This is a genomic window from Streptomyces sp. NPDC092370 (assembly GCF_044755265.1).
Classification (GTDB): domain Bacteria; phylum Actinomycetota; class Actinomycetes; order Streptomycetales; family Streptomycetaceae; genus Streptomyces.
Map to the genome: position 1 here is coordinate 782795 of NZ_JBIVQO010000001.1, position 54951 is coordinate 837745.

55 protein-coding genes, 1 pseudogene and 1 riboswitch (2 of these 57 only partly in view) are annotated in these 54951 nt (G+C 71.8%); of the genes and pseudogenes, 24 read left to right on the top strand and 32 right to left on the bottom strand.

Translation table 11 applies throughout. The annotated features are described in order from the left end of the window. Nucleotides 1-722: the 3' portion of a DHA2 family efflux MFS transporter permease subunit gene (locus tag ACIQHQ_RS03460; RefSeq protein ID WP_402609621.1), read on the top strand. Its footprint begins 1330 nt before the window's first position; only the last 722 of its 2052 coding nucleotides appear in the window; its start codon lies beyond the left edge, outside the window; the stop codon is at nucleotides 720-722. Between the two features lie 2 nt (nucleotides 723-724). Here the strand turns inward: ACIQHQ_RS03460 and ACIQHQ_RS03465 are convergent, their stop codons facing one another. Then, nucleotides 725-1216: a GNAT family N-acetyltransferase gene (locus ACIQHQ_RS03465; RefSeq protein ID WP_402609624.1), complete on the bottom strand. Its 492-nt coding sequence runs from the start codon at nucleotides 1214-1216 to the stop codon at nucleotides 725-727. A 170-nt stretch (nucleotides 1217-1386) separates the two neighbouring features. On the opposite strand from ACIQHQ_RS03465, the gene ACIQHQ_RS03470 reads away from it, so the two are divergent. Then, on the top strand, nucleotides 1387-2094 hold the full coding sequence (locus ACIQHQ_RS03470) for a hypothetical protein (protein ID WP_402609626.1): 708 nt from the start codon (nucleotides 1387-1389) through the stop codon (nucleotides 2092-2094). A gap of 4 nt (nucleotides 2095-2098) precedes the next feature. Further along, on the top strand, nucleotides 2099-2713 hold the full coding sequence (locus ACIQHQ_RS03475; RefSeq protein ID WP_402609628.1) for a hypothetical protein: 615 nt from the start codon (nucleotides 2099-2101) through the stop codon (nucleotides 2711-2713). Between the two features lie 19 nt (nucleotides 2714-2732). Here the strand turns inward: ACIQHQ_RS03475 and ACIQHQ_RS03480 are convergent, their stop codons facing one another. Further along, complete coding sequence (locus tag ACIQHQ_RS03480) at nucleotides 2733-3140, bottom strand: DUF1992 domain-containing protein (protein ID WP_402609630.1); 408 nt, start codon at nucleotides 3138-3140, stop codon at nucleotides 2733-2735. A gap of 98 nt (nucleotides 3141-3238) precedes the next feature. Here ACIQHQ_RS03480 and ACIQHQ_RS03485 point away from each other — a divergent pair, with 98 nt between their 5' ends. Then, entirely contained in the window at nucleotides 3239-3631 is a 393-nt protein-coding gene (locus ACIQHQ_RS03485) for a hypothetical protein (protein WP_402609632.1), read from the top strand. Nucleotides 3632-3640: 9 nt separating this feature from the next. Here ACIQHQ_RS03485 and ACIQHQ_RS03490 read toward each other — a convergent pair whose 3' ends face one another. Then, nucleotides 3641-4312 (bottom strand): O-methyltransferase, encoded by a 672-nt coding sequence (locus ACIQHQ_RS03490; RefSeq protein ID WP_402609634.1) that lies wholly within the window; start codon nucleotides 4310-4312, stop codon nucleotides 3641-3643. 99 nt (nucleotides 4313-4411) lie between these two features. Between ACIQHQ_RS03490 and ACIQHQ_RS03495 the strand changes: the two are divergent. Further along, nucleotides 4412-4606, top strand: a pseudogene (locus tag ACIQHQ_RS03495) (hypothetical protein); the annotation flags it as partial. 34 nt (nucleotides 4607-4640) lie between these two features. Here ACIQHQ_RS03495 and ACIQHQ_RS03500 read toward each other — a convergent pair. Continuing rightward, nucleotides 4641-5057, bottom strand: a complete 417-nt coding sequence (locus ACIQHQ_RS03500) for an ATP-binding protein (protein WP_402609636.1) — start codon at nucleotides 5055-5057, stop codon at nucleotides 4641-4643. Between the two features lie 91 nt (nucleotides 5058-5148). Between ACIQHQ_RS03500 and ACIQHQ_RS03505 the strand changes: the two genes are divergently transcribed. Then, nucleotides 5149-5997, top strand: a complete 849-nt coding sequence (locus ACIQHQ_RS03505) for a helix-turn-helix domain-containing protein (protein WP_402609638.1) — start codon at nucleotides 5149-5151, stop codon at nucleotides 5995-5997. Further along, a complete protein-coding gene (locus ACIQHQ_RS03510) occupies nucleotides 5957-6235 on the top strand; it encodes a DUF397 domain-containing protein (RefSeq protein WP_402609640.1) in 279 nt (92 codons plus the stop codon). Before ACIQHQ_RS03505 ends, ACIQHQ_RS03510 begins: the two co-directional genes overlap by 41 nt. On the opposite strand, the gene ACIQHQ_RS03515 is transcribed toward ACIQHQ_RS03510, so the two are convergent. Then, nucleotides 6219-7388: a steroid 3-ketoacyl-CoA thiolase gene (locus tag ACIQHQ_RS03515; protein ID WP_402609642.1), complete on the bottom strand. Its 1170-nt coding sequence runs from the start codon at nucleotides 7386-7388 to the stop codon at nucleotides 6219-6221. The two genes, ACIQHQ_RS03510 and ACIQHQ_RS03515, sit on opposite strands and share 17 nt — an antisense overlap. Before the next feature lie 218 nt (nucleotides 7389-7606). On the opposite strand from ACIQHQ_RS03515, the gene ACIQHQ_RS03520 reads away from it, so the two are divergent. Next, the gene (locus tag ACIQHQ_RS03520; RefSeq protein ID WP_402609644.1) at nucleotides 7607-8842 is read left to right on the top strand and encodes a cytochrome P450; all 1236 of its coding nucleotides are present in this window, start codon (nucleotides 7607-7609) and stop codon (nucleotides 8840-8842) included. 270 nt (nucleotides 8843-9112) lie between these two features. On the opposite strand, the gene ACIQHQ_RS03525 is transcribed toward ACIQHQ_RS03520, so the two are convergent. The 5 genes from ACIQHQ_RS03525 to ACIQHQ_RS03545 are packed head-to-tail and all read right to left on the bottom strand — an operon-like array spanning nucleotide 9113 to nucleotide 14522. Continuing rightward, nucleotides 9113-9937, bottom strand: a complete 825-nt coding sequence (locus ACIQHQ_RS03525) for an ECF transporter S component (protein WP_402609646.1) — start codon at nucleotides 9935-9937, stop codon at nucleotides 9113-9115. Further along, entirely contained in the window at nucleotides 9934-11595 is a 1662-nt protein-coding gene (locus ACIQHQ_RS03530; protein ID WP_402609648.1) for an ABC transporter ATP-binding protein, read from the bottom strand. Before ACIQHQ_RS03530 ends, ACIQHQ_RS03525 begins: the two co-directional genes overlap by 4 nt. Continuing rightward, entirely contained in the window at nucleotides 11592-12689 is a 1098-nt protein-coding gene (locus ACIQHQ_RS03535) for an energy-coupling factor transporter transmembrane component T (RefSeq protein ID WP_402609650.1), read from the bottom strand. The genes ACIQHQ_RS03530 and ACIQHQ_RS03535 overlap by 4 nt, the downstream gene beginning before the upstream one ends. Next, nucleotides 12682-13317 (bottom strand): SCO2322 family protein, encoded by a 636-nt coding sequence (locus tag ACIQHQ_RS03540; RefSeq protein ID WP_402609652.1) that lies wholly within the window; start codon nucleotides 13315-13317, stop codon nucleotides 12682-12684. The genes ACIQHQ_RS03535 and ACIQHQ_RS03540 overlap by 8 nt, the downstream gene beginning before the upstream one ends. Further along, complete coding sequence (locus tag ACIQHQ_RS03545; RefSeq protein WP_402609654.1) at nucleotides 13314-14522, bottom strand: prenyltransferase/squalene oxidase repeat-containing protein; 1209 nt, start codon at nucleotides 14520-14522, stop codon at nucleotides 13314-13316. The genes ACIQHQ_RS03540 and ACIQHQ_RS03545 overlap by 4 nt, the downstream gene beginning before the upstream one ends. Before the next feature lie 113 nt (nucleotides 14523-14635). Next, nucleotides 14636-14771: riboswitch (cobalamin riboswitch) on the bottom strand. 435 nt (nucleotides 14772-15206) lie between these two features. Here ACIQHQ_RS03545 and ACIQHQ_RS03550 point away from each other — a divergent pair. Then, on the top strand, nucleotides 15207-16022 hold the full coding sequence (locus ACIQHQ_RS03550; protein WP_402609656.1) for an SAM-dependent methyltransferase: 816 nt from the start codon (nucleotides 15207-15209) through the stop codon (nucleotides 16020-16022). 3 nt (nucleotides 16023-16025) lie between these two features. On the opposite strand, the gene ACIQHQ_RS03555 is transcribed toward ACIQHQ_RS03550, so the two are convergent. The 3 genes from ACIQHQ_RS03555 to ACIQHQ_RS03565 all read right to left on the bottom strand — a co-directional run bounded on the left by ACIQHQ_RS03555 (nucleotide 16026) and on the right by ACIQHQ_RS03565 (nucleotide 18555). Next, nucleotides 16026-16931, bottom strand: a complete 906-nt coding sequence (locus ACIQHQ_RS03555) for a helix-turn-helix domain-containing protein (protein WP_402609658.1) — start codon at nucleotides 16929-16931, stop codon at nucleotides 16026-16028. Between the two features lie 66 nt (nucleotides 16932-16997). Further along, on the bottom strand, nucleotides 16998-17453 hold the full coding sequence (locus ACIQHQ_RS03560) for a nuclear transport factor 2 family protein (RefSeq protein WP_402609660.1): 456 nt from the start codon (nucleotides 17451-17453) through the stop codon (nucleotides 16998-17000). Nucleotides 17454-17529: 76 nt separating this feature from the next. Beyond that, a complete protein-coding gene (locus ACIQHQ_RS03565) occupies nucleotides 17530-18555 on the bottom strand; it encodes an MBL fold metallo-hydrolase (protein ID WP_402609663.1) in 1026 nt (341 codons plus the stop codon). 158 nt (nucleotides 18556-18713) lie between these two features. Between ACIQHQ_RS03565 and ACIQHQ_RS03570 the strand changes: the two genes are divergently transcribed. Continuing rightward, entirely contained in the window at nucleotides 18714-20165 is a 1452-nt protein-coding gene (locus ACIQHQ_RS03570) for an aldehyde dehydrogenase (RefSeq protein WP_402609665.1), read from the top strand. A 2-nt stretch (nucleotides 20166-20167) separates the two neighbouring features. Further along, complete coding sequence (locus tag ACIQHQ_RS03575; protein WP_402609667.1) at nucleotides 20168-20401, top strand: ferredoxin; 234 nt, start codon at nucleotides 20168-20170, stop codon at nucleotides 20399-20401. Nucleotides 20402-20690: 289 nt separating this feature from the next. Here the strand turns inward: ACIQHQ_RS03575 and ACIQHQ_RS03580 are convergent, their stop codons facing one another. The 3 genes from ACIQHQ_RS03580 to ACIQHQ_RS03590 all read right to left on the bottom strand — a co-directional run bounded on the left by ACIQHQ_RS03580 (nucleotide 20691) and on the right by ACIQHQ_RS03590 (nucleotide 24915). Next, nucleotides 20691-22607: an ATP-binding protein gene (locus tag ACIQHQ_RS03580; RefSeq protein ID WP_402609669.1), complete on the bottom strand. Its 1917-nt coding sequence runs from the start codon at nucleotides 22605-22607 to the stop codon at nucleotides 20691-20693. 238 nt (nucleotides 22608-22845) lie between these two features. Next, entirely contained in the window at nucleotides 22846-24210 is a 1365-nt protein-coding gene (locus ACIQHQ_RS03585) for a pentapeptide repeat-containing protein (protein WP_402609671.1), read from the bottom strand. A gap of 42 nt (nucleotides 24211-24252) precedes the next feature. After that, nucleotides 24253-24915: a TetR family transcriptional regulator gene (locus tag ACIQHQ_RS03590; protein ID WP_402609673.1), complete on the bottom strand. Its 663-nt coding sequence runs from the start codon at nucleotides 24913-24915 to the stop codon at nucleotides 24253-24255. Nucleotides 24916-25127: 212 nt separating this feature from the next. Here ACIQHQ_RS03590 and ACIQHQ_RS03595 point away from each other — a divergent pair, with 212 nt between their 5' ends. From ACIQHQ_RS03595 to ACIQHQ_RS03605, 3 genes are read left to right on the top strand one after another with little or no spacing between them, the layout of a single operon-like run. Then, the gene (locus ACIQHQ_RS03595) at nucleotides 25128-26669 is read left to right on the top strand and encodes a glycosyltransferase family 4 protein (RefSeq protein ID WP_402609675.1); all 1542 of its coding nucleotides are present in this window, start codon (nucleotides 25128-25130) and stop codon (nucleotides 26667-26669) included. After that, nucleotides 26663-27412, top strand: coding sequence for a class I SAM-dependent methyltransferase (locus ACIQHQ_RS03600; RefSeq protein ID WP_053672097.1), 750 nt, complete (start codon nucleotides 26663-26665; stop codon nucleotides 27410-27412). Before ACIQHQ_RS03595 ends, ACIQHQ_RS03600 begins: the two co-directional genes overlap by 7 nt. Continuing rightward, the gene (locus tag ACIQHQ_RS03605; protein WP_402609678.1) at nucleotides 27409-28479 is read left to right on the top strand and encodes a prenyltransferase; all 1071 of its coding nucleotides are present in this window, start codon (nucleotides 27409-27411) and stop codon (nucleotides 28477-28479) included. Before ACIQHQ_RS03600 ends, ACIQHQ_RS03605 begins: the two co-directional genes overlap by 4 nt. Nucleotides 28480-28573: 94 nt before the next feature. Here the strand turns inward: ACIQHQ_RS03605 and ACIQHQ_RS03610 are convergent, their stop codons facing one another. Continuing rightward, nucleotides 28574-28867, bottom strand: coding sequence for a hypothetical protein (locus ACIQHQ_RS03610; protein WP_283969927.1), 294 nt, complete (start codon nucleotides 28865-28867; stop codon nucleotides 28574-28576). 172 nt (nucleotides 28868-29039) lie between these two features. On the opposite strand from ACIQHQ_RS03610, the gene ACIQHQ_RS03615 reads away from it, so the two are divergent. From ACIQHQ_RS03615 to ACIQHQ_RS03625, 3 genes are read left to right on the top strand one after another with little or no spacing between them, the layout of a single operon-like run. Next, nucleotides 29040-30287 carry a hypothetical protein gene (locus ACIQHQ_RS03615; RefSeq protein ID WP_402609680.1) on the top strand — a complete coding sequence of 416 codons (1248 nt, stop codon included), beginning with the start codon at nucleotides 29040-29042 and terminating at the stop codon, nucleotides 30285-30287. Further along, complete coding sequence (locus ACIQHQ_RS03620) at nucleotides 30284-31849, top strand: substrate-binding domain-containing protein (protein WP_402609682.1); 1566 nt, start codon at nucleotides 30284-30286, stop codon at nucleotides 31847-31849. The genes ACIQHQ_RS03615 and ACIQHQ_RS03620 overlap by 4 nt, the downstream gene beginning before the upstream one ends. Continuing rightward, the gene (locus tag ACIQHQ_RS03625) at nucleotides 31836-32585 is read left to right on the top strand and encodes a hypothetical protein (protein WP_402609684.1); all 750 of its coding nucleotides are present in this window, start codon (nucleotides 31836-31838) and stop codon (nucleotides 32583-32585) included. Before ACIQHQ_RS03620 ends, ACIQHQ_RS03625 begins: the two co-directional genes overlap by 14 nt. 10 nt (nucleotides 32586-32595) lie before the next feature. Here ACIQHQ_RS03625 and ACIQHQ_RS03630 read toward each other — a convergent pair whose 3' ends face one another. The 6 genes from ACIQHQ_RS03630 to ACIQHQ_RS03655 form a co-directional block, all read right to left on the bottom strand. Beyond that, the gene (locus ACIQHQ_RS03630; protein ID WP_402609686.1) at nucleotides 32596-33606 is read right to left on the bottom strand and encodes an LLM class F420-dependent oxidoreductase; all 1011 of its coding nucleotides are present in this window, start codon (nucleotides 33604-33606) and stop codon (nucleotides 32596-32598) included. Between the two features lie 96 nt (nucleotides 33607-33702). Further along, complete coding sequence (locus ACIQHQ_RS03635; protein ID WP_402609688.1) at nucleotides 33703-34533, bottom strand: hypothetical protein; 831 nt, start codon at nucleotides 34531-34533, stop codon at nucleotides 33703-33705. 158 nt (nucleotides 34534-34691) lie between these two features. Further along, the gene (locus tag ACIQHQ_RS03640) at nucleotides 34692-35642 is read right to left on the bottom strand and encodes an N-acetylmuramoyl-L-alanine amidase (RefSeq protein WP_402609690.1); all 951 of its coding nucleotides are present in this window, start codon (nucleotides 35640-35642) and stop codon (nucleotides 34692-34694) included. A gap of 63 nt (nucleotides 35643-35705) precedes the next feature. Then, nucleotides 35706-35993: a hypothetical protein gene (locus ACIQHQ_RS03645; protein WP_402609693.1), complete on the bottom strand. Its 288-nt coding sequence runs from the start codon at nucleotides 35991-35993 to the stop codon at nucleotides 35706-35708. A 108-nt stretch (nucleotides 35994-36101) separates the two neighbouring features. Next, nucleotides 36102-36752: a class I SAM-dependent methyltransferase gene (locus tag ACIQHQ_RS03650; RefSeq protein ID WP_402609695.1), complete on the bottom strand. Its 651-nt coding sequence runs from the start codon at nucleotides 36750-36752 to the stop codon at nucleotides 36102-36104. A gap of 102 nt (nucleotides 36753-36854) precedes the next feature. Further along, nucleotides 36855-38594, bottom strand: a complete 1740-nt coding sequence (locus ACIQHQ_RS03655) for an MFS transporter (RefSeq protein ID WP_402609697.1) — start codon at nucleotides 38592-38594, stop codon at nucleotides 36855-36857. A 370-nt stretch (nucleotides 38595-38964) separates the two neighbouring features. On the opposite strand from ACIQHQ_RS03655, the gene ACIQHQ_RS03660 reads away from it, so the two are divergent. Continuing rightward, nucleotides 38965-39801: an alpha/beta hydrolase gene (locus ACIQHQ_RS03660; protein WP_402610617.1), complete on the top strand. Its 837-nt coding sequence runs from the start codon at nucleotides 38965-38967 to the stop codon at nucleotides 39799-39801. 507 nt (nucleotides 39802-40308) lie between these two features. Here the strand turns inward: ACIQHQ_RS03660 and ACIQHQ_RS03665 are convergent. The 3 genes from ACIQHQ_RS03665 to ACIQHQ_RS03675 form a co-directional block, all read right to left on the bottom strand. Next, nucleotides 40309-41643: a glycoside hydrolase family 68 protein gene (locus ACIQHQ_RS03665; RefSeq protein ID WP_402609699.1), complete on the bottom strand. Its 1335-nt coding sequence runs from the start codon at nucleotides 41641-41643 to the stop codon at nucleotides 40309-40311. 183 nt (nucleotides 41644-41826) lie between these two features. Continuing rightward, the gene (locus ACIQHQ_RS03670) at nucleotides 41827-42840 is read right to left on the bottom strand and encodes a LacI family DNA-binding transcriptional regulator (protein WP_402609701.1); all 1014 of its coding nucleotides are present in this window, start codon (nucleotides 42838-42840) and stop codon (nucleotides 41827-41829) included. 569 nt (nucleotides 42841-43409) lie between these two features. Continuing rightward, a complete protein-coding gene (locus tag ACIQHQ_RS03675; protein ID WP_402609703.1) occupies nucleotides 43410-44624 on the bottom strand; it encodes a hypothetical protein in 1215 nt (404 codons plus the stop codon). Between the two features lie 314 nt (nucleotides 44625-44938). On the opposite strand from ACIQHQ_RS03675, the gene ACIQHQ_RS03680 reads away from it, so the two are divergent. Genes ACIQHQ_RS03680 through ACIQHQ_RS03690 form a run of 3 tightly spaced genes read left to right on the top strand, consistent with a single transcriptional unit; the run spans nucleotide 44939 to nucleotide 47858 of the window. Continuing rightward, the gene (locus ACIQHQ_RS03680) at nucleotides 44939-45796 is read left to right on the top strand and encodes a MaoC/PaaZ C-terminal domain-containing protein (protein WP_402609705.1); all 858 of its coding nucleotides are present in this window, start codon (nucleotides 44939-44941) and stop codon (nucleotides 45794-45796) included. 32 nt (nucleotides 45797-45828) lie between these two features. Next, on the top strand, nucleotides 45829-46905 hold the full coding sequence (locus ACIQHQ_RS03685; RefSeq protein WP_402609707.1) for a Zn-dependent alcohol dehydrogenase: 1077 nt from the start codon (nucleotides 45829-45831) through the stop codon (nucleotides 46903-46905). 11 nt (nucleotides 46906-46916) lie between these two features. Then, nucleotides 46917-47858, top strand: a complete 942-nt coding sequence (locus ACIQHQ_RS03690) for a 3-oxoacyl-ACP reductase (protein ID WP_402609709.1) — start codon at nucleotides 46917-46919, stop codon at nucleotides 47856-47858. A 126-nt stretch (nucleotides 47859-47984) separates the two neighbouring features. Here ACIQHQ_RS03690 and ACIQHQ_RS03695 read toward each other — a convergent pair whose 3' ends face one another. Both ACIQHQ_RS03695 and ACIQHQ_RS03700 read right to left on the bottom strand, forming a co-directional pair. Further along, the gene (locus tag ACIQHQ_RS03695; protein ID WP_402609711.1) at nucleotides 47985-48191 is read right to left on the bottom strand and encodes a hypothetical protein; all 207 of its coding nucleotides are present in this window, start codon (nucleotides 48189-48191) and stop codon (nucleotides 47985-47987) included. 95 nt (nucleotides 48192-48286) lie between these two features. Continuing rightward, complete coding sequence (locus ACIQHQ_RS03700) at nucleotides 48287-49483, bottom strand: hypothetical protein (RefSeq protein ID WP_402609713.1); 1197 nt, start codon at nucleotides 49481-49483, stop codon at nucleotides 48287-48289. 197 nt (nucleotides 49484-49680) lie between these two features. Between ACIQHQ_RS03700 and ACIQHQ_RS03705 the strand changes: the two genes are divergently transcribed. Genes ACIQHQ_RS03705 through ACIQHQ_RS03715 form a run of 3 tightly spaced genes read left to right on the top strand, consistent with a single transcriptional unit; the run spans nucleotide 49681 to nucleotide 52489 of the window. Next, nucleotides 49681-50535, top strand: a complete 855-nt coding sequence (locus ACIQHQ_RS03705) for a Nif3-like dinuclear metal center hexameric protein (protein WP_402609715.1) — start codon at nucleotides 49681-49683, stop codon at nucleotides 50533-50535. Continuing rightward, nucleotides 50532-51275, top strand: a complete 744-nt coding sequence (locus ACIQHQ_RS03710) for a zinc ribbon domain-containing protein (protein WP_402610618.1) — start codon at nucleotides 50532-50534, stop codon at nucleotides 51273-51275. The genes ACIQHQ_RS03705 and ACIQHQ_RS03710 overlap by 4 nt, the downstream gene beginning before the upstream one ends. 20 nt (nucleotides 51276-51295) lie before the next feature. Then, on the top strand, nucleotides 51296-52489 hold the full coding sequence (locus ACIQHQ_RS03715; protein WP_402609717.1) for a bifunctional RNase H/acid phosphatase: 1194 nt from the start codon (nucleotides 51296-51298) through the stop codon (nucleotides 52487-52489). Here ACIQHQ_RS03715 and eda read toward each other — a convergent pair. The 4 genes from eda to ACIQHQ_RS03735 form a co-directional block, all read right to left on the bottom strand. Beyond that, entirely contained in the window at nucleotides 52464-53114 is a 651-nt protein-coding gene (eda, locus tag ACIQHQ_RS03720) for a bifunctional 4-hydroxy-2-oxoglutarate aldolase/2-dehydro-3-deoxy-phosphogluconate aldolase (protein WP_402609719.1), read from the bottom strand. The two genes, ACIQHQ_RS03715 and eda, sit on opposite strands and share 26 nt — an antisense overlap. A gap of 62 nt (nucleotides 53115-53176) precedes the next feature. Next, nucleotides 53177-53959: a peroxide stress protein YaaA gene (gene yaaA, locus ACIQHQ_RS03725; RefSeq protein WP_402609721.1), complete on the bottom strand. Its 783-nt coding sequence runs from the start codon at nucleotides 53957-53959 to the stop codon at nucleotides 53177-53179. A gap of 53 nt (nucleotides 53960-54012) precedes the next feature. Then, nucleotides 54013-54591, bottom strand: coding sequence for a hypothetical protein (locus ACIQHQ_RS03730; protein ID WP_402609723.1), 579 nt, complete (start codon nucleotides 54589-54591; stop codon nucleotides 54013-54015). After that, nucleotides 54588-54951, bottom strand: partial view of a MerR family transcriptional regulator gene (locus ACIQHQ_RS03735; RefSeq protein ID WP_402609725.1) — the 3' end only. 392 nt of this gene lie beyond the right edge of the window; the window shows 364 of its 756 coding nt (coding positions 393-756); the start codon falls outside the window, past its right edge — the gene reads right to left on this strand; its stop codon occupies nucleotides 54588-54590. Before ACIQHQ_RS03735 ends, ACIQHQ_RS03730 begins: the two co-directional genes overlap by 4 nt.

Consider the following 54951-nt stretch of genomic DNA (forward strand, 5'->3'; position numbering starts at 1 on the left):
TCCGGGGCGCCCGGCTCCCGGCCGGTGTCTCGGTCGACGCGCTGGAGGCCGACCCACGCGGCATCGCCGCCCTGCCGCCCGGTCTGCGCCCGCCGGCCCTGCACGCCTACGCCGTCTCCATCACGGACGTCTTCCTGTACGCCGCCCCGGTCGCGCTCCTCGGCTTCGTGCTGGCCTGGTTCCTGAAGGAGGACCGGCTGCGCGGCTCGGTCACCGCCCCCGACGTCACCGAGACCCTGGCCAGCAACCCCGTCGAACGCTCCTCGTACGACGAGGTGTGCCGCGCGCTGTCGGTGCTCGGCACCCGCGCGGGGCGGCGCGAGATCTACCGGAAGATCACCGCGCGGGCGGGTTACGACCTGCTGCCCGCGACGAGCTGGCTGCTGCTGCGGATGCGGCGCTACGGCTCGGTGGAGCCGGGCATGCTCGCCGACACGATGCCCGTGCCCCTGACGGTCGTCATGGAGGCCGCGCGGCAGGCCGAGGAGCGCCGCCTCGCGGTGCGCCGGGGCCTCGACATGGTCCTGACCCACCAGGGCCGCCTGGTCGCCGACCGGCTGGCCGAGGCCCGCGAGGAGTCCCTCGCCGAGCTGCTCGGCGACTGGTGGGGGCCGGACCGGCCGACCGATCTGGCGGACCTCGTGCGGGAGATGAACGGCGAACTGTGCGGATCGCGGCGCGAGCGGCCCTACGGCACGCGCCCCACGGGGGAGACGGCCTGAGATCAGGCCAGGTCCTTGCTGAACCAGTGCTCGGCGTACGGGTCGTCGTTGTGCGGTGCCGTCTCCCGGTAGCCGAGGCGGGCGTACAGGCCGCGGGCCTCGACGAGATCGCCGCGGGTGTCGAGGATCATCCGGGTGGCGCCGAGCGCGCGTGCGGCGTCCTCGGCGGCCCCGACCAGGAGCGGGGCGCCACCCCTGCCGCGCATCGACGCGTGCAGGAACACCCGGGTGAGCTCGGCGGTCGTGCCGTCCAGGAGCCGTACGCCCGCGCTGCCGGCCGGCTCACCGCCGTACCGGGCGATCAGCAACCGTCCCCGGGGCGGCGCGAGATCGGCACCCGGTTGGGCGGCGATCTCCCGCTCCAGCTCGGCCGGGTCGGTGCGGCGCCCCTCGTGCAGCAGGTACCAGCGGTCGCTGACCTCGGTGTAGTACGCCCGCCAGAGAGCGGCGGCGACGGGGGAGTCGTACGGTTCGGGCGTCACGGTCCAGGTCATGAACCGCATTCTTCACAGGCGCCCCACCGGACACGCAATCGAATAGTTCCGGCCGTGTGTTCGCGCCCCGGTTGCGCCCGGGCGCCGTTTGGATACGGACTTCGGGGCTACCCGACGGGCGAACCGGCTCGCGAGGAGAGCCGGTTGGGCCGAGAACCCGGAAGGCATTCATGTCCACTGGCCTGATCATTGCTCTGATCGTGATCGCGGCGGTCGTCGTCATCATCGCGGCCGTCATGACCCTGCGCGCCCGCGGGGCTCGGCGTGGCCCGAGCCTGAAGCGGCGCTTCGGACCCGAGTACGACCGGGCCGTGGCCCGGCACGACGGTGACGCCAAAGCAGCCGAGCGCGAGCTGACCGAGCGCGTGCAGCGCCACGGCGACCTGCGGGAGCGGTCGCTGGAACCGGCACAGCGCGAGCAGTACGAGGCGCGCTGGACGGCCGCCCAGGAGCGGTTCGTCGACTCGCCGCGCGAGGCCGTCGCCGAGGCGGACCGGCTGCTCGCCGAGGTCGCCGGTGCCCGGGGCTTCCCGGACGGCGGGCAGTACGAGGAACAGCTGGCCGCACTGTCGGTGCACCACGCCCACCACGTGGACGGCTACCGGCGCGTGCACCGCGCGGCGCATCTGCGCGCGGAGGACGCCCGCGACGGCGGCCAGGGTACGGAAGACATGCGTGAGGCCATGGTGGCGGCCCGCGCCCTGTTCGAGGAGCTGGTGAAGCCGGCCCGCCACGGCGGCGGCCCGTCCGGCGGACGCCACGAGGAGGCTCGGCACGACGGGCACCACCGTGCCGGACTGAACGGCGGCCGCAAGGCTCCGGCCCACGGCGGCCATGTGCCGTGGGCGATGAACCGACGTCAGGCGAAGGAGAGTTGAGGCAATGACCGACATGACCCGCCCGCCCGGCGACCATACGCCGGCTGCCCCGGACGCCCGCGGCGAGAGCGCTCTGGGCACCGGCCGCCACCCGACCGCACCGGGCACGGGCCACGACACGGCCCGTGACCTGGACGCGGACCGCGGCACCGGCCGTGACCTGGACGCGGACCGTGGCGTCACGCACGGCACCGACGCCGACCGCGCCGCGGCGCACGGTACGGATGTGCCGGGCGCCGGCCGGCCCGGCGGCACCGAAGGCCGCCGCGGCGACCACGGCACCGGCATCGGTACCGGCATGGACAAGGCCGGCGCCGCGAAGAACCGGTCCCACCTCCTCGCCCACGAGGAGTGCGACAAGCTCGGCTCGCAGTTGCAGCACGCCGTCGCCGGATTCGTCGACGGGCCGCGGGCCGCCGTCGAGGAGGCGGACCACGTACTGGAGGAGATAGCGGCCCGGTTCACCGAGGCCGTCACGCAGCGCCGGCGCACCCTGCGCCACTCCTGGCAGTCCGTCGAGGGCGGCGAGAGCAGGTCGGTGTCGTCCGCCGACACCGAACAGCTCCGGCTGGCCCTGAAGGACTACCGCGAGCTGGCCGAACGGCTGCTGCACGTGTGAGCCGGGGTGGATCCCCCGGTCACCGGTCCGCCCGGCGCTCCCGCCACTGCCGTACGACGTCCTCGACGTCGTACGGCTTCTTTCCCAGCGGGGGGCCGGGCGGCGGCTTGAACATCATGGCGCGGACCTTGTCGTTGATCTCGCCGATGATCTTCCGCACGATCCGCTCCGAGGGGGCCGCGAGCGCGGCCTCCAGCGCGTCCTCCGCCTCCTTGCGCAGCGCCAGCGTCGGCGGGAGCACGGAGAAGCCCTCGCGGGCCATCTTCCGCTTGACCCACCACAGTTCGTCGTAGGCGCTCTCCATGTCACGCGGGAGCGGTTCGCCTGCTCCGGGCAGCTGGTCGAACTCCCCGCGCGCCTCCGCGTCACGGATCTGCTTGTCGACCCAGGACTCGAAGTCGACGCCAGGTGGCTTTCGCTCGGTCATGAGGCCATTGTGCCGGACACCGTGCGGCCTGGCGTTCTATCATGCGGCGGGCGAAAGACCCGGCAGGCCCACCGGGGACGTTCTCAGGAGGGGCGCACGTGCTCGAACTCACCATGGCCACCGTCGCGGAGGCGGAGGCGGGTGCCACGGCCGGCATGCTCATGGCCGAAGCGCCCAGCGAGCCGGGCTCGGTGCTGCGGGTGGGCCGCGACAAGTCCGTGTGCCGGCTGAGCACGCCGGACGACTGGCTGTTCGTCTCCCGCGTCCACCTGGAGTTCCTGTGCGGCCCGGAGGGGACCTGGCAGGTCACCTGGCTGCGCGGCTCCCAGCCCGACCCGTCCTCCGAGGTGCGGCTGGTCATGGGGGAGTACGTCCAGCCCCTCGCCTACGGCGGCACCGTCCCGCTGCCCGGGGGCGGCAGCGGCGAGATCATCGTCCAGGACCGCACCGCCCCGCGCAGCGTCAACGTGGGCTTCTACCACGAGGCGTGACGGCGCGGCTCACGCCAGCACGCGCGCCAGCGCGAACCCGTCGTAGCCCTTCATGCCCACCGTCTGGATCGCCGTGCCGCTCAGCCGCGGATGGCCGGCGATCAGCTCGATGGCGGCGCGGGTGCCCATCACGTCAGGGGCGGTGCTGTCCGCGTCGACGACCCGGCCGCCGCGCACGACGTTGTCGAGGACGATCAGGCTGCCCGTGCGGGTGAGCTTGATCGCCCACTCCACGTAGTGCGGGTTGTTGGCCTTGTCGGCGTCGATGAAGACCAGGTCGAACGGGGGCGGGTTCTCGTCGGCCAGCTTGGGCAGCGACTCCAGGGCCGGGCCCGTCCGCACCTCGACCAGCTTGTCCAGGCCGGCGCGGGCGATGTTGCGGACGGCGACCTCGACGTGCCGGGGGTCGTACTCCAGGGAGATCAGCCGCCCGTCGGAGGGCAGGGCGCGGCCCAGCCAGATGGTGCTGTAGCCGCCGAGGGTGCCGATCTCCAGGATGTGGCGCGCGCCCTGGATCTGGGCGAGGAGCTGGAGGAGTTTGCCCTGGTTCCCGGCGACATTGATGTGCGGAAGCCCGGCGGCGTCGCTGTCCCGCAGGGCGGCCGCCAGGGCTTCGTCGTCCGGGGCGAGGTGGGCGGTGAAGTAGGCGTCGACCTCGTCCCAGACGTGCGACTCGCTCATGCACCTCTACCTTTCGTCAGCCTAGTTAGCATCCCTAACTACTGGCGCTGACGAAGATAGTTGGTCGCGCGGGTCGCTGTCAGCGGGGTTTCACCCGGCGTGTCGGCCCTGGCCCTGCGCCGGGCGGTGCGCTGTCTCCGCGACGGCGAGTCGCTGCTCGCGGTCGCGATCACCGGCTGCGCCACGATCGCCGTCTCGCCCACGGCCTGGCAGCACCAGCTGCTGTGGGTGCTGCTCGCGGTCGTCGGCCGGGTCGGCCGACGCGCCGGTGACAGGTACGTGTGGCCGGTCGCACCCTGTACGAAGACGTTGAAACGGGTGGGGGCGTTCATTCCCTGCGGCAGACTGTCGAGTCGGCCCCGCATTCGAACCACACGGTCTTCCCGCCTCCGGACCACAGCGACACGCCCCACTTGTCGGCCATCGCGTCGAGCAGGAGCAGCCCTCGGCCGTTCTCGGCGTCCGTGTCCAACGAGTCCGGTGTGCACGGCAGTTCGTCACTGCCGTCCGTGACCTCCACCCGTACGCCGGTGCGCTGTCGCAGCAACAGCAGCGTGCAGCGGCGGTCCGGGACGTGCCGTACGACGTTGGCGAGCAGCTCGGTCACGCCCAGCTCCACGGCGTCCGATAGCTCGGGCATGTGCCACTCGTCGAGGAAGGAGCGGACGATACGGCGGATGTGCCGGGGGGCGTGCGAGCCGACGGTGAGGCGCATCGCGTACTGGGCGGGAATGTAGTCGTTCACAGGACGAGCCTGACGTGCGGTGACTACCCTCGGCTACGGAACGGATACAACCCGTCCCGTGGTGGACGGAGTTGCGTGAGAGGGGCTCTGCGTGACCAACATCAACGCCCTTGACCCAGGTGCGTCCCCGCTCGACTACTACGGCTATGAGCTACGGCGCCACAGGGAGGCGGCCGGGCTGACGCTCAAGCAACTCGGGGGAATCCTCAGCTACACCGGCTCACTCGTGGGGCAGATCGAGACAGCCCGCAAGGTTCCGACGCCGGAGTTCAGCGAACGGGCGGACGCGGCGCTGGGCACGGACGGCTTGTTCTCCCGGCTGGTCGAACTGGTGCTGCGCAGTCGGCTTCCGGCCTGGTTCCAGCATGTGGCGGAACTTCAGGCGCGGGCCACCGAGATCTACTCCTTCGAACCGCAGGTGATCCATGGCCTCCTTCAGGCCCATGCCTACGCCCGCGCCGTGCTCGGCCTGATCGATCAGACGGACCTTGATGACCGCGTTGCCGTTCGCCTGGCCCGCCAGCGCATCTTCGAGAAGAATGAACCGCCTGTCTTCTGGGCGATCCTCAGTGAAGCCGCTCTGTACCAGGAGATCGGTGGGCCCAAGAACATGCGGGAGCAACTGGCCCATCTGTTGTCGTTCGAGGGCAGCCCCCGGATCAACGTCCAGATCCTGCCGTTCTCGGCTGGAGCGCACGCGGGGCTGACAGGCTCATTCGACCTCTACCGCTTCGCGAGTGACCCGGCCATCGTTTATACGGAGGGTTACGGCAGCGCGCATCCCACCGCCAATCCGGACACCGTCAAGGACTGCTCGCTCCGTTACGATCACCTCCAAGCCGCCGCGCTCTCCCTCAGGGACTCGGCGGAGCTGATCCGGCGTGTAATGGAGGAACGCTATGGAGAGCAACGCGCTTCCGACGGGGGTCCAGTGGCGTAAGTCCAGCTACAGCAGCGACCAGGGCGGCAACTGCGTCGAATGCGCGCCGTTCGGGGCCCTGGCCTGGCGTAAGTCGACGTACAGCAGTGACCAAGGCGGCCAGTGCCTCGAAGTCGCCGAAACCCCGGAGGCCGCTGTCGCCATACGGGACAGCAAGAACCCGGCGGGACCGATGCTCACCCTCGAACCCGCCGCCTTCACCGCCTTCGTCGCCTGGACGTCTACAGCCGCTGAATGATCGTGCCGGTGGCCAAACCGCCCCCCGCACACATGGTGATCAGCGCGAACTCCTTGTCCGCGCGCTCCAGTTCATGAAGGGCCGTCGTGATGAGCCGGGCCCCGGTCGCTCCCACCGGGTGCCCGAGCGCGATGGCGCCGCCGTTGACGTTCACCTTCGACAGGTCCTGGTCGAAGACCCGCGCCCAGCTCAGCACCACGGACGCGAACGCCTCGTTGATCTCCACCACGTCGATGTCCGTGAGGGACATCCCCGCCTTGCCCAGGACCGCCCTGGTCGCGTCGATCGGGCCGTCGAGGTGGAAGTGGGGGTCGGAACCCACCAGCGCCTGGGCCACGATCCGGGCCCGGGGCCGCAGCTTCAGCGCCCGGGTCGTCCGCTTCGACGCCCACATGATCGCCGCCGCCCCGTCGGAGATCTGCGAGGAGTTGCCGGCCGTGTGCACCGCCGTGGGCATGATCGGCTTCAGGGAGGCCAGGGCCTCCGCCGTGGTGTCGCGCAGCCCCTCGTCCTTGTCGACCAGGCGCCACATGCCCTGCCCGGCGTGCTGCTCCTCCTCGGTCGTGGGGACCTGGACCGCGAACGTCTCCCGTTTGAAGCGCTCCTCCGCCCAGGCGTGCGCGGCCCGTTCCTGGGAGGCGAGGCCCAGCGCGTCGACGTCCTCGCGGGTCAGGCCGCGGTGGCGGGCGATGCGCTCGGCCGCCTCGAACTGATTCGGCAGGTCCACGTTCCACTCGTCGGGGAACGGCTTGCCCGGCCCGTGCTTCGAACCCGACCCCAGCGGCACCCGCGACATGGACTCCACCCCGCACGAGATGCCGACGTCGATCACGCCCGCCGCGACCATGTTGGCCACCATGTGCGAGGCCTGCTGCGAAGAGCCGCACTGTGCGTCGACCGTCGTCGCGGCCGTCTCGTACGGCAGCCCCATGGTCAGCCAGGCCGTGCGCGCGGGGTTCATGGACTGCTCGCCGGCGTGGGTGACCGTACCGCCGACGATCTGCTCGACGCAGTCGGCGGGGATGCCGGTGCGGCCCAGGAGTTCGCGGTAGGTCTCGCCCAGGAGGTAGGCGGGGTGCAGATGGGCGAGCGCGCCGCCGCGCTTGCCGATCGGGGTGCGTACGGCTTCGACGATCACGGGTTCGGCAGCCATGGGTGCGGGTCCTCTCCGGGAGGCTCAGCGGAACTAGTACGCGTTCTAGTTCTGCAAGCAGTGTGCTGAGGCCCGCTCGGTGACCGCAAGGGTCGTGCGGACAATTGGCGGGCCCGCGCCTCTTGCTACTTGTAGAACCCGTTACTACCGTCACCGCGACTCCGCACAGCTGATGGGACGTCAGACCTCAGAGTCGGTACGAGTGGTGGGAGCCGCCCATGCCCTGTCCCGCGCTACCCGACGGGTTCGACTTCACCGACCCCGATCTGCTGCACCACCGTGTGCCCCTGCCGGAGTTCGCCGAGCTGCGCCGGGCCGAACCGGTCTGCTGGGTGCCGCAGCCGGCCGGTCTCGCAGGCTTCCATGACGAGGGGTACTGGGCGGTCACCCGGCACGCCGACGTCAAGTACGTCTCCACGCACCCGGAGTTGTTCTCGTCGTCCCTCAACACGGCGATCATCCGCTTCAACGAGCACATCGAACGCGACGCCATCGACGCGCAGCGGCTCATCCTGCTGAACATGGACCCGCCGGAACACACCCGGGTCCGGCAGATCGTGCAGCGCGGGTTCACGCCCCGGGCCATCCGGGCGCTGGAGGAGCGGCTGCGCAACCGGGCCCGCTCCATCGTCGAGGCGGCCCGCGCGCACACCGGGCCGTTCGACTTCGTCACCCAGGTCGCCTGCGAATTGCCCCTCCAGGCGATCGCAGAGCTGATGGGCGTCCCCCAGGAGGACCGGGACAAGATCTTCGACTGGTCCAACAAGATGATCGCGTACGACGATCCCGAGTACGCCATCACCGAGGAGGTCGGCGCCGAATCGGCCACGGAGATCATCGCCTATGCGATGAACATGGCCGTCGACCGCAAACAGTGCCCGGCCCACGACATCGTCACGCAACTCGTCGCGGCCGAGGACGAGGGCAACCTCAGTTCCGACGAGTTCGGCTTCTTCGTGCTGATGCTGGCCGTCGCGGGCAACGAGACCACCCGCAACGCCATCACCCACGGCATGCACGCCTTCCTCACCCACCCCGGGCAGTGGGAGCTGTACAAGAACGACCGCCCGGAGACGGCGGCGGAGGAGATCGTGCGCTGGGCGACCCCCGTCGCCGCCTTCCAGCGCACGGCCACGCAGGACACCGAACTCGGCGGCAAGCGCATCCGCGAGGGCGACCGGCTCGGACTGTTCTACGCCTCGGCCAACCACGACCCCGAGGTCTTCGACGACCCGGACACCTTCGACGTCACCCGCGACCCCAACCCGCACCTCGGCTTCGGCGGCGGCGGCCCCCATTACTGCCTGGGCAAGTCCCTCGCCGTGCTGGAGATCAACCTCATCTTCAACGCGATCGCCGACGCGATGCCCGGGCTGAAGCTGGTCGGCGATCCGCGGCGGCTGCGGTCGGCGTGGATCAACGGGGTGAAGGAACTGCCGGTCAGCACGGGCTGAGGAACCCCCTGGGCATGGCGAAGGCGACGGCCCCGGGGATCAGGGGGCCGCCGCCTTCGGTCGGTGGGGTGGGCCTGGTTCGGCACCGGCAACCGGTCCGCGGGCCGTGCGGGGCGGCGGGCAGCGGTCGTCCACGGAAGCAGCCGCGCCGGGCGCGCGCAAAGGCCCCTCTTACTAGGGAGGGCAGCACCGCAGCGCAGGTCGGACCCTGTGACCGGGGCTTGTCGCTACGGCCCCGCCTCGTACATGACCCGTGTCACGTGGGCAGCCTCACTTCCCGGCGGTCTCGAACGTGACCGGCGTCTCGAAGGCCGCCCGGCGCGTGGCCCTGCGCAGCGCCCGGAGGACCGCGGGGCCGAGGGTGAGCGTCAGGACGACCGTGACGACGGCCCGGCCCAGGTCCCAGCCGAGTGACGTGGCGACGCAGTACGCGACGAAACGGGCCAGGTTCACGGCGACGGGCGCGTGCGGGTCGAAGGCCACGTTCGAGGCGAGGGCGCTCATGAAGGGCCAGCCCGCCATGTTCATCACCGTGCCGTAGGCGAACGCGGCGAGCAAGCCGTAGCAGGCGAGCATCGCGAGCTCTGCCCGGCCGCGCAGCCGGTCCGGGCCGGGCAGCAGGCCCGCGCCCATCGCGAACCAGCCCATCGCCAGCATCTGGAACGGCAGCCACGGCCCGACCCCGCCGGTGAGCAGCGCGGACGCGAACATCGTCACCGAGCCGAGGACGAACCCGAAGCCCGGCCCGAGCACCCGGCCGCTCAGCACCATCAGGAAGAACATCGGCTCGATACCGGCCGTACCGGCGCCGATCGGCCGCAGGGCCGCCCCGGCGGCGGCGAGCACCCCGAGCATCGCGACCGCCTTCGGGCCGAGGCCCGACTCCGATATCGCCGCTGCCACGACCGCCACCAGCAGCACCAGCAGGCCCGCGAAGAGCCAGGGCGCGTCCTGCGCGTGCGCGCTGAGCCGTGAGGTGGGCGGGGTGAGGAAGGGCCAGCCGAAACCGGCGATCCCCACGGCACTGACCAGGACCAGGGCGGCGAGGGAGCGGGGGCCGAGGCGGACGGCTCTGGCCTGCCGTTGCGTGCTCATGTGGTGGTCTCGAGAGCGAGGGCCGCGCGGACCTGGGCGACCGTGAGCCACTGCTGAGGTGCCAGGATCTTGGTGACCTGCGGGGCGAAGGACGGGGAGGAGACCACGATGTCCGCCGTCGGACCGTCGGCGATCACCTCGCCCTCGGCGAGCAGGACGACCCGGTGGGCGAGCTCCGCCGCCAGTTCCACGTCGTGCGTGGCCAGCACGATGGCGTGCCCCTCGGCGGCAAGGGACCGCAGCACCGCCACCAGCCGGGCCTTCGCCGCGTAGTCCAGACCCCGGGTCGGCTCGTCCAGAAGGATCATCGGAGGCCGGGCGGTCAGCACGACGGCCAGGGCGAGCGCGAGTCGCTGCCCCTCCGAGAGGTCCAGGGGGTGGGTGTCGTCGGTGACGCCCGGGAGAAGCTCGGTGACCAGGGCCCGGCAGGTGCCTGGGCCCGCGCCCGCGTCCTGGTCGGCCGCGGCACACTCGGCGGCGACGGTGTCGGCGTAGAGCAGGTCGCGCGGCTCCTGGGGGACCAGGCCGACCTTGCGGACGAGGTCCTTGGGCGCCGTGCGGTGGGGGGTGCTGCCGCTGACCCGGACGGATCCCGAGCTCGGCGGGACCAGGCCGACCAGGGAGTTGAGCAGGGCGGACTTCCCCGCGCCGTTGCGGCCCATGAGGGCGATGGTTTCGCCGGGGGTGATGGTGAGGTCGATGTGGCGCAGGGCGCGGACGCGGGAGCGGGTGACGGAGAGGGCCCGGACTTCGGCCGCGCCTACCGGGGTGGGTCGTTCGGAGGGTTTGCGGGTGCCGGTCGAATGTGTTTGATCGCGCGGTTCCCCGCGCCCCTTGGGGGCGCTCTCCAGCCGTTGCCTCAGATCGGCCGCCCTGCGACGGGCGTCGCGGACCGTCAGCGGGAGAGGATCCCAGCCCGCCAGGCGGCCCAGGTCCACCACCGGCGGGTACACCGGGGACACGGCCATCACCTCGGCCGGGGGGCCCACCACGGGGGCAGCCCCCGGGCTCGGCAACAGGACGACCTGGTCGGCGTACTGGATGACGCGTTCCAGGCGGTGCTCGGCCAAGAGGACCGTGGTGCCGAGGTCGTGCACGAGCCGCTGGAGGACGGCCAGTACCTCCTCGGCGGCCGCCGGGTCCAGCGCGGAGGTCGGCTCGTCCAGGACGAGGACGCTCGGGTGCGGGGTGAGGACCGAGCCGATCGCGACGCGCTGCTGCTGCCCGCCGGAGAGCGTGGCGATCGGGCGGTCGCGCAGACCGGCGAGGCCCAGCAGGTCGAGCGTCTCCTCGACGCGGCGGCGCATCACGTCCGGGGCGAGGCCCAGCGACTCCATGCCGTAGGCGAGTTCGTCCTCGACGGTGTCGGTGACGAAGTGGGAGAGCGGGTCCTGGCCGACCGTGCCCACGACGTCGGCCAGTTCGCGCGGCTTGTGCGTGCGGGTGTCGCAGCCGGCGACCGTGACCCGGCCGCGCAGGGTGCCGCCGGTGAAGTGCGGGACGAGTCCGCTGACCGCGCCCAGGACGGTGGACTTGCCCACGCCGGACGGACCGGCCAGCAGGACCAGTTCGCCCTCCGGGACCTCGAAGTCGACACCCCGCACGGTGGGCCCGGCGGCCCCGTCGTACGTCACGGAGACATCCTCGAAGCGGATCACGACGGCTCCTCGGGATCGGGGGCGACGAAAGCGGGCAGCAGGCCGAGCAGGACGGCCGCGGCCGGCCACAGGGGCAGGGTGGGGGTGACCAGGGGCACCACACCGGGGTGCAGCGCTGCGGGGTCGCGGGACGCGGCGAGGGCGAGCAGGACCGCGACCGCCACGCCGGAGGCCACGACCAGCCCGGCGCGCACGTCCCAGCGGTCCGGGCGGTAGCGGGTGCGGAGCGAGCGGCGTCCGCCGAGCTTGAGACCCGCGAGGGCGGCGGCGAGACCCGCGAGGAGCACGGGGAAGCCGTAGCCGGGGCCGTCGGCCGTGAGGAGGCCGTACGTTCCCGCGCAGACGCCGAGCAGGCCGCCGAGGGTCAGGGCGGTGGTGGTACGCCGGACCACGGGGGGGACCTGGGCGGTACGGCCGTAGCCGCGGGCGTCCATCGCGGCGGCGAGGGCGACGGAACGCTCCAGCGCGCCCTCCAGGACCGGGAGGCCCACCTGCACCAGGCCCCTGATGCCCTGGTCCGGGCGGCCGCGCAGACGGCGGGCCGCCCGCAGGCGCCGGACGTCGGCGATGAGGTTCGGGGCGAAGGTGAGGGCGACGACGACCGCGACACCCAACTCGTACAGGGCGCCCGGGAGGGACTTGAGGAGGCGGGAGGGGCTGGCGAGGGCGTTCGCGGCGCCGACGCAGACGAGGAGGGTGGCCAGCCTCAGACCGTCGTACAGGGCGAAGGTGAGAGCCTCCGCGGTCACCTCGCCGCCGAGGCGGATGCCCTGGGCCCAGGCGGGGAGGGGGAGTTCGGGGAGCGTGAGGAGGGTGTGCGTGCCGGGGATCGGCGAGCCGAGGACGGTGGCGAAGAGCAGTCGGACGAGGATCACGGCGAGGGCGAGTTTGACGAAGGCGCCGTAGGAGCGGGACCAGGGGGTGTCGGGGCGGCGGGTGGCCACGACGTAGGCGGAGACCGTGATGAGGAGGGCGAGGAGCAGGGGGTTGGTGGTGCGGGTGGCCGCGGTGCCGAGGGACAGGGACCAGAGCCACCAGGCACCGGGGTGCAGTTGAGCCCGGTGCCGGTGCAGGCACCGGGTGCTGCTACCCACGCCGTCGTACCTGCCGGACCGCCGCACCACCCAGGACCACCACCAGGGCGATGCCCCCGACCAGGCCCAGGGACGGCCCGTCGTCCGACGGGGAGTTCTTCCCCGCTGCGGGCCTCTGCTTCTGCTGCTTGCGGGAGACCTGTTCGCCGCAGCCCTTCTCCGGATAGCCCGAGATCGCACACAACAGGGCGTTGGTGTCGTAGCGCAGCGGCTCGGCCACCGAGGCCAGGGCCTGGGCCGTCGTCGCGTCGGGGGAGACCCGGGCGCAGGCCGTGCGGGCGGAGGGCGGGATCTCGTCCCCGGGGGCGTCCGACGGTGTGCCGAAGTCGATGACCAGGGCCACCCGCTTCCGGCCCTCCTGCGCGGGCGTCTTCGCGCAGATCCTCGCGAAGTCGGCCGTGCCGCGCGGCCGGAGTGCACTCGCGGAGTCCTCGCTCACCGCGAAGCGGAAGCCCTGGACGTCGCCGTCGGAGGGGCGGGCCAGGGACGGACCCTGGGTGGCGTAGACCCAGCGGCCCGCGTCGCGCTCCCAGAACGACCAGTACCGGTACCCGGCGGCCTGGGCCTGGCCCGCGCCCGCACACAGCAGGAGCGAGGCCAGGAGGAGCAGAACGGCCCGGCGGATCACAGCTGCCGCTGCTTCTTGCGGCCGGTGAACAGGAACCCGATGCCGATCCCGGCGACCAGGCAGACGCCGACGTACCACCAGACCCCGAAGAAGTCCGAGCCGGAGTCCTCCTTGTCGTCCGCGGCCTTGGTCTTCCCCGCGGCCTGCGGGGCCGGGCCCGTCGCGCCCAGCTGCTTGACGAGGTCCGCGCCGCCGAAGTCGCGCGGGTTCGTGCCGGTCGCGTGGGCGGCGAGGATCAGCTGGGCGTAGGCGGCCGGACCGCTCTGCGCGGCCCAGGAGGCGGACTTCTTCTCCAGCCACCGCACGGACTTCTCCGCCTGCCCGGTGTCGCCCCGAGCGGCGAGCGCGACGACCGCGTCGGCGGTGTTGCCGAAGTCGGGCTGGGGCTCGGCACCCGCCAGGGCGGACAAAAGGTGGTCGCCGTCCTTGGCGAGGGCGGCGGTGAGATAACCCGCACCGTTCGCCGCCGCCTGCTCGGGCGTGGTGGCCTTCTCGCAGGTCGCCTCGGACTTCTCGCCCGGCTTGACGACCATGCCCTGGCCCAGCGCGCCGAGCACACCGGCCGCCGTGGCGTCGGCGTTGGCGGTGAGCTTGCCCTTCTTGTCCGGCTGGAACGCGAACGCGCCGCCGCCGTCCCCGCCGCAGGGCAGCGCGAGCTTCAGCAGGGCGTCGTAGGGCGACTTGCCGCCCTTCTCGACCTGGTCCGGCTTCTCGCCCGCCGCGACGAGGGCACCGATGACGATCGACGTCGAGTTGGTGTCGCTGGCGCCGCCGGGCGCGTAGCCCCAGCCGCCGTCCTGGTTCTGGACGGACTTCAGCCAGCCGACGGCCTTGCGGCTGACCTCCTCGTGCCCGCCGAGCGCGGCGAGGGCCTGCACCGCCGCCGACGTGGCATTGGTGTCCAGCATCGTCTTGGCGTCGCACGCGGTGGCGGGATCGGGCCGGTACGAGGCGAAGGAGCCGTTCTCGCACTGCTGGCGCACCAGCCACTGCACGGACTTCGCGGCCGGCTTCACCCCCACCGTGTCCTGTGCGAGCAGCGCGAGCGACTGGCGCCAGACGCCGTCGAACTTCGGGTCCGAGTCGCCGTACAGGGCGGAGGGGAACGCCTGGGAGGGCGACGGGGACGGGGCGGCGGCGGCCGGGGTTGCGGCGCCGATCACGGCGACGGCGGCCAGGACCGCGGCGCTGCGGCGGACGTTCATGATCGGCGGGGGCCTCTCCCTGTGGGGGAGCCGGGCAGCACGGGACACCCCGGCGGCTCGGCTCCGTATACCTCGACGGTGCCGTGCACCGGCGATCTGCCGGGCACGTGAGCCGGTCACGAAACCGTACGAAGCGATCCGGCTCACCGCCTCGGAGCGGCGGTATACGGTTGCGGGTCAGCGCCGGAATTGCACCGGCTTCCCCCCGTACGGTGTGATGACGACCCGCTTACTGTACCCGCACGTAGAAATCGGGCCGAGGGGGCCGGGGGGCCGGGGGGCCGGGGCCGCACGGTGGGCTGCGCCTGGGGACGCCCGGGGACGCCGGCCTGCGCGGTGGCACGGTCTCGTGCCGGCCGGTGCGCCGGTGGGGGGCGCGGCTTCGTCCCGGGCGGCGGTTGCGTCCGGTGGGTGGGGCCGATCTCCCCGTATCCGTGGGGTACCGGGTGGGCGGGGTGGCTTCAGGGCCCTCTCCGCACCCGCCTGTGCCATGCTCGCCGCCCTCCTCGCCGGCCCGTCGCCACTGACGCGACCGGCCCCGGGCGAGGTCCTGCGCAGGCGGGGTGCGGTCCGACGGTGAGCCGGATGGAGGTCGAACTCCTGGGCGCTGCCGAGGAGTTGATCCTCTTCGGGGCGCAGACCGGCTAACGTGGGGTTCCCCGACCTCACACGCCAGGAGCGTCCATGACCGACCAGGTGGAGAACTCCCAGCAGGAGCCGTTCCCCAAGATCGACACCTCGGTTCCGCACTCGGCCCGGATCTGGAACTACTGGCTGGGCGGCAGGGACAACTACGAGGTCGACCGGGTGGCCGGTGACGCGTTCCGCGAGATCTTCCCCGGCATCGAGACCGGGGCCCGCGCCGCCCGCTACTTCCTCGCCCGGGCCGTGCGCCACCTGGCCGGCGAGGAGGGCATCCGCCAGTTCCTGGACGTCGGCACCGGGCTGCCCAACGTGGACAACACCCACCAGATCGCCCAGCGGGTGGCCCCGGAGAGCCGGATCGTCTACGTCGACAACGACCCCCTGGTGCTGGCCCACGCCCGCGCCCTGCTGGCCAGTACGACGGAAGGCGTCACCAACTACGTCGACGCGGACCTGCGTGAGCCGGAGACGATCGTCCGGGAAGCCGGGAAGACCCTCGACTTCGACCGGCCCGTCGCCCTCATGCTGATGGGCATCCTGGGCCACATCGAGGACCACGACGAGGCCCGCTCGATCGTGCGCCGGCTGGTGGACGCCCTTCCTCCCGGCAGCTACCTGGTGCAGTACGACTCCACCGACACCAGCGAGGACTACGTCCGGGCCATCCAGCAGTACAACGAGGGCGGTTCGATCCCGTACATCCTGCGCAACCCCGAGCAGATCGAGCGCTACTTCGACGGTCTGGAACTGCTCGAACCGGGTGTGGCGTCGTGCTCACGCTGGCGACCCGACGCCGCGGCCCTGGGACTGCCCGCGGAGGTGCACCAGTACGGCGGGGTGGCCCTCAAGCGCTGACCCTCAGGTCTCCTGGAGGATGCGGTGCAGGACGGTCGGAGTCTCGTCCGGCGACTCGGCCTCGACCACCAGCCGGTTCATGGCGTCCCAGTAGCGCTCGATCTCGGCCGGCCGGTCGGGGTGGAGGGCGGTGGTGAGCTGCTCCAGGCAGACCACGTCGGGCAACTGCCCGCCGGGCAGCCGCAGAATGGTGACCGGGCCGCCCTCCGCCGCATGGCCGCCGGCGGCGAACGGCAGGACCTGGATCGTGACCTGCGGCAGCCGGCAGAGCTCGATGAGATGCCTGAGCTGGGCGCGCATCACGGGGATGCCGCCCACCGGGCGGCGCAGTGCCGCCTCGTCGATCACGGCCCACAGCCGGGTCGCCGGCTGCCGGTGCAGGATCCGCTGGCGGGCCATCCGCAACGCGACCCGGCGATCGATCTGTGCCGCACCCGCGTCCGGGTGGGCGAGCCGGACGGCCGCCCGCGCGTAGTCGGCGGTCTGGAGCAGGTCGGGGACCCGCTGGACCTGGAAGCAGCGGATGAGGCTCGCCGCCTGCTCGGCGCCCAGGCAGGTCTGCGTCCAGGCGGGCACCACATCGCTGTAGGACCGCCACCAGGCCGGGGTGTTGGCCTGCTCGGCCAGTGCCAGCAAGGTGGCGCGTTCGGCCTCGTCCGTGACGCCGTAGAGGGTGAGCAGATCGGCGACGTCACGCAGTTTGAAGCCGTGGCGGCCGGCCTCCATCCGGCTGATCTTGGAGGCGGAGGCGCGGATGACGTGGCCCGCGTCCGCCCGGTCGATGCCGCGCTCCTGCCGCAGCCCGCGCAGCCGGGCGCCCAGCGCCAGCCGCGGCACCATGGGCCCGGCGCACCCGCCCTCCAGGGCCTCGCCGCCGGTCGATGTGCGTGCGGCCTCTTCGGTGCCCATGGGCATCTCTCCCGGTGCGTGCGTTGCGTCCGACCATCCTAGGGGGCGCCCAGGACGTCAAGGGCCTTATGACGCAGGCACGTTCGGGCGTGGGGTGGGTCCGCCGAAGGGGAGGTGGAGGGTTCGTGAGGCGAGCAGCCACGTCCCGTCGGTCCGGTGGAACGTGTCCTCGTAGTGCCCGATCTGGACCGGCGGCCCGGCCGGGATGACACCGCCCCCGTACCCGTCGACGCGGTACGTCGTGAAGTAGGAGATCGCCCCGGCCGTGTCCGGGGACGTCACCGTGACCAGGATGTTGGACATCATGCGGCGGGACAGCCGGTCGGCGGGACGGGAGCCGAAGTACGCACGCAGGGCCTCGCGGCCCTTGACCAGCCGCCCGTCCGGCGGCCACTGCCAGACGCCGTCCTCGGTGAACAGCTCGGCGACCGAGGAGGGTTCGCCGAGGTCGAGCCGGTGGACGAAGTCGAGGACGAGGCGCTCGCAGGCGCGCTCGGCGAGGAGGCGTTCCATGGGGTCCATGGGTGTTTCGTAGCATCCGGGCGAGCCGTCCGGCGACGCGTTTCGCACCGCGCGGCGCGCTTGCCCCGCGTCGTCTTCACACCGCCACGTACGTCACAGGATCGCTCCCCGGCACCGCCTCCGCCCGCCCCAGCTTCACCAGCCGGCGCAGATGGGCCTCCGCCTCCGATACGGCGATGGTGCGGGAGCCGTAGGGGATCTGCTCCCAGGGGCGGTTCCACTCCATGCGCTCGGCGAGCCGCCAGGGGGTGAGGGGTTCGGCGAGGAGGGCCAGCAGGGCGGTCAGACGGGCCTCGTGGTGGGTGAGGAGCTCACGCACCCGGGCGGCGGCGTCGCAGAAGGGGTGCTGGTGGGCCGGGAGCACTTCGGCGGGGGCGAGGCGGCCCACGCGTTCGAGGGAGTCGAGGTAGTCGCCCAGGGGGTCGGTCACCGTGGTGTCGTCGGGGTCCTCGTACAGGCCGATGTGCGGGGTGATCTCGGGCAGCAGGTGGTCACCGGAGAACAGGCGGCCCCGGCCGGGGAGTTCGGCGGGGTGGGTCTCCTCCAGGTGGAGGCAGACGTGGCCCGGTGTGTGCCCCGGGGTCCAGAGGGCGCGCAGGCGGCGGCCGGGCAGCTCCAGGAGTTCGCCGGGGGCGATGTCGCGGTCGGGCAGGGCGGGGGAGAGGCCGGGCAGGGTGCGCGGGCGGGGCGCCCGCAGCGGGGCGATGTGCTCCTCGGGGGCGCCGGCCGCGGCGAGCTTGGCCGCCATGTACGAGAACCAGTGCTCGGGACGGGCTTCGCGGGTCCGCCGTACGACCGCGGTGTCCGCCGCGTGCATCGCGATCCACGCGCCCGACGCCTCCCGGACCCGGCCGGACAGGCCGTGGTGGTCGGGGTGGTGGTGGGTGACGACCACGCCGTGGATCTCGGCGACCGAGGTGCCGCACACCGTGAGGCCCTGCGCGAGGATGTCCCAGGACTCCGGGTCGTCCCAGCCGGTGTCGATCAGCACCGGGCCGCGGTCGGTGTCGACGACGTACACCAGCGTGTGGCCGAGCGGGTTGTCCGGGATCGGGACCCGGAGGGACCGGACGCCTCCGCCGTGGTCGGTCACCTGTGTCATGGGCTCCCCCGTCGCCGGCTCCCCGTCACTATAACTAGAACGAGTTCCCATGGGAGGCGCCCGGCGGTGTGCGGTCCGTGGACTCCTCGGGGCGGGGCTGGTATCAGTGGGCATATCTGATGCACCGTCAGAGCACGCTTCCGGAGAGGCAGTCGGCCATGACCGAGCTCGTGGAACACGGACAGCTGTTCATCGGCGGGGAGTTGACCGACCCCCTGGGCCAGGACGTCATCGAGGTGATCTCCCCGCACACCGAGGAGGTCATCGGACGCGTCCCGCACGCCTCGACGGCGGACGTGGACCGGGCCGTGACGGCGGCACGGCGGGCCTTCGACGAGGGGCCCTGGCCGCGCATGAGCCTCGACGAGCGGATCGAGGTCGTCGGCCGGATCAAGGACGCCATCGCCGTCCGGCACGACGAGATCGCCCGCCTGATCTCCGCCCAGAACGGCTCGCCCTACTCCTGGAGCGTCCTCGCCCAGGCCCTCGGCGCGGTGATGGTCTGGGACTCGGCGATCACCGTCGCCCGGAACTTCACCCACGAGGAGCGACGCGACGGCGTGCTGGGCAGGATCCTCGTACGCCGCGAGCCCGTCGGGGTCGTGGCCGCCGTGGTCCCCTGGAACGTCCCGCAGTTCGTCGCCGCCGCCAAGCTCGCCCCGGCGCTGCTCACCGGCTGCACAGTCGTGCTCAAGCCCTCCCCCGAGTCCCCGCTCGACGCCTATCTGCTCGGCGAGATCGCCCGCGAGGCCGGGCTGCCGGAGGGTGTGCTGTCCATCCTGCCCGCGGACCGGGAGGTGAGCGAGTACCTGGTCGGGCACCCCGGCATCGACAAGGTGTCCTTCACCGGGTCGGTCGCGGCCGGCAAGCGCGTGATGGAGGTGGCCGCCCGCAACCTCACGCGGGTGACGCTCGAACTGGGCGGCAAGTCCGCGGCCGTCGTCCTGCCCGACGCCGACGTCGAGACGGCCGTGGCGGGCATCGCCCCCGCGGCCTGGATGAACAACGGACAGGCCTGCGTCGCCCAGACCCGGATCCTCCTGCCGCGCTCCCGCTACGACGAGTTCGCCGACGCCCTCGCCGCCGCCGCGGGCGCCCTGACGGTCGGCGACCCGCTGGACCCGGCCACCCAGGTGGGCCCGCTGGTGGCCCGGCGGCAGCAGCAGCGCAACCTCGACTACATCCGCATCGGGCAGGAGGAAGGCGCCAAGATCCTCACCGGCGGCGGACGCCCGGCCGGCCTCGACCGCGGCTGGTACGTCGAGCCGACCCTCTTCGGCGACGTCGACAACTCCATGCGCATCGCCCGCGAGGAGATCTTCGGCCCGGTGATCTGCCTGCTGCCCTACGACGACGAGTCCGACGCCGTGAGGATCGCGAACGACTCGGACTACGGCCTGAGCGGCAGCGTCTGGACCGCCGACGTCGAGCACGGCATCGACATCGCCCGCCGGGTGCGCACGGGCACGTACTCGGTCAACACCTTCAGCCTGGACATGCTCGGCCCGTTCGGCGGTTACAAGAACTCGGGCCTGGGGCGGGAGTTCGGTCCCGAGGGGTACGGCGAGTACTTGGAGTACAAGATGGTCCACCTCCCGGCGCAGGCGTAGCGATGGGCGACCGCTGGCACGTCGAGGTCGACCGCTCCCTGTGCATCGGCTCCGCGCAGTGCCTCCACCACGCACCGGACGGTTTCCGTCTGGATGCCGCCCGCCAGTCCCGTCCGCTCGCCCCGGACATGGACGCGAACGAACGGGTGCTGGAGGCGGCGGAGAGCTGTCCCACGGAGGCGATCACGATCACGCTGCGGGACGGCGGGGAGGCGGTGTTCCCGCCGGAGGAATAACGCCCGAACAATCATGACGAGAGGGGTTTTATTCCGTTATGGGAGCTTCTATCCTGGAAGTCGGCCTACGAGGCGAGTGAGGGAGTCCGACCGGAGTGGCCGACGTCGGCAGGAGGCTTCGGCTTCCGCTGGTGCCGACTGCGACGGTAGGGCTGAGAGGCCGGAAGGCGCCGGGCCGGAACCCGGCGACCGGAAGGCGACCCCCATCACCTGATCCGGACCATGCCGGCGAAGGGAACCCGTCTCGTAGGTCCCTCGCGTGCCCCGGGTCGCTTCTCCCGCCCGTATGTCACCGGAAGCGATCCAGGAGGTCGCGTACCTCCTCCGCCAAGGGGTTTTCCAGCAGTTCCAGGAGGCACAGAGCCTCCTCGAGATGGGTGCGGGCCTCGGCCCGGCGCGATTCGATCCGCAGTCGGCCCAGTTCCACGAGGGAGTGGGCGAGGCCGGGGCGGTCATCCGCGAGGCGCCGAAGCGTGACGGCCTGCTCGTACCACCCAGCCGCGGCCTCCGCGTCCTGCATGCGCGTGCCGGCCTCACCCAACTGGTGAAGCACCGCGGCCTCCGTCAGCACGTCGTTCGCTGCACGGGACATGTCCAGTGCGGCAAGCAGGTGCTCCCGTGCCCTCTCGGGATTGCCGAGGAGCAGGCTGATCGTGCCGAGTTCGTTCAGGCTGATCGCCTGGCTGCGCTCGTTCTGCTCGGCACGGTGGTGTTCCAGGGCCCGCTTCTGCTGCACATAGGCTTCTTCGTAGCGGCCCGCGATCCGCAGCGTCCATGCGAGGTTGGAGGTGGCGATGCTCTCCCACTTCCGGTCGCCGATCCTGCGGCTGAGGGCGAGCGCGGCGCTGAAGTTCTCGGCCGCCTCGGCGTGCCGCCCGACCTCGCCGAGTGCTCCGCCCATGCAGATGTGAGCCCAGATCTCCGCCCAGGCGTTCCGGTTCAGGCGGGCGGCTTGCAGAGCCGTCGCGGACAGGTCGTGACGGTAGGTGTGGTGATGGCGGACCACGAAGTAGTAGATGAGGGCTACCGGGATCTTCCACGCCATGTCGTGCATGCCCCGCTTCATGGCCTGGTCGACTGCGGCGACGATGTTGGCGATCTCCGTGTCACACCAGGCGAGGGCTGCGGCAGGGTCGGCGAAGCCGGGCGCCGACGGGGGTGACGTTTCCTCGTCCTCGTCCTCGTCCAGGGGTACGTGCCGGCGTTGTGGAGCCAGCACCCGGTCGGCGCGATCACAGAGACGGAGGTAGTGCAGGAGTTCACGCCGCACCGCGGCGTCGCGTTCGGCCACCGGCTCTTCGGCGAGGACCCGTTCCTCGGCGTAATCGCGCACCAGGTCGTGGAACCGGAACCTTTTGTTCGACATCTCCTCCAGCAGGTTGTCGGCCTTCAGGGCGCGGAGCACGCGCAGTGCCGCGGTCGGCGGCATGTTGATCAGTGCGGCGGCGGAGTCGGAGGAGAACTCGGGGCCCGCGTGCAGGCTGAGCAGCCGGAATGCACGTGCCTTGGCCGGGGTGAGACTGTTGTACGACCACGAGAGCACCATGCGCATTCCCGTCTCCTCGTCCGGACTGGTCAGGATTGTCAGCCGGTCTTCGGTGTCGGACAGGTCTCGGACTAGATCGGCGATGTCGCCGGGCGTGTGAGCCTGCTGCGCGGCGATCCGCACGGTGAGGGGCAGAGTGCCGCACTGACTGATCAGGCTCGTGATCTGTCGGCTCTCGGCCTGTCCTGAAACGCGGGAGAACAATTCGATGGCATCGCGTCGGGGCAGTGGCCGCAAGGGCACGCGCCCGGCTCCCTGGGTCACCTCCAGGGCAGCCAGATCGCTACGACTGGTGACGACCACGCTGCATCCAGGAGTCCCTGGCAGGAGCGGCAGCACCTGGTCGGCGTGGCGTGCGTTGTCGGCGATGATGAGCAGGCGCTTGCCGTGCACCATGGAACGGAACTGTGCGGACATGGCGTCGAGGCGTCCCTGCAGATGGCCCATGGGAGCGTCCAGGGCCAGCAGGAAGGCGTGCAGGGCCTCCTCGGGCCGTTGCGGGGGCAGTGCGTGGTAGCCACGCAGGTCCGTGTAGAGCTGCCCGTCAGGGAAACAGTCCATCGCCTGGTGAGCCCACCACACCGCCAGCGCGCTCTTCCCCACACCGGCCTGCCCCGACACCACGGTCAGGCCGTTGCCCTCGCGGGCCGCTCGATGCAAGCGCGCGATCTCCGCCGTGCGGTCGGTGAAGTGAGTGGTTGCTCGCGGCAGCTGGTGAGGAGGAGACGCGAGGACTCCCCCTGAAGATCCGCTCTGTGCCCCCACGTCGCCGGTTCCCCTCCTGCGTATTGTCCGGGCGGAGCGTGACCCGCCTGTCAGAGTGATATGCGTCGGCCGGCCGAAGGTGAAACGCCCGATGTCGCGCCAGGGCCCTCGTACGCCGCCGCGCCCTGGACGGTCACCAGCCCGGGGGCACGGTAAGCCCCGGTGGCGGTGAATTCGGTCCGCTTGCCGGCAGCAATCCCGTCGGTGCCGTACCTCGGGCGTTCGTGAAGTCGACTCGGCCGCCGGAGAGGCTCCGGTTGTCGAAGCGGACTGCGGCACCTATGAAGGCGGCGCCCGCGAAGCCGACGACTCCGGCGGAGAACAGTGTGTCCGTGAACGTGACTCTGCCGCCGGAGAAGGTGGCATCGTCGAACCTGACCGTGCTTCCTGAAAACCGGGCGCCGTTGAATCCGACGCGGCCGCCGGTGCATTCCGCGGACTCGAAGCTGACCATTCCCCGCGAGAAGGTCGCGCCGTCGAAGCCGACTCTTCCGGCGGAGAACATCGTGTTGCTGAAGTCAGCCGTGCCGCCGGAGAACGCGGCGCCGCTGAAGTCGACCGTGCCCCCGGAGAACGCCGAGCCACCGAAGGCGATCACGCCGCCGGAAAACACCGACCCGCTGAAGTCGACCCTGCCGCTGGAGAACGCGCTACCGGAGAAGTCGGCCGTGCCACCGGAGAACTCCAAGCCCGTGAAGGCGATCGCACCGCCGCAGAACGTCGCTCCAGTGAAGTCGACGGTGCCTCCCGAGAAGCACGCGCCCGAGAAGGAGGTGGTGCCCCCCGGGAAGACCGCTCCGGTGAACCTGACCATCCCCCCCGAGAACACCGAACGGGAGAAGTCACCGCCGTCGAAGGTGACGTCGGTGAAGTCGAGGTCATGGCCTTGCCACGAATGCTGATGCTGGACAGGCAGCCGCAGGTGGTCCCGGACGAGCCGGATGACCGTATGCCTGACTTCCCGAAGAGCGAGGTAGGTCTGGCGGGCTTCCACCTCGCCCGCCACGAGATCGGCCTCCGCCGTGTAGGGAAGCCGCAGGTAGGCGCACAGGACATCGATGCAGGTCTGGCGAAGTGCGCGGGTGGGGGCGTCGTCGGCGAGTCCGGCCAGGGCGTGCACCCCGCCGAGACGGACGGCAGCGGACTCGTCGCCGAGTTGCGAGACGGCGGCGGTGAAGCGCTCGGTGTGCAGCCGGGTGCTTTCCCGCAGGGCGCCGTCCTCGTCGACTCGCTGGCGTCGGTAGGCGACGACCAGGGCCACCAGTGCACCGGCTCCGGCGACGACGCCGAAGGACAACTTCACGAGGTCGAACAGGGTCTTGGAGTCGACGCGGCGTTCCGGCTTCAGTCCGCGTGCGTCGAGCAGGTCCCATCCCGTGAAGAACACCGTGGCGGCGACCAGTACGGCCGTGGCGAAGGCCGTGGACAGGGCGAGGCCGACCGGCCACAGACGAAGGCCGCGCCGTTCGGGCTCGCGCCGGGGCGTACGAAGGCTCACCCTTCTCAGGACTGTCCTCAGGCGCTCCTGGTTGCACGCGTTCTAATGGGCCGCCCTCGGTGCCGTCAGGTCGATCAGGCGGCACACCGTCTCGATGTCGATCTTCACCTGGGCGATCGAGGCGCGCCCCGACAGCCAGGTGATCAACGCCGAGTGCCAGGTGTGCTCGATGACCCGGACCGCCGAGAGCTGCTCCGGAGTCGGGTTCTCCTGGCCCATCGCGTCCAGGATGATCGCCGTCGTCTGGCGGGAGACCTGGTCGACCTCCGGGCTCACACTGCGGTCGGCGAAGGTCAGCGCGCGGACCATCGCGTCGGCCAGGTGCGGCTCGCGCTGCAGCGCCCGAAAGGCCCGCATCAGCGTCTCCGCGACGCGCTCGGCCGCCGTCTCGCCCTGCGGGGGCTTCTTCCGCAGGGTGCCGTGCATGTGCTCCAACTGGTCCTGCATCGTGGCGACCAGGAGGTGGATCTTGGAAGGGAAGTAGCGGTACAGCGTGCCGAGAGCCACCTGCGAGGACTCGGCGACCTCCCGCATCTGCACGGCGTCGAAGCCGCCCCTGCTGGCCAGTTGCGCGCTGGTGTGCAGAATGCGGCGCCGCCGGGCCTCCTGCCGCTCCGTGAGGGGGGCGGAGGCGGGGGCCGCCGCTCTGGCTTCCACCTTGGCCGGCTTGTTCACCTTGGCGCTCACCTTGGCTTCTGCGGGCATGGTTCGAATCCCGTTCCGTGACCGTCCGTGAGGACGAGTGATCACACAGCATGGCACGGCACCGGCCGTGGCGTGAATCACCTGATCCACCGGTCACAGCGCCCTTACCTGCCGGTAGATTCGGAGCCTCCGAACGATCAAGTCTGAAACTTGTTCTAGATTAGCGTCCCGGCGTAATGTCGCGGGACAGTGCAGGAAGAAGGGGGCTCGGAGTGACCGCTGAGGCCAGGGAGGCCGGGGCCCCGGAGGACCCCGCTGCCGACGGCTTGCGACCGCTCGACATCGCGCTCCTCACCTATAAAGGGAACCCGTTCTGCGGCGGCCAGGGCGTCTATGTCCGGCACCTCTCGCGCGAACTGGCCCGCCTCGGACACCGGGTCGAGGTCATCGGCGCCCAGCCGTACCCCGTGCTCGACGAGGGCTACGACGGGCTGAGCCTCACCGAGCTGCCCAGCCTCGACCTGTACCGCCAGCCGGATCCGTTCCGCACGCCGGGGCGTGGCGAGTACCGCGACTGGATCGACGCGCTGGAAGTCGCGACGATGTGGACGGGCGGCTTCCCCGAACCCCTGACGTTCTCGCTGCGCGCCCGCCGCCATCTGCGCGCCCGCCGCGGCGAGTTCGACGTCGTGCACGACAACCAGACCCTCGGCTACGGCCTGCTGGGCGATGTCGGCGCTCCCCTGGTGACGACCATCCACCACCCCATCACCGTCGACCGGCAGTTGGAGCTGGACGCGGCGGACGGCCGGCGGCGGCGGTGCTCGGTGCGCCGGTGGTACGCCTTCACCCGCATGCAGAAGCGCGTCGCGCGGCGGCTGCCGTCCGTGCTCACCGTCTCCGGCACGTCGCAGCAGGAGATCATCGACCACCTCGGTGTCCGGCGGGACCGCATCCACGTGGTTCACATCGGCGCCGACACCGACCTGTTCTCGCCGGATCCGTCGGTGCCGGTCGTGCCGGGCCGGATCGTGACGACGTCCAGCGCGGACGTGCCGCTCAAGGGCCTGGTGCATCTCGTCGAGGCGCTGGCCAAGGTACGGACCGAACACCCCGGCGCCCATCTCGTCGTCGTCGGCAAGCGGCCCGCCGAAGGGCCGGTCGCCCAGGCGATGGAGCGGTACGGCCTCGCCGGAGCCGTGGAGTTCGTCAAGGGCATCTCCGACGCCGAACTCGTCGACCTCGTGCGCTCGGCGCAGGTCGCGTGCGTGCCGTCGCTCTACGAGGGCTTCTCGCTGCCGGCCGCCGAGGCCATGGCGACGGGCACGCCCCTGCTCGCCACGACCGGTGGCGCCATCCCCGAGGTCGCCGGCCGCGACGGGGAGACGTGCCTGGCGGTACCGCCCGGCGACGCGGGCGCGCTGGCCGCGGGCCTCGGCCGGCTGCTGGGCGACGCGGACCTGCGCGCACGGCTCGGCGCGGCCGGGCGCGAGCGGGTACTGCGGCACTTCACCTGGGCCAGGGCCGCCGAGGGCACGGTGGCCCGATACCGCGAGGCCATCGCCCGGGCCGGGAGCGACGGCGGGCGCACGACCTCCGCCGCCTGTGACCGTTCCGCGACGGAAGACACCCGCTCCGCGCACCGGGTTCCCGGCCGTTCCGCGACCGGAGCCGCCACCGGTTCGGCGGTAGCCGATTCCCCGGCCGGGGCCGTCGCTCCGGCGAGTGCCGGACCGGGGGCTGCGGCCGGTGCGGGATCCGCGGCTCCCACAGATGTAGAAGGCGTCAACTCCGAAAGCAGGGCCACGTGCTGACCGTCGACTTCTCCCGGTTCCCGCTCGCCCCGGGTGACCGTGTCCTGGACCTCGGCTGCGGTGCCGGGCGGCACGCGTTCGAGTGTTACCGGCGGGGCGCGCAGGTCGTGGCGCTGGACCAGAACGCCGAGGAGATCCGCGAGGTCGCCAAGTGGTTCGCGGCGATGAAGGAGGCCGGCGAGGCCCCCGAGGGCGCCACCGCCACGGCCATGGAGGGCGACGCCCTCGCGCTGCCCTTCCCCGACGAGTCCTTCGACGTCGTGATCATCTCCGAGGTGATGGAACACATCCCGGACGACAAGGGCGTCCTCGCGGAGATGGTCCGGGTGCTCAAGCCCGGCGGGCGCATCGCCGTCACCGTCCCGCGCTACGGCCCCGAGAAGGTCTGCTGGTCCCTCTCCGACGCCTACCACGAGGTGGAGGGCGGCCACATCCGCATCTACAAGGCGGACGAACTGCTGGAGAAGATCCGTGAGGCCGGCCTCGAGCCCTACGGCACGCACCACGCCCATGCCCTGCACTCGCCCTACTGGTGGCTCAAGTGCGCGTTCGGTGTCGACAACGACAAGGCGCTGCCGGTGCGGGCGTACCACAAGCTGCTCGTCTGGGACATCATGAAGAAGCCCCTGGCCACCCGGGTCGCCGAGCAGGCGCTGAACCCGCTGATCGGCAAGAGCTTCGTGGCGTACGCGACCAAGCCGCACCTGCCGCGTCTGGCCGACACCGGGGCGGACGCCACGTGACCACTCCCCGGACGGAACATCTGGTCCTGCCCGGGGTCCTCACCGCCGGGCAGGCCGCCGCGACCGTCGCCGGCATCCTCGCCGTGCAGCGCGAGGACGGGGCGATCCCCTGGTTCAGGGGGCACCACCTCGACCCCTGGGACCACGTCGAGGCGGCCATGGCCCTCGACACGGCCGACGAGCACGAGGCCGCCGAGCGCGCCTACGGGTGGCTGGCCCGGCACCAGAACGAGGACGGCTCCTGGTACGCGGCCTACACCGACGGCGAGTTCGACGCGGTCACCGACCGGGGCCGGGAGACCAACTTCGTCGCCTACATAGCCGTGGGCGTCTGGCACCACTACCTCTCCACCGGCGACGACGCGTTCCTGGACCGGATGTGGCCGGCGGTGTACGCGGCGATGGAGTTCGTGCTGCGCCTCCAGCAGCCCGGCGGGCAGGTCGGCTGGCGGCGCGACGACGACGGGACGGAGACGACGGACGCCCTGCTGACCGGGAGCTCCTCCATCCACCACGCGTTGCGCTGCGCGCTGGCCATCGCCGAGCAGCGGGAAGAGCCGCAACCCGACTGGGAGTTGGCGGCGGGTGCGCTGCGGCACGCCATACGCCACCACCCCGAGCGGTTCCTCGACAAGAACCGCTACTCGATGGACTGGTACTACCCGGTGCTCGGCGGCGCGCTGACCGGTGCGGCGGCCAAGGCCCGCATCGAGGAGGACTGGGACCGGTTCGTCGTCCCCGGGCTGGGGGTGCGGTGCGTGGTTCCCAACCCGTGGGTCACGGGCGGTGAGTCCGCCGAACTCGCCCTCGCGCTGTGGGCGATGGGGGAATCGGACCGTGCGCTGGAGATCCTTCAGTCCATCCAGCACCTGCGCGACCCGGAGAGCGGGCTGTACTGGACGGGATACGTCTTCGACGACGACGCGATCTGGCCGCGGGAGCTGACCACGTGGACGGCGGGGTCGCTGTTGCTGGCCGTGGCCGCGCTCGGGGGTCACGAGGCCACGTGCCAGGTGTTCGGTGGGGAGCAGTTGCCCATGGGGCTCGAGGCGGAGTGCTGCGCCTGAGCGCTCGAGGGCTCGCCGGGGCCGCGGGCGCGCGCGGTGTGTGGTTGCTCGCGCAGTTCCCGCGTCCCTGAGGGCGAGCCCCCGAACGGCGTTCTCAGTGCCGGTGCACTCGATTGGCGATGGCGTGGCCGATGAACAGGTACACCACCGCTGCCAGACCGTAGCCGCAGACCACTCGGGCCCAGGCCTCGTCGAACGTGAACAGGTCGTGCGACCAGCCGGCGAGCCAGCGGGCCGCGTCGTGGATGAACTGGACGAACGAGTTGCCGGGGTTGGCTTCCAGCAGGTACATCAAAATCCACAGGCCCAGGATGAGGGCCATGATGTCGGCCACGACCGCGACGATCGTGCCGGCCTGATTCGCACCGTTGCGATATCGAGGGGACATGTTCACCGGATAGCCCGTACGGCCCCGTTGAAACCCGACCCGTTCGCCGTGCGCCCTTTTCTCCGCGTTCAACCGACGTTCCCAAAAGGCCCGTTCCGGGTACACCCGGATCACCGACCATCCTGGCCCGGCAACACGAGGAGAACGCAGGTGTCACGGGGGGAGAACGCAGGTGCCCGCGAACAGACCCGCTACCGAAGAGCCGCGGTTAACCGTCACCAGACCCCCGCGTCGTCGCCTGCGCAGAGCGCTGGCGGCGGCGCTGTCCGTCCCGGTCATCGGGCTCGTCTTGCTCGTGGCCTCCGGGAACCTGCTGCTGCCGCTGCGGCAGGTGGTCACCATAGAGGCCAAGATGGCCTCGAAGAGGGACTTCTTCCAGGACCCCGTCGTCGAGCGGCTGCTGATGAAGCACGGCTTCCGCGTGCACATCACCAACATGGGTTCGCGTGAGATCGCCAAGCAGGACTACGAGCCGTACGACGTCGTCTTCCCCTCCGGCCAGCCGGCCGCCGACCTGATCAGCCGGGAGCGCGCCCGCGCGAACCGTCCCGTGCTGCTGTACCGCCCGTTCGTCAGCCCCATCGTGCTGGCCACCTACCGGGACTACGCCGAGGTGCTCACGGCGGAAGGCGTCGCCAAGCCCCTGCCGGGCTCGGGCGGCCGGCCGATGTACTACACCCTCGACATGCGCAAGTTCCTCGATCTCGCACACGGCAAGAGGAACGACGTCCAGCGCGGCCCCAGGGACGGCGGCGGCTACCGCTGGGACGAGATCGACCGCGACGACCACGTCCGCAACGGCAACAGGATCCTCGCCCAGACCTCGGACATCTGCGAGGCCAACTCCGCCGGCACCTATCTCGGACTCGTGGCCTTCGTCGAGCACGGGAATGACGCACCGGACACCGAGGCCGAAGCCGAGCAACTCGCCCGGAAGATCAAGCCGCTCCTGGTCGAACAGGGCCTGCCGTCCTCCGAACGGGCCGAAACGTATCTGTCCCCCGACGGGCAGAGCATCGCCCCGATCTCAGTGATCTACGAGCACCAGTTCCTCGCCCACCAGATCGGGCACGAGGCCGCCAGGGGCGCGACCGACGACGAGCGCGTCCTGCTCTACCCGTCCACACGCTTCGTCACCGAACCCCAGCTCGTCGCGCTGACCGGCGACGGCGCCCGGCTCGGCGAACTGGTCAGTAAGGACCCCGAACTGCAGTACCGCGCCATGGAGTTGGGATTCCGTTCCCGCAACGCCACCAGCGGCACCACCAGTGACGAACTCGCCCGGTTCCTCACCGAGCGACGCATCCCGGTGCCCACCTCCTCCTCCGACGACACCCGGGCGGTGCTGCCCAGCCTGCCCCTGCTGGAGAAGATGATCGAGATGGTCGGCGACTGCCCGGACCGGACGGGCGGCCGGTGAGGCGCGGCGCGGGCCTGCTGGCGCTCTGCCTGGCGCTCGTGGCCGGCCTCCTCACCGCCTGCTCGGCTGACGACGGCGGTGACACGGTGCGGCTGCGCGTGCTCGCCAGTCCCGATCTCGCCGTACTGGCCCCGCTGCTGGGCGAGTTGAAGGACGCCACCGGCGTCGACCTGCTCCTGGACCAGCGGGCCGACGCCGAGACGAAGAACCCGGACCGTGACAGGTACGACCTCGCCTGGCTGTCCTCCGACCACTACCTGCGTCTCACCGGCAAGAACGCGATCCGGGGGCTGCTGCGCACCCCCACCATGACGTCCCCCGTCGTCATCGGCCTGAAGCCGGACGTGGCACGTACGCTCCGCGCCCAGGTGCCCGGCTCGGGACTCACCTGGGCGGACATCGCGGACGCCGCAGCCACCGGCACCGTCCGCTTCGGCATGGCCGACCCCCGGCGTGCCGGCAGTGGGCTCGCCGCCCTCGTCGGCGTCGCCACCGCCGCGGCCGGCACCGGGGCCGCGCTGCGCTACGAGGACGTCTCCTGCGACCGGCTGCGCGGCTTCCGCTCAGGCCAGCACTTCACCGCCGACACCGGCCCCGCCCTCGTCGACTCCTACGTGGACCACCAGGACGAGGCCAACGCCCTCATCACGTACGAGTCCGATCTGCTCGCCCTCAACGCCACCGGACGCCTCGACGACCGACTGGAGGTCGTACGCCCCGAGGACGGCATGGTCCTGGCGGACTTCCCGCTGCTTCTGCTGAACCCGGCCCAGCGCACCGCGTACGACAAGGTCACGCAGTGGCTGCGGCGCGACTCTGTGCAGCAGCAGATCATGCGGCGCGCCCAGCGCCGCCCCGTGAACACGACCGTCGCCCGGGACGCGCCGTTGCGTGAACCGGTCGGCAACGCGCTCTTCTATCCCGACCGGCCCGCCGTCGTCGAAACCCTGTTGGCCAACTACGGTGACCCCGACCGCCGCACCACGAGCCAGGTGGTCTTCCTGCTCGATTTCTCCGGCTCGATGCGCGGCGCCCGGATGGCCGCGCTGCGCGAGGCCTTCGCCGGACTCAGCGGCGCGGACCCCTCCGCCTCCGGCAAGTTCACCCGCTTCCACCGGGGCGAGCGGCTGACGGTGGTCCGCTTCGGCGGGCGGGTGCTGGAGGAGAAGACCGTCACCGTCACCGGCCCGAAGGACCTGACGGCCCTCGCCGGCACCGTCGCCCGGGGCGGCTACGGTGACGCCACCGCCGTGTGGTCCGCCCTCGACCACGGTTACCGCACCGCCGCCCGCGCACTGGACGCCGACCCCGACCGTTCCGTCTCGCTCGTCCTGATGACGGACGGAGAGAACAACGCGGGCCTGCCGTATGCGGAGTTCGTACGCCGCCACCAGGCGCTGCCCGCCGCCGTGCGCACCGCCGTCCACACCTACCCCGTCCACGTCGGCGAGGCCGACGCCGGCCAGCTGCGGCGCGCGGCGGCGAGAACGGGCGGACGGATGGTGGACGCCGCCGACTCGTCCCTTTCCGAAGCCTTCAAGGAGATCCGTGGCTGTCACTGACGCACTGTGGTGGAGCCTGTGGTGGCCGTGGATGACGGTCTGGCTGGTCACGGCCGCCGGCGCGGTGGCGCTCGCGGTGGTGCTGGTGCGCCACGCCCGCGAGCGGCGCAGGCACCTGCGGCGCTGGCAGTCGGCGTACAGCATCTGCCTGTACCTGGACGAGCAGGCGGTGATGGACCTGTACGAGCTCGGCAACTACCGGTCCGCGCTGGAGGAGGCCGTCGAACTGCGGACGAAGGTCGACACGAGTGTCGGTTTCTGGAGCCGAGTGCTGACGTGGCTGTTCCGGTTCCGGCTGAAGCGGGACGTCAGCCAGGAGACGTTCCGCAAGTTCGTGCGCAAGGACAAGCCGATCAATGTGATCGGCGTGGTCATGGAGGCCTTCGACCGGGCCGACGCCATCGTCCACGCCGACCTGACCACCTTGACCGTCGTCCCGAACCGGAACCTCGCCGACAACCTGGCCGACGGTCGTGCGGTGACCCTGAGCCGTATCGGCGAGTTCGTCTCGGTCAAAGGTGTGTTCGCCCGCGTACCGGACGTGGCGGAGGGGTTCGAGCTGCGTGCCGAGTACGGTGCCGAGCGGCCCCCGGTGTACATGCGCGTCGTAGCCCCTGGAAACGCGCGCCGCTCGATCCCGGCCGGCACGTTCACGGCCCGCTGCCTCGGCAAGATGACCGGCTGGCGCGAGGACACCCGTGAGGTGACGCTGGAGGCGATCGCGATCTTCTGGTGACCGCCGCCGCTCACCGGGAGAGCTCGGCGAGCACCCGCAGGGTGTGCGGGTCGGGTGCGAGGGCGAGGAGGTCGGTCACCGGCCCTTTGCGCCACGACTCCAGCCGCTCGGCGATCCGTTCGCGCGGGCCGACCAGGGAGATCTCGTCTGCGAAGGCGTCCGGGACCGCCAGCACGGCCTCCTCGCGGCGGCCTTCGGCGAAGAGCTGCTGGATCCCGCGGGCCTCCTCCTCGTACCCCATGCGGGCCATCAGATCGGCGTGGAAGTTGCGCGCCGCGTGGCCCATCCCGCCGATGTAGAAGCCGAGCATGGCCTTGACGGGCAGCAGGCCCTCGGCGACGTCGTCGCAGACCCGGACCTGGGCCATGGGGGCGACGAGGAACCCCTCGGGCAGGTCGCCCAGGGCCGGGCCGTACACCTCCGGCCGCGTCGGGGACCAGTACAGCGGCAGCCAGCCGTCGGCGACGCGGGTCGTCTGGGCGACGTTCTTCGGGCCCTCCGCGCCGAGCAGGATCGGCAGGTCGGAGCGGAGCGGGTGGGTGATCGGCTTGAGGGACTTGCCGAGGCCCGTGGCGTCCGGGCCCCGGTAGGGGTGGGAGTGGAAGCGGCCGGCCAGTTCGACGGGGGCCTCGCGGCGCAGCACCTGCCGCACGACGTCGACGTACTCGCGGGTGGCGGTGAGCGGGGAGGCCGGGAACGGGCGGCCGTACCAGCCCTCGACGACCTGCGGGCCCGAAAGCCCGAGGCCCAGCATCACGCGGCCGCCGGAGAGGTGGTCCAGGGTGAGGGCGTGCATCGCGGTCGTCACCGGTGACCGGGCCGCCATCTGCGCGACCGCCGTGCCGAGGCGGATCCGGGACGTGTGGGCCGCGATCCAGGTGAGCGGGGTGAAGGCGTCCGATCCCCAGGACTCCGCCGTCCAGACGGAGTCGTAGCCGAGCCGCTCCGCCTCCTGGGCCAGGCGCACATGGTCGGGGGACGGGCCGCGGCCCCAGTAGCCGAGCGCGAGACCGAGCCGCATGCCTGCCTCCTGACGGTGTGTCAGCTGACGGGACGCCGACTGTACGGCAACGGCCCCCCACCCGGAAGGGCGAGGGGCCGTGAGGGGGCGTGGGGCTCAGCCGCGCTGGATGCCCGACGTGTCCTGGAGGACACCGCGGCGGCCGTCCTGCGTCTGGGCGACCAGGGCCGCTCCGCGCTGCTCGACGGCCAGGTACCAGGTACCCGGGGCGAGCTCGGCGATCGGCGTGGGTGAGCCGTCCTCCGCGAACAGCGGCCGCGGCACGGGCACCGCGAACCAGAACGGGGAGAAGTCCCCGGCCGGCGGCTGCGGAGCCTGGGCCTGCTGGGGCTGCCCGCCGAACGGCTGCCCGGCCTGCTGCGGCTGGCCCGGCTGCGGGTGGCCGTAGCCACCGGGCTGCTGCGCGCCCGGGTAGCCGTAACCACCGGGGGGCTGGGCGCCGTAGGGCTGCGGGGCGGCCGGACGGGGCGCCGGGAGAAGGGCGCCCTTGAGGGCCGGGACGAGGGGGGTGGCGAGGGCGGCGGCGGCCATCAGCAACGTGGCGACGAGGGCGAGGATCAGGCCGATGCCGGCGTCCGGACCGTCCGAGGAGGAGCCGAAGTTGTTGTTGGCGCTCGCCGGGTCGAAGATGTTGCCGAGGGCGCTCCACGCGGCGAACACCGTGAGCGCGGCGCCGACCTGGCCGAGTTCGAGACCGGCGACCTTCGGGGTCTGCGTCAGAGCGCGGCCGACGACGACGAGTGCGGCGCCGACGACGCCCGCCAGTACCACGCCCATCAGCACCGGGCCGCTGCCCCACAGGCTGGGCATCTCCAGGCCCTCCGGAGCGCCGTCGGACGAGTAAAAGTCGAGAAACGACGCGATGAACAGCAACACCGCTGCTCCGATCACCACGCCGTCGCCTCGAGTGAGAGAGCGGATATTCACTTCAGGTCCTTCGTAGGTCGTCTCGTCGTCGGTAGAGGCGTCGCTGTCACCATGCCGCCGTCCGGACTCGGTGTGAAGCGCGGGGGTGGCCCCTCATCGTAAGGAGGACCCTATCGTCCGCCCGATCAGGGTGTCCGCCGGGATCTGCCGGTCCGGTACTACCCGCGCAGGAAACTCACGATTCCCTCAGAGATTCCTCGCGCCGCCTTCTGTCGCCACGCGCCGCTGGTGAGCAACGCCGCGTCCTTGCTATCGCGCATGTTGCCGCACTCGATGAACACCTTGGGAACCGTTGACAGATTGAGACCGCCCAGGTCCTCACGCGTGACGAGACCGCCGCCGTCGCCGGTGTAGTTGGAGGGCGCGCTGCCGGTGACGGCCACGAAGCGGCCCGCGACGCGCTCGCCGAGATCGCGGGAGGGGCCGACGATCGCCCCGGTGTCCGCGGCGCCCGCCTTGACCGCGCCGGGCAGGATCACGTGGAAGCCGCGGTTGCCCGCGCCCGAGCCGTCCGCGTGGATCGAGACCACGGCATCGGCCTTCGCCCGGTTGCCGATCCGGGCCCGCTCGTCCACGCACGGCCCGTACGGCCGGTCGCCGTCCTGTGTCAGTTTCACCGTGGCGCCCTGCTCCTCCAGCAGAGTGCGCATCCGGTGCGCCACGTCCAGTGTGAACGTCGCTTCGGTGTACCCGTCGTTGGTGGACGTGCCGGTGGTGTCGCACTCCTTCCGGTTCGTCCCGATGTCCACCTTGCGGTTGATATCGGACGCGTGCTGGAAGTTGCCCGGGTTGTGCCCCGGGTCGATGACGACGACCTTGCCCTGGAGCGGGCCGGAGGCGGCGGACGCGGAGACCGAGGACGGGGCCGTGGGCTCAGGGGAGGGGCTCGGCTCCTTGGCGTCGTCGGAGGGCGCGCTCGACGCGGTGGGCGGCGAGGACCGTACGGCCGCCTGACCCGAACCGCCGTCGTCCCCCGAGCCGCCCACCGTCTCGTACACCAGCCACCCGAGCAGCGCCCCCGGCACCAGCGCGGCGAGCGCCACGGTCAGGGGGCCGCGGCGGGGGCGGCGGGGCTGGGGCGGTTCGAAATCCGGGCCTGCGTACGACACGCCTGCCACCCTAGCGGCCGTCAGCGGGGGCGGCGGGCCGATGACGGCCCGATCGGATGCCGGCTACGTCCCGTTCCCGCCGCCGTCCCCGTGCCGTACCGCCTCCTTCACGCGCGCCTCGACCTCGTGACGCGGCGTGCCCTCCTGTTTCGCGTACCCGGTCACCGCCGCCTGGACGTCCCGGGCGAGATCGCGCCAGGCGCGCCAGGCCGTCTCCCAGGTGGTGGTCTGCTGGTCGCTCCACTTGGTCTGGGTGGGCGGCCCGTACGCGTCCTGGAGGTGACGCACGAGCGCGTACGCCTCGTCCGCCGCGCGCTGCCTCTCCACGAGCTCTTCGAAGGTGTGTGCCACGCGCCCGGATCCTTGGGCAGTGGCCCGTCGCCCGCCGACTCGCCACGCCGCCCGTGGGCCGACCGGGAGGGGGCGGACGGGGCGCAGTTCACCCGCCCAGCCGTTCCCTCAGATGCCCGGGCCCGTGCGGCGCAGGACCCGCAGTGAGTCCGTCGCCGAGACCTCCGTGAAGGCGCCGGACGCGAGCGCCCGGAGGTAGACGCGGTACGGGGCCTGGCCGGTGAACTCGTCCTGCGGGTCGGGGAAGACGTCGTGGATGAGCAGCAGGCCGCCCTCGGCGACGTGCGGGGCCCAGCCCTCGTAGTCGGCGGTGGCGTGCTCGTCGGTGTGACCGCCGTCGATGAAGACGAACCCGAGCGGCGTCCGCCACAACGACGCGATCCGCGGGGAACGCCCGACCAGCGCCACCACGTGCTCCTCCAGGCCCGCCCGGTGGAGCGTGCGGCGGAACGTCGGCAGCGTGTCCATCAGGCCGATCTCGGGGTCGACCGTCTCCGGGTCGTGGTACTCCCAGCCCGGCTGCTGCTCCTCGCTGCCGCGGTGGTGGTCGACGGTGAGCGCGCTCACCCCGGCCGCGCGGGCCGCGTCGGCGAGCAGGACCGTGGACCGGCCGCAGTACGTGCCGACCTCCAGCAGCGGCAGCCCGAGCCGCCCGGCCTCCACGGCCGCCGCGTACAGCGCCAGGCCCTCGCCGGTGGGCATGAACCCCTTCGCCGCCTCGAACGCGGCCAGGATCTCGGGCTTCGGGGCCGCGGGCATCGGGTTCCTCTCGGTCGTACGACGGTTCAGGGCGCCCATCGTGCCGTACCCCCTGCCGCGCGGCGACAGGGGGTACCGGTGAGTAGCAGGGGTGGGCCGGCGTCAGGCGGAGACCGTCTCGCCCGGGAGCGACAGGTCCAGGTCGACCGGGCGCTCGTCTCCCGCGTGGGTCGCGGACGAGGCGAGCGGGCCGTGACCCGTGGCCCGGGCGGCCACGACGTAGGAGCCCTGGGCGGGGACGGTGAGCGCGTAGCTGCCGTCGTCGGCGGAGAGGGTGGCGCCGGCCTGCCGGCCGCGGCGGTCGATCAGCGTGACCTTGGCGCGGGCGACCGGCGAGCCGTCGGCGCCCAGCACCCGGCCGCTGAAGCCGCGCAGGACCCGCTCGGCGCGCTCCAGAGCCGCGTCCTCCTGGCTGCTCGCGCGCGACTGCGGCTTGCCCGACGGGCGTCGGCCCGGCAGGAACAGCGCCAGCAGCAGGCCCACGGCCACCGCGCCCGTCGCGATCAGGAAGGAGAGCCGGAAGCCGTGCATGGTCGGGATCTCGACGCCGCCGACGTTGTTCGCGGTGTCGGCCAGCACCATGCCGATCACGGCGCTCGACACCGACGTGCCGATGGAGCGCATCAGGGTGTTGAGGCCGTTCGCCGCACCCGTCTCCGACGCCGGGACCGCGCCCACGATCAGCGCGGGCAGCGAGGAGTAGGCCAGGCCGATGCCAGCGCCCAGGAGGACCGAGATGACCAGGCTCTGCCAGGCGGCGCTCATCAGGCCGAGGCCGGCGCCGTAGCCGATCGCGATGATCAGCAGGCCGAGGATCAGGGTGACCTTGGGGCCGTACTTCGCGGACAGCCGGGCGTAGACGGGCGCCGTGAACATCATCGTCAGGCCGAGCGGCGCGACCAGCAGACCCGCGACGACCATCGACTGGCCGAGGCCGTAGCCGGTGGACGTCGGCAGCTGGAGCAGCTGGGGCAGGACCAGGGAGACGACGTAGAAGGAGACGCCGACCATGATCGAGGCGAGGTTGGTGAAGAGCACGGCAGGGCGGGCCGTGGTGCGCAGGTCGACCAGCGGGGCCTTCAGGCGCAGCTCCATCACGCCCCACAGCACGAGGACCACCGCCGACGCGGCGAACAGGCCGAGCGTGGTGCCGGAGGTCCAGCCCCAGTTGCTGCCCTTGGTGATCGGCAGCAGGAACAGCACGAGTCCGGCCGACAGGCCGAGCGCGCCCGGCAGGTCGAAGGTGCCCTCGGCGCGCATCGGGGACTCCGGTACGACGAGGAGGGTGAGGGCGATGGCCAGCACGCCGAGGCCGGCGGCGCCGTAGTACAGCGCGTGCCAGTCGCTGTGCTGGGCGACCAGGGCGGCGGCGGGCAGGGCGAGACCGCCGCCGACGCCTATGGAGGAACTCATCAGGGCCATCGCCGAGCCGAGCTTCTCGCGGGGCAGCATGTCGCGCATCAGGCCGATCCCGAGCGGGATCGCGCCCATCGCGAAGCCCTGGAGGGTGCGGCCGGTGATCATGAGCAGCAGATCGCTGGTGAGCGCGCTGACCAGGGCGCCGACGACCATCACCGCGAGGCTCAGGATCAGCATGCGGCGCTTGCCGTAGAGGTCGCCGAGGCGGCCCATGATCGGGGTGGCGACCGCGCCCGAGAGGAGCGTCGAGGTGAGGACCCAGGTGGCGTTGCTGGGGGCGGTGTCCAGCAGTCGCGGCAGATCCTTGATCACCGGAACGAGCAGGGTCTGCATCACCGCGACAACGATGCCCGCGAAGGCGAGCACCGGGACCACGGCCCCGCTCGCTCTGCCGGCGGCGCGGTCTGTCGTCGTCTGCGTCATGGAAGAGGGCCTCCAGGCCGGGGTGCGTCGGGGTACGTGGATCCTGAACCTTGTACGTCCAGGCAACTATTCCGTTGCTTTGGCACCCTAACGAAATCTTGACCTTTCCTTGGGAATCCACCGGAGTCCGGGCAAGGTCCGGTCGCCGAGCCGGTCGATCCCCCGCCCCGGGGCGTGGTTGCGTCCGTCGGAGGCGGCCAAAGGCCGCGGCAGCGGCCTGAGCCCCGGTCGTGGTTGCCCCTTGCGCGACGAGGAGCGAGCCTCCATTATCAGGAATCCTGATATTTTAACTTTGTAGCGATGGGTGCCGGTCATGTCGTTCAGGCTCAGGATCCAGGCCAGAGGGGTTCAGCTGTTGCTCGGCCGAATGATGAGCCGCGTGCACAAGGACCTGCGCTTCACCGACATCCCGAAGCGCACGGAATCCATCCGGGTGGAGACCGGCGCCGGACCGGTGACGTGCACCGTCTACCGCCCGTCGGCCGCCGCCGCAGCCCCTGCCCCCGTGTACGTCAACTTCCACGGCGGCGGGTTCGTGATCGCCCGCCCCCAGCAGGACGACCACATCTGCCGCTACATAGCCGACACGGCCGGCTGCGTCGTGATCAACGTGGACTACGCCGTCGCCCCGCAGCGGCCGTACCCCGTACCCGTCACCCAGGCGTACGACGTCACCGCCTGGGTGGCCGAAAACGGTACCGCCAACAACTGGGACGGTTCGCGACTCGCCGTGGGCGGACACAGCGCCGGGGCCAACCTGACGGCCGCGGTGTGCCGCACCGCTCGGGACCGCGGCACCTTCACGCCCCGCCTCCAGATCATCGACTCCGCACCGCTCGACCAGCTCGCCGACCCGGCCACCAAGCAGTCACCCATCGTCAAGCCCCTGCTCACCCCTCAGCTCATGCGGGTCTTCACCGCCGCCTACATCCCTGAGCCCGCCGACCTCGCCCATCCGCTGGTGTCGCCCGGCCTGGCCGACGACCTCGCCGGGCTGCCGCCCGCCCTGGTCATCACCGCGGAGAACGACCGCCTGCGTGACGAGGGTGATGCGTACGCCAAGGCCCTGGAAGCTGCCGGCGTCCCGGTCATCCACCGTTGCTTCGAGGGTGTCGACCACTACTTCACCCACACCGGGCCGGTACCGGCCGGGAAGGAAGCCATCGATCTGATGGCCACCACTGTGCGCACGGCACTCAACTCCTGACCGCTGCCAGGGCCGACAGTCCTTTGCGACCACACGCTGCCTTGGTGACACCTAGCCGGTCACTGATCGCCCGGCTCCGTTTTGGGTCCAGCGCGTCGAACCCCCGCTCATTGAAGGCGTGGATGACATCGCGGACGTAGTCCTCGCCAACCAGCATCAGCGCGGTGATGTTTTCACCGTCTGGCCGGCCTTCAGTTGCTCGCGCAGGCCGGGGCCGGTGAGGCACAGCGGCTTCGGGAGCGCGGTCGTGTCCGTCATCTGCCAGCCGTCATGGTGCCGCCCCGTACCGACAGGCTCCCCTTGGCCGGCCGACGTCCGGACCCGTCCGGTTCCGCCGGTCCGCGTGCGGGGGCGTTGGACGTGGCGGTGAGTGATCGGGCAGGTGACGACCTGGTGTGGCGGACGGCTTGGCACCTTGGCGAGATGGAGTCCGGCGCTGTGGACGGTGGCGGTCATGAGGGGGGCGGCTGATCGGATCAGCCGCCCCCCGGACCTGCTCAGCTCGGTTTACGGAATATAGCCGTAGTCCAACTGACCGGCCAGCCTCGTCCTGTCGTCCTTCAAGGACAGCACGAGCGTGCGTGCGAGGGTGCCGCCGAAGCGGGTCCCGCCGTCAGCCGTCGGGACCGTGTCGATGAAGCTCTCCACCAGCCCGTTGGGCATCACGTAGTGCGAGTACTGCTGCGTCGGGGCGTCCTCGGGGTTGCCCAGGACCAGCGCGCTGCCGTTGAGCGGCCGGTAGTCGCTGCGCAGCCCCGGGCCGACGAACCCGTAGAGGCCGTCCCAGCCGCTCAGCCCCGGCGCGAACGTGAACTTGTGGCTGATCGTGAACAGGTAGTACTTGCCGCCGCGGATGATCAGGTGCGGCCGTTCGGTCTGCTGGTTCACGCAGTTGGCCGAGAGCAGCGGGGGCTGGAGCTTCCAGTTGCGCATGCTGCCGCCGTCGGCCGTGGCCAGCCCGATGTTGCCCGTGTAGTACTTCGCGTCCTCCGGCACCTGGTGTCCGGCCGGGACGTCACCTATGTCACGCTCGGTGCACTGGTACGTGCCCGCGGTCCCGCCCGTGTTGCCCTCGAACAGCAGGTGGATCTTGCGGTCTCGCGGGTCGCGGAAGACGAACGGGTCGCGGAAGGCGTAGATGATCGGGCCTTGTTGCGACTGTTCGAGGGTCTGGTACAGCTTGCCGTCGGCCTGGGCGATGATGCGGTGGTCCCGGAAGCCGGAGAACCACACGCGGTTCTTGTTCGCGTGGATCTTGCCGGTCGCCTGCGCCAGACGCTGCAGCGCGTCGTTGGGGTCGACCCCGCCGTTGTCGCGCCCGGAGGCGGTGTAGAAGGAGTACACCTTGTCGCCGATGAGCGCCGTCGAGCCGGCCCACTCACGTGATCCGAACGAGGTGCCGGCCGGGAACAGGTCGCCGCCGTACTTCCAGCTCTTGGCGTCACGCGAGTAGAAGTAGCCGATCTTCGCGTACCAGTGCCGGTCGCCGAACGACACCGAGCGCGGGGCCGTCAGCGAGAAGATGACGTGCCAGCCCTTGTAGGTGGCGGTCTGGGTGTTGAGCTTGGTGAGCGGCCAGGTGTCCCACACCCACACCTTGTCGGTCATCACCGGGAAGTCGGGTGACACGCGAGGGGCGGTGTTGGTCCTGTCCTGCCGGAGTTTCAGGGCGTCCGCGCGGGACCAGACGGCTGTGTAGTCGTCGTCAGCGGTGTACTGCCGTGTGCCCGTCCGGGACGGGTCGTGGGGGGAGGCGGAAGCGGGAGTAGTGATGCCGGTCAGCATCGCGAGGGTCGCCAAACCCGTCGCCAGCCGGAGCAGCACCCGTCTTGCTCTGTGCATACGTCACCCTTGGGGGGAAGAGGGAACGAATGGAAGATGTGGAGCCGGTTCCATCGTGGACAGTACCCCAATTACCGTAAAAAACGGTGAACTTGTGAGGCAAAGATTCGCGTACGAGCAGCGGTCGGTGCCGTGCTGTGGAAGTTAATGGAAACCGATCCACCGCCGTCGGCGCAGCGCGGATCAGGCTCCCGCGGCGGCCGTCGTACGCCGGGGCACGAGCTCCAGTTCCAGCATCTGCTCGACGGGGGCGCCAAGGGGCCGGCCGATGCGCTCCAGCAGCAGGCGCGCGCCGGCCCCGCCGCTGGCGCGCAGGGGCTGGCGTACCGTGGTGAGCCCTACGTAGGCCGCCACGTCGAGGTCGTCGAAGCCCACCACGGACAGTTCCTGAGGAACCCTCACGCCCGCCGAGTTGGCCGCTTCGATCACCCCCAGCGCCCGGGTGTCGGACGCGGTGACGATCGCGCTGGGGGGCTCCGGAAGGGCCAGCAACTCGTCGGTGAGGCGGTGCGCCACGGCGCGGCCGTGCGGTCCCACCCGCACGAACGGCTCCTCCAGCGTGAGGCCGTACGCCTGCAGCGCCAGCTCGCAGCCCTCGCGGCGACGGACGCTCGCGCTGAAACGGAAACGGTCGTCGGCGACGTCGCCCATGAACGCGATGCGACGATGGCCGAGTTGCAGCAGATGACGCGTGGCCAGCATGCCGCCGCGCACGTCGTCGATCACCACACGTGGCAGGTCCGGGTGCTCACAGTCCAGCAGCACCGTGGGCAGACCGGCCCGTGCCAGCTGCTTCGCTTCTTCGTCGGTGGGAGCGAGTGAGATCGCCAGCAGGCCGTCGAAGCGGTCGCCGGCCGCCACCGCCCGGTACTGCTGATCGCGCTGATCCGGTGTGGCCACGTCGAGCAGAGTGAGGTCGTGGTCGCTGCCGTGCAGCACGTGTGAGATGCCGCGTAGCCGCTCGACGACCGACGGCTCGGTGGCGAAGGGTGCGATGACGGCGATGCTCTGGGTGCGTCCCGTGGACAGGGCGCGAGCGCGCCGGTTGGGCCGGTACTCCAGATCCCGCATCACCCGCAGCACCCGCTGGCGGGTGTCCTCGCTGACGTTCCTGCTGTCGTTCAGGACGCGCGAAACCGTGCCGACGCCCACCCCGGCCCGGGCCGCGACATCGCCGATGGTCGCCCGTTCTCCCACGGCCGTACAGTACCCGAACTCGCAGATCAGCCTCCTGACACGCACATCGACGGCGGTGTTCTCGGCCACGCGGTCAGGTACCGGCCAGCCCTATGGATCACGACGGGTGTGGTGGCGCTCAGCTGACTCATCCTCGCCGCGAGCCCGATGCGTCGCGGGCGCGACCTACCGCAGACCCAGTTGCCGGAACAAGCGCACGCCAGGATGCGAAAAATGGCAGCCGGCTGCGCACTCGCGTTCCGGGTGGGGGCCGGGGTGCCGGCGGCCGGGGTCGTGCTGATGTGGGTGTGGCTGCCACGGCGGGCGGCCCAGGTTCCGTGAGGGGCGCGGCGGCTCGGTGCCGGCCCTTGCGGCGGGCCTCGCAAAGAGCTTCCGGGCCGCTCCTGCCGGAGAGTCCGATGGCGAGGAGGGTGACTCCGGGCGGTGGACGAGTGCCGCCTGAGGGATCGGGCCCCCCGCGGTCACCTGGGCGACGACCCCGATGTCGTCCTCCATGCCCGGCAACGGCGCGAACGCGCCGCTCCTCGTGGCCTGGTCCTCGGCAGGCAGCACGCGGACGGGCCGGTCGGTCACGGGCCCGGGGCGGGGCGGGGTGTGTCCAGCAGCGAGGCCAGCGTCCGCATGAAGGACGCCCCCGAGTGGTCGGCGTGGTCGCGGATGCGCGCCGCGACGGCGTCGGCGCCACCACCCTCCAGGAGGTCGGCGATCCGGCCGAGGTCCTGCCCGTACCCCTCCCGGGTGGTCAGGTAGAAGTCCGTCGCGTCGTACGCCATGTGGAAGACGTGCTTCTTCACATCGCTCAGCGTCAGGTAGTCGTCGTGCGTCCTGGGGGTCGGCTCCGGCGCGCCGACGCACACCGCCGGGGTCCCGGCGCCCCAGGAGTTGACGGCCAGGTGGTACGTGTCGGTGATGACCAGCCGGTAGCGGGGGAGGACCCCGACCAGATCGCCGACGGTGGGAACCCCGGGGCGGGCCGTGATGTGGCCGACCGGGGCCGGGACCTCCCGGTCGAACCAGGGCAGCCACTCCAGCGGGGCGCCCAGCCGGTCGGACAGGCCCTGGCAGAAGGCGGGCAGCCAGTCGGGGATCGGCGTACGGGCACCGAGGAAGACGCCGATCGCACCGCCGTCGGGAACCGACCGGGACCACGGCGTGGTCGGGAGATGGTCCAGGTCGCCGGGGCGGGACAGCAGCGCCGCGTCCGAACCGAAGTGGTCGGTCGTACGGTCCCCCCGCAGATGCGCGATCTTCGCCGCCGACAGCGGATCCCGCACCCACATCCGGTGGCTGCGCCTCACCAGACGGGAGAACAGCGGGCCGTACTCCTTGTCCTCGTAGTCGGACTGCGTGTTGTGCAGGATCGTCCCGCCGTAGCTGAGGGTCCGCGTGAGGACCTCGTCCGGCTGGTCCGCGAACAGCAGGGCCCGGTTCAACTGGCCCCGGGCGTCGTTCCGGTCCACGGCGAAGCCGAAGTCGAGCAGGCGGTTCGTCGCGTCCTGCGCCAGATAGTGCCGGGTGTGCAGGAAATCGCCCCAGAAGACGACCGCGTCATGGTCGCGGAGCGAGTCGAGGTGCTCGGCCAGCGGACGGAAGCGGAAGGGGAACGCGGTGCCGCGCGCACCGTCGCGCAGCGGCACGGTCTCCGGCATGTGCAGTGTGTACCAGGTGGCGTCGAACGCGGTGCCCATCCGCCGCCGCAGGGAGTCGAATGCCAAGTCCACGGTCAGCATGCCCGTGTTGCGGTATCCGATGTTCGGCGCGGTGATGACGGCGACGCGTCCCATGTGCTCCAGTTCTTCCCCTAGCCGTTGCCGGCGCCCTCGACAAGTGGTGGCGCGGACCATCGGCCAACGTACACGGCCGTGTCGTCACGGAGATGTCCCGCCCCCGCCGGTCGCGCGTGCCTCGCGTCGGGCGGAAGCCGAGCCGTCTGACACAGCGTCAGGAGGCTTCACAAGTGCCGTGGCCTCGGCTATACAGAGGGCGCGGGACTGGAACGCGTTTCAGTTCGTGTTCCCGTTCGGTCCCAGACGGCCTCGGTGCGGCCGACGGTGCGGACGGCCGTACCGAGGTCCCTCCTCCGGCGATCAGGAGCCCCATGCCCATCGACGCAGCCACGGCGCTCGCGGCCGAACCACGGACCGGCGAGCTCTCCTGGGACCACAGGGACGTGCAGCTCTACCACCTCGGCCTCGGCGCGGGCACTCCCGCCACCGATCCCGACGAACTGCGCTACACCCTGGAGTCCCGGCTGCACGTCCTGCCGAGCTTCGCCACCGTCGCGGGCGGCGGAAAACCCGGCGTGACCAGCGGGCTGTCCATGCCCGGCATCGAGGTGGACCTGGCCCGCGTCCTGCACGGCGGCCAGAGCCTCGTGATCCACCGGCCCATCCCGGCGACGGGCAACGCCACCGCCACCCACCGGATCGCCGCCGTGTACGACAAGGGCACGGCTGCCGTTCTCGTGCTGCGCACCGAAGTCGTCGACACCCAGGGCCCCTTGTGGACCAACGACGCGCAGATCTTCATCCGCGGCGAGGGCGGCTGGGGTGGCGACCGCGGCCCCTCGGCCCGACTGGAACCTCCCCCCGGCGCACCCGACCGGACGGTGGAGCGGCCGACCCGCGAGGACCAGGCCCTGCTCTACCGCCTCTCCGGCGACTGGAACCCCCTGCACGCCGACCCGGAGTTCGCCAAGGTCGCCGGATTCGAACGGCCCATCCTGCACGGCCTGTGCACCTACGGCATCACACTCAAGGCCGTCGTCGACACGCTGCTCGGCGGGGACGTGACCCGGGTGCGGTCGTACACCACCCGGTTCGCCGGGGTCGTGTACCCGGGGGAGACCCTGCGGATCCGCATGTGGCACACGCCCGGCACCACCCGGGTCGCCGTCGGTGGCGTGGAGCGTGACGACGCCCCCGTCCTCGCCGACACCATCGTCGAACACACCTGAGTCCACAACGCCGTACGAGGGGAGCCCGCACCATGCGCGCAGCCGTACTGCACGAGATCGGCCAGGACAAGCTGGAGGTCCTCGACGATGTCGAGGCGGTGGGGTTCGGGCCCGGCAAGGTGAGGATCCGGGTGCGGGCCACGGGGCTGTGCCATTCGGACCTGTCCGCCATGAGCGGGGTGCTGCCGCAGCCCGCGCCCTTCGTGCCCGGGCACGAGGGCGCGGGCGAGATCGTCGAGGTCGGCGAGGGCGTCACGCACCTGAAGGCCGGTGACCGGGTCGTCGTGTGCTGGCTGCCCGCCTGCGGCTCCTGCCCCGCCTGCAAGCGCGGGCAGACCGAGCTGTGCCTGGCCGGGTTCATGAACGCGGGCACCCCCAACTTCACACGGCCGGGCGGGGACGTCTTCGGCTTCGCCGGCACCGGAACCTTCACCGAGGAGGTCGTCGTCGACGCCGGCTGCGCGGTGCCGATCCCCGACGACGTGCCCTTCGACATCGCCGCCCTGATCGGCTGCGGGGTGACGACCGGCCTCGGTGCCGCGCTCAACACGGCCGACTTGGAGGCCGGTTCGTCGGTGGCGGTCATCGGCTGCGGGGGTGTCGGCATCTCCGTCATCCAGGGCGCGCGGCTCAAGGGCGCCGCGGAGATCGTCGCCGTCGACCCGATCGCCGCGCGCCGCGAGTCGGCGCTCACGTTCGGCGCCACCCGGGCGATCCCGCCCGGCGAACTGCCCGACGCCAAGCAGCAGATCACGGCCGGCGAGGGCTTCGACCACGTCTTCGAGGTCGTCGGCAGGTCCGCCACGGCACGCACCGCGTACGACGCCACCCGGCGCGGCGGCACCCTCGTCGTGGTCGGCGCCGGAGCCATGGACGACTTCCTCCAGCTCAACATGTTCGAGCTGTTCTTCGACGAGAAGCGGATCCTGCCGTCCCTGTACGGCGGCGGAGACGTGCCGCGCTCCTACGAGCGCACCATCGCCCTGTGGCGCGCGGGCCGCGTCGACCTGGCGGGGCTGATCACCCACCGGGTCCCGTTCGCCGACATCAACGAGGCCCTGGACCAGATGCGCACCGGGACGGCCCTGCGTACCTGTATCGAGATGTGAGGGCCCACGCCATGGCGCTGCCCCTGGAGGGACTGTCCGCGATCGTCACCGGCGCGGGCCGCGGGCTCGGCCGGGCCGAGGCGCTGGAACTCGCCCGGCTCGGTGCCGCGGTCGTCGTCAACGACTACGGACAGCCCGGCCGCGACGGCACGGGCGAGGCCTCGGCCGGGCCCGCCGAGGAGGTCGCCGCCGAGATCCGTGCGGCGGGCGGGACCGCCCTCGCCCACACCGGCGACGTCTCCGACTTCGAGCAGGCGCGCACGCTCGTCGAGTCGGCGGCCGACGCGTTCGGCAGGCTCGACATCCTCGTCAACAACGCCGGCATCCTGCGCGACCGCATGGTGTTCTCGATGTCCGAGGAGGAGTGGGACTCCGTCCTGCGCGTGCACCTCAAGGGGCACTTCAACACCACCCGGTTCGCCGCCGCGCACTGGCGTGAGCGGTCCAAGCGAGCCGGGGCGCCGGTGTTCGGGCGGATCGTGAACACCTCCTCGGAGGCGTTCCTCGCCGGTTCCGCCGGGCAGCCCAACTATGCGGCGGCCAAGGGCGGGGTCGTCGGCCTCACCACCTCCACCGCTCTCGCCCTCGGCAAGTACGGCGTCACGGCCAACGCCATCTGCCCGCGCGCCCGCACCCGCATGACCGAGGACGTCTTCGCGGGCGTCGAGCAGCCCCCCGGCTCGGGCCTCGACCCGCTCGCCCCCGAGCACGTGGCCCCCCTCGTCGGTTACCTGGCCTCACCCGCCGCCGCGCACGTCAGCGGGCAGCTCCTCGTGGTGCACGGCGGGACGGTGGCCGTCGTCGAACGACCGCGCATCGCCGCCAAGTTCGACAGCAAGCAGGACACCTTCACGTACGACGAGCTGAACGCCGTCCTCGGGCCGTACTACGCGGACCGCCCGGTGGGGGAGACGTTCGCGGCGGTGGAAGTACTGGGGCTGAAGCGCGGGTGACGGACCCGGAAGCGGGTGCAAGGGCGCGCGCACGGGTGAAGCACGCGGGTGCGGGTGAAAGGCGTGGCACGGCCCTCCCCGCTGGTGGCGGGAAGGGCCGTTCGCCGTCTGGTGACTGACGTGCCGTCAGGCCGCGGTCACGGCCTGCTCGGTCTCCGCCACCGGCTTGCGGTGGCGTCCGCGCGGAGCCGTCTCGCCGTCCTGCGTGGAGACCTCACCACGGTGCCGGCCGGGGCCGGAGGAGGTCTGCCGGACGGTGGGGGTCCCCCCGGGGCGGAGCTCGTCGGAGTCCTTGAGGGCAGTACGCGGCTGGTTCGTGCTGGCGTCGCTCATCGGATGGATTCACCCCGTCAACATGATCTTTTTAGAGCCGGGTGAGTCTAACCGGCACCCCTGACCTCGAATCCAGGCGGCCACGCCAACCGGCACTAGTTCGTTACAAGGCGTCCCAACGGTGCTTCCCGCAGGGGTACGGGGCGTGGCGCCGAGGGCGCCGGAGGAGGGGCGGGCGGCGCTGACGAGGCCGGGGGTTCGTGCTCCCCGGGCCCTCCGGGGGGTTCCGGAACCGGGGCTGCCGGCTCCGGATCCGGCGGCGGGGCCCCGGGCGGACTCACCCACGCCACCCCGCACGGCACGGCCTCCGTCGCGTACGGCAGCCGCAGCACCCCCTCCGGTGTCCACAAGCCCGTGCCCGCCAGCCACCCCTCGGGCGCCCGCAGATGGTGCACCCGCCGCTCGGCGGGCCGCCAGACACCGACCCAGCTGCCCGCCGGCCCGTCCAGCCGCAGCGCCACCGCGCAGCTCTCGGGCGTGAGCACCTGTCCCGGCTGGATCGCGAACGGCGTGACGGAGCAGTCGCGCAGCCGCAGGCACTCCGGGAAGCGCACCGGCAGCGAGCTGCCCAGCACGCCCCAGCCCAGCCGGCCCTGCCCCGGCGAGGGCGCGTCCGAGCGGACGATCAGCAGTCCGCTGTCGAGGTCGGCGAGCAGCAGCCGGTCGTCGCTCTCGGCGGCGATCTGCAGCAGCGGCGACACCTCTCCACCGCCGTCCAGGTCCACCACGACTGTCTTGACGCGCCCCCCGGCCTCCCGGTCCAGCGCCAGCAGCCGCCCCGTCCGGTCCAGCCAGACCCCGCCCGTGCAACGGCCGGGCAGTTCGGCCAGCCGCTCGGGTCCGAAGGCGCCGCCCGCCACCAGCCACACCGACGTCGACCGCGGCCCCACGGCGAGGGCGTAGGCCCGTTCACCGCCCGGGGCGGGCGGCAGCAGTCGCAGCCGGGCGGTCTCGTCCGCGCACTCGACCGCGCCCAGGGGCAGCTCGCCGGTGCCGGGCCCGGTCGGGTACAGCAGCGAGAAGACGTGCCGCGCGGCCACCACCCGGTGGATGAGGACCCGCCCGTCACCCATCGGCTGCACCTCGGTGCCGGGCTCCTCCGGCTGATTGCGGGGCAGGGGCACCGCGTACGGCTCGGGGCCGTCCAGGGTCCAGCGCTCCGGGAACCAGGAGTCGCCGGCCGACGCGAGACGCGCTCCGTAGGCACCGTCCGCGGTGAGTGTGCAGCCTGCCGGCGCGGTCCCGTCCTCGTCCTCGTGTCCCGGCGAAGGTTCGATCGCACAGACCGTCATCGTTCGGTCACCTCCAGTGACGAACGTAGTTGTCACACGCGCGGGCAGGGTTCCTCGGGCGCAGGCTTCACACATAAGGGTGTTCCAGGAACGATTCGCCTGAGGTGAAGGGGGCGATTGTGCTGATCGGGGCGACGGGCGCCGAGAGCGGACGGTGGCGGTGCAACGCCACAGATCAGGCGGGTAGCCTTGCTCCCGTGCCCCGTCTGTCTGAAGTCATCGCCGCGCTGGAGACCCTGTGGCCCGCCGAGCGGGCCGAGTCCTGGGACGCGGTCGGCACCGTCGTGGGCGACCCCGACCAGGAGGTCACGCGGGTCCTGTTCGCCGTCGACCCGGTTCAGGAGATCGTCGACGAGGCGGTGAAGCTGGGCGCCGACCTGCTCGTCACCCACCACCCGCTCTACCTTCGCGGCACGACCACGGTCGCGGCGACGCACTTCAAGGGCCGTGTCGTGCACACCCTCATCAAGAACGACATCGCGCTGCACGTCGCCCACACCAACGCCGACACCGCCGACCCGGGTGTCTCCGACGCCCTGGCGGGCGCGCTGGACCTGCGGATCACCGGGCCGCTCGTGCCCGACCCCACCGACCCCGAGGGCCGCCGCGGCCTCGGCCGCCTCTGCGCGCTGGACCACCCGCTGACCGTCCGCGAGCTCGCCGCCCGCGCCGCCGAGCGGCTGCCCGCCACCGCGCAGGGCATCCGCGTCGCCGGCGACCCCGAGGCGCTCGTGCGCACCGTCGCCGTCAGCGGCGGTTCCGGCGACAGTCTCTTCGACCACGTCCGCGCGGCCGGAGCCGACGCCTTCCTCACCGCGGACCTGCGCCACCACCCGGTGTCGGAGGCCCGCGCCCACAATCCCCTCGCGCTGCTCGACGCGGCGCACTGGGCCACCGAGTGGCCCTGGTGCGAGCTGGCCGCGAGCCAGCTCGACGAGATCTCCGACCGGCACGGATGGGACCTGCGCGTCCACGTCTCGAAGACGGTCACCGACCCCTGGACCGCGCACGCGGCCTCAACCACTTCTGACCCCCTTGGAGCCCCGAACTGAACGCCGCGCCCGCCGACCAGATCCGACTCCTCGACCTCCAGGACCTCGACGTCCGCCTCCAGCAGCTGGCGCACAAGCGCCGGTCGCTGCCCGAGCACGCCGAGATCGAGTCGCTGAGCAAGGACCACATCCAGCTGCGCGACCTGCTCGTGGCCGCGCAGACCGAGGAGAGCGACACCGCCCGCGAGCAGACCAAGGCCGAGCAGGACGTGGACCAGGTGCGCCAGCGCGCCACCCGCGACCAGCAGCGCCTGGACTCCGGCGCCGTCACCTCCCCCAAGGACCTGGAGAACCTCCAGCGCGAGATCGCCTCCCTCGCCAAGCGGCAGGGCGATCTGGAGGACGTGGTGCTGGAGGTCATGGAGCGCCGGGAGTCCGCGCAGGAGCGGGTCGCGGAGCTGACCGAGCGCGTCACCTCCGTCCAGTCGAAGATCGACGACGCGACCGCGCGCCGTGACGCGGCCTTCGAGCAGATCGACGGCGAGGTCGCCACGGTCACCAAGGAGCGCGAGGTCATCGCCGGTTCGATCCCCGCCGACCTGCTGGGGCTCTACGACAAGCTGCGCGGGCAGCAGGGCGGTGTCGGCGCGGCCAAGCTGTACGCGCGCAGCTGCCAGGGCTGCCGACAGGAGCTCGCCATCACCGAGCTGGCCGAGATCCGCAAGGCGGCTCCCGACACGGTGATCCGCTGCGAGAACTGCCGCCGCATCCTGGTGCGCACGTCCGAGTCCGGTCTCTAGGCGTTCAGGGAGCCGTCCCGGTGCGGGAGTTCATCGTCGAGGCCGACGGCGGGTCGCGGGGCAACCCGGGGCCCGCGGGCTACGGGGCCGTGGTCAGCGACGCGGCGACGGGGGAGACCCTGCGGGAGACCGCCGAGTACATCGGGGTCGCCACGAACAACGTCGCCGAGTACCGCGGCCTCCTCGCGGGCCTGCGCGCCGCCCACGCGCTGGACCCGTCGGCCGCGGTCCACGTCCGGATGGACTCCAAGCTCGTCATCGAGCAGATGTCGGGCCGCTGGAAGGTCAAGCACCCCGACATGAAGCCCCTGGCGGCGCAGGCGGCCCGCGTCTTCCCGCCCGGGCGCGTCACGTACGAGTGGATGCCGAGGGAGCGGAACAAGCACGCGGACCGGCTGGCCAACGAGGCGATGGACGCGGGGGCCAGGGGCGAGCAGCGGTCGCAATCGGCTTCCACGGCCGAGCTGGACGCGGCCGCCGGGCGCGCCGCCGGGGCCCCGGAGGCTCCCGGAGCCGCCGAGGACGCCGCTCGTGCCGACACCCGCGCCGTCGCAGCCGTGGCCGCCCCCGGCTGGGCGCCCGCCGACATGGGCGCCCCCGCCACCTTCGTCCTGCTGCGCCACGGCGAGACCCCGCTGACGCCCCAGAAGAGGTTCTCCGGGAGCGGCGGAACCGACCCCTCCCTCTCCGGCACCGGCCGGGAACAGGCCGAACGGGCCGCCGCGATGCTGGCCCGGCGGGGCACCGTACAGGCCGTCGTGTCGTCACCGCTCGCCCGTACGCGGGAGACCGCCGGGATCGTCGCCGCCCGCCTCGGGCTCGACGTCGCCATCGAAGACGGGCTGCGCGAGACCGACTTCGGTGCCTGGGAGGGACTCACCTTCGCCGAGGTGCGCGAGCGCCACCCCGACGACCTGAACGCCTGGCTGGCCTCCCCGGACGCCGAACCCACCGGCGGCGGCGAGAGCTTCGCGGCGACGGCCGTCCGGCTCGCCGCCACCCGCGACAAGCTGGTCGCTGCCCACGCGGGCCGAACGGTCCTGCTCGTCACGCACGTGACCCCGATCAAGACGCTCGTCCGGCTCGCCCTGGGCGCCCCGCCGGAGTCCTTGTTCCGCATGGAACTGTCGGCCGCGTCCCTGTCGGTGGTCGCCTACTACGCGGACGGCAACGCCAGCGTCCGCCTCCTCAACGACACGTCCCACCTGCGCTGAGCGCCGCCGCCTCCCGGGCCAGCGCCTCCACACGGTCCCAGTCGCGAGCCGCGACGGCGTCCTGCGGCAGCATCCAGCTCCCGCCCACACAACCGACGTTGGGCAGGGCCAGGTAGTCCGGGGCGGAGGCCGGGCCGATCCCGCCCGTGGGGCAGAAACGGGCCTGGGGGAGGGGCCCCGACAGCGACTTCAGATACGCCGTACCACCCGCGGCCTGCGCCGGGAAGAACTTCATCTCCCGCACCCCGCGCTCCAGCAGCGCCACGACCTCCGACGCCGTCGACACCCCCGGCAGGAACGGCACCCCGGACGCCCGCATCGCCTCCAGCAGCACGTCCGTCCAGCCGGGACTGACCAGGAAGCGGGAGCCCGCGGCCACCGCCTGCGTCACCTGTCCGGGACGGATCACCGTCCCGGCCCCGACCACCGCCCCGGGCACCTCCCGGGCGATCTCCCCGATCGCCTCCAGGGCCGCGGGCGTCCGCAACGTCACCTCGATCGCGGGCAGCCCGCCCGCCACCAGCGCCCGCGCCAGCGGTACGGCGCCCCGGGCATCCTCGATGACGACGACGGGGACGACGGGTGCGTGGTCCAGTACCGAGGCGGGCAGGGCAGGGGAGGCCATGGCCTCATCCTGCCGTCGGCATGCAGAGCACGCAAAGGGCGTTGCTTATGCTGCAACGCCCGCTAGTGCACCTCGTCCACCAGCACATCCAGCGACCACGCCTGCCCCGCCTTGACCGGCGCCTGCGCCTCCACGACGTAGCCGAGATCCCCGAGCGCCTCCACCAGCTCGGCCGGCCCCGTGGGGTCGGCCCCGGCGGTCAGCAGGCTGCGCACGATCCGTCCCTTCGTCGCCTTGTTGAAGTGGCTCACCACCTTCCGCGTCGGCGCGTGCAGCACCCGCACCGACACCGTCCGCCCGGCGACCTCGCCCTTCGGCTTCCAGGCGGCGGCGTACGCGGCGGACCGCAGATCCAGCACCAGCCCGCTCCCGGCCACCTCCGGCAGCACCGACGCCATCGGCGCACGCCAGTGCGCGCCCAGCGCCCCGAGCCCCGGCAGCTTCACGCCCATCGAGCACCGGTAGGACGGAATCCGGTCCGTCACCCCCACCGCACCCCACAGCCCGGAGAACACGAGCAGCGAACGCCCGGCACGCCGCTTGGCGGCGGTGTCGAGGGACGCCAGGCCCAGGGAGTCGTAGAGCACGCCGGTGTAGATCTCCCCGGCCGGCCGCGCCCCCGCCGTCCGCAGCTCCGCGTTCTTCGCGACCTCGCCCCGCAGCCCCTCGCTCAGCCCCAGCACCTCACGCGCCTTGTCCTCGTCCCCGGAGCACAGCTCCACCAACTCGGCGAGGACGGCCTCCCGGGCGGCGGTCAGCCCCGGCAACGACAGCGACTCCGGCTTCAGCGGGGCACCGCGGCCGGAAGAGGCCTTGCCCTCGGACGGCGGCAGCAGGACAAGCACGAGCACTCCTTCGATCGAACTCCGCCGACAGCGTACGGGGACGTGGTGGGAGCTCAGACGCGCGCCCGGCCCAGGGCACGGACCAGACCGTCGGCGTCGTCGGCGTGGAAGCGCACGAGCCGCACCTCGCGACGCCGCCCGAGAAAGGTGACGTGCGTGACCGGTTCGGTCAGCGTGAGCGTGACGGTGGTCCGCGACCCCACCTCGACGTCCAGCTCGTCCTCGGCCCGCTCGTGCGTCATCCGCAGCTCGCGCCGCACCGAGGCGATCCGCTCCAGCGGCACGCACAGATCGACATGGACGTACCGCCGTATCCGCAGCGAGCCGCCCTCCACGTGCAGCACATGCGGACGTACGACCGACGAGGCGTGCAGCGCGACCACGAACACGACCGTGTACACGTCCAGGAAGAGAACCGCCGCGTGCACGGCGGGCCACTGCCGCAACAACACGGACAACGCGACCGTCTCGACCAGGCACACGAAGGCGAACCCGGCCGTCATCGCGCCCTGCCCACGCGCGTACCCGAAAGCCGACCCGCTTTTCGTGCCGTGCGTACGCCGCACCACCCACAGCGCGAGGCTCCCGAGCAACCGCACCTCGTGCCGGGCCAGCAGCCACCCGGCTCTCACCGCCGCTCCTCGGCGAGGATCCGCAGCGCACGGCGGACCGCCTCCGCCTGGGCCGGGGCCAGATCGTCGTAGAACGCGCGCAGGACGCCGTCGTGCGGATCGAGCTCACCGCCCCCCGGGAACAGCGTCGTGGGGATACAGTCGGCGAGCACCCGGGCCGCCGCGGCGACGCGCGGATCGTCCGGCTCGGCGTCGACGAGCGCGTCGAGCAGCGCGTACGCCTCACCGGCCCGCGAGAGCGCTCCCGGACTCCCCAGCGCCTCACCCACCGACGACACCAGCCGCCGACGCTCCCCGGCCGGCATGGCGGTCTCCAGGAACGCGATGATCTCGCGGTCCTTGGCGGCCATGGGCGAGTCC

Excerpts from the sequence above, each read along its gene's own strand:
- ACIQHQ_RS03465 (WP_402609624.1), bottom strand. The coding sequence starts at position 1,216 with ATGACCTGGACCGTGACGCCCGAACCGTACGACTCCCCCGTCGCCGCC.
- ACIQHQ_RS03470 (WP_402609626.1), top strand. The coding sequence starts at position 1,387 with ATGTCCACTGGCCTGATCATTGCTCTGATCGTGATCGCGGCGGTCGTC.
- ACIQHQ_RS03475 (WP_402609628.1), top strand. The coding sequence starts at position 2,099 with ATGACCGACATGACCCGCCCGCCCGGCGACCATACGCCGGCTGCCCCG.
- ACIQHQ_RS03480 (WP_402609630.1), bottom strand. The coding sequence starts at position 3,140 with ATGACCGAGCGAAAGCCACCTGGCGTCGACTTCGAGTCCTGGGTCGAC.
- ACIQHQ_RS03490 (WP_402609634.1), bottom strand. The coding sequence starts at position 4,312 with ATGAGCGAGTCGCACGTCTGGGACGAGGTCGACGCCTACTTCACCGCC.
- ACIQHQ_RS03510 (WP_402609640.1), top strand. The coding sequence starts at position 5,957 with ATGGAGAGCAACGCGCTTCCGACGGGGGTCCAGTGGCGTAAGTCCAGC.
- ACIQHQ_RS03515 (WP_402609642.1), bottom strand. The coding sequence starts at position 7,388 with ATGGCTGCCGAACCCGTGATCGTCGAAGCCGTACGCACCCCGATCGGC.
- ACIQHQ_RS03520 (WP_402609644.1), top strand. The coding sequence starts at position 7,607 with ATGCCCTGTCCCGCGCTACCCGACGGGTTCGACTTCACCGACCCCGAT.
- ACIQHQ_RS03525 (WP_402609646.1), bottom strand. The coding sequence starts at position 9,937 with ATGAGCACGCAACGGCAGGCCAGAGCCGTCCGCCTCGGCCCCCGCTCC.
- ACIQHQ_RS03545 (WP_402609654.1), bottom strand. The coding sequence starts at position 14,522 with ATGAACGTCCGCCGCAGCGCCGCGGTCCTGGCCGCCGTCGCCGTGATC.
- ACIQHQ_RS03550 (WP_402609656.1), top strand. The coding sequence starts at position 15,207 with ATGACCGACCAGGTGGAGAACTCCCAGCAGGAGCCGTTCCCCAAGATC.
- ACIQHQ_RS03555 (WP_402609658.1), bottom strand. The coding sequence starts at position 16,931 with ATGGGCACCGAAGAGGCCGCACGCACATCGACCGGCGGCGAGGCCCTG.
- ACIQHQ_RS03560 (WP_402609660.1), bottom strand. The coding sequence starts at position 17,453 with ATGGACCCCATGGAACGCCTCCTCGCCGAGCGCGCCTGCGAGCGCCTC.
- ACIQHQ_RS03565 (WP_402609663.1), bottom strand. The coding sequence starts at position 18,555 with ATGACACAGGTGACCGACCACGGCGGAGGCGTCCGGTCCCTCCGGGTC.
- ACIQHQ_RS03570 (WP_402609665.1), top strand. The coding sequence starts at position 18,714 with ATGACCGAGCTCGTGGAACACGGACAGCTGTTCATCGGCGGGGAGTTG.
- ACIQHQ_RS03575 (WP_402609667.1), top strand. The coding sequence starts at position 20,168 with ATGGGCGACCGCTGGCACGTCGAGGTCGACCGCTCCCTGTGCATCGGC.
- ACIQHQ_RS03590 (WP_402609673.1), bottom strand. The coding sequence starts at position 24,915 with ATGCCCGCAGAAGCCAAGGTGAGCGCCAAGGTGAACAAGCCGGCCAAG.
- ACIQHQ_RS03610 (WP_283969927.1), bottom strand. The coding sequence starts at position 28,867 with ATGTCCCCTCGATATCGCAACGGTGCGAATCAGGCCGGCACGATCGTC.
- ACIQHQ_RS03630 (WP_402609686.1), bottom strand. The coding sequence starts at position 33,606 with ATGCGGCTCGGTCTCGCGCTCGGCTACTGGGGCCGCGGCCCGTCCCCC.
- ACIQHQ_RS03650 (WP_402609695.1), bottom strand. The coding sequence starts at position 36,752 with ATGCCCGCGGCCCCGAAGCCCGAGATCCTGGCCGCGTTCGAGGCGGCG.
- ACIQHQ_RS03655 (WP_402609697.1), bottom strand. The coding sequence starts at position 38,594 with ATGACGCAGACGACGACAGACCGCGCCGCCGGCAGAGCGAGCGGGGCC.
- ACIQHQ_RS03660 (WP_402610617.1), top strand. The coding sequence starts at position 38,965 with ATGAGCCGCGTGCACAAGGACCTGCGCTTCACCGACATCCCGAAGCGC.
- ACIQHQ_RS03665 (WP_402609699.1), bottom strand. The coding sequence starts at position 41,643 with ATGCACAGAGCAAGACGGGTGCTGCTCCGGCTGGCGACGGGTTTGGCG.
- ACIQHQ_RS03675 (WP_402609703.1), bottom strand. The coding sequence starts at position 44,624 with ATGGGACGCGTCGCCGTCATCACCGCGCCGAACATCGGATACCGCAAC.
- ACIQHQ_RS03680 (WP_402609705.1), top strand. The coding sequence starts at position 44,939 with ATGCCCATCGACGCAGCCACGGCGCTCGCGGCCGAACCACGGACCGGC.
- ACIQHQ_RS03685 (WP_402609707.1), top strand. The coding sequence starts at position 45,829 with ATGCGCGCAGCCGTACTGCACGAGATCGGCCAGGACAAGCTGGAGGTC.
- ACIQHQ_RS03690 (WP_402609709.1), top strand. The coding sequence starts at position 46,917 with ATGGCGCTGCCCCTGGAGGGACTGTCCGCGATCGTCACCGGCGCGGGC.
- ACIQHQ_RS03695 (WP_402609711.1), bottom strand. The coding sequence starts at position 48,191 with ATGAGCGACGCCAGCACGAACCAGCCGCGTACTGCCCTCAAGGACTCC.
- ACIQHQ_RS03700 (WP_402609713.1), bottom strand. The coding sequence starts at position 49,483 with ATGACGGTCTGTGCGATCGAACCTTCGCCGGGACACGAGGACGAGGAC.
- eda (WP_402609719.1), bottom strand. The coding sequence starts at position 53,114 with ATGGCCTCCCCTGCCCTGCCCGCCTCGGTACTGGACCACGCACCCGTC.